Annotated in this window: 48 protein-coding genes (1 of these 48 running past the window's edge); 18 read left to right on the top strand and 30 right to left on the bottom strand. The window is 58.4% G+C overall.

Annotation, left to right across the window (positions count from 1 at the left end):
- From cobG to CKW31_RS27050, 8 genes are all read left to right on the top strand, one after another.
- On the top strand, window positions 1–1,014 hold the 3' portion of the coding sequence (cobG, locus tag CKW31_RS27085) for a precorrin-3B synthase (RefSeq protein ID WP_095101850.1). Its footprint begins 339 nt before the window's first position; 1,014 of the gene's 1,353 nt are visible here — the last part of the coding sequence; its start codon lies off the left edge, out of view; it ends in the stop codon at window positions 1,012–1,014.
- Window positions 1,007–1,633, top strand: a complete 627-nt coding sequence (locus tag CKW31_RS27080; RefSeq protein WP_095101848.1) for a precorrin-8X methylmutase — start codon at window positions 1,007–1,009, stop codon at window positions 1,631–1,633. The genes cobG and CKW31_RS27080 overlap by 8 nt, the downstream gene beginning before the upstream one ends.
- Window positions 1,630–2,364 (top strand): precorrin-2 C(20)-methyltransferase, encoded by a 735-nt coding sequence (locus CKW31_RS27075; RefSeq protein ID WP_371856821.1) that lies wholly within the window; start codon window positions 1,630–1,632, stop codon window positions 2,362–2,364. The genes CKW31_RS27080 and CKW31_RS27075 overlap by 4 nt, the downstream gene beginning before the upstream one ends.
- Window positions 2,364–4,052 (top strand): precorrin-3B C(17)-methyltransferase, encoded by a 1,689-nt coding sequence (cobJ, locus tag CKW31_RS27070; protein WP_095101846.1) that lies wholly within the window; start codon window positions 2,364–2,366, stop codon window positions 4,050–4,052. The genes CKW31_RS27075 and cobJ overlap by 1 nt, the downstream gene beginning before the upstream one ends.
- An 88-nt stretch (window positions 4,053–4,140) precedes the next feature.
- A complete protein-coding gene (locus CKW31_RS27065; protein ID WP_095101844.1) occupies window positions 4,141–4,788 on the top strand; it encodes a hypothetical protein in 648 nt (215 codons plus the stop codon).
- 343 nt (window positions 4,789–5,131) lie between these two features.
- Complete coding sequence (locus CKW31_RS27060; protein WP_095101842.1) at window positions 5,132–5,920, top strand: hypothetical protein; 789 nt, start codon at window positions 5,132–5,134, stop codon at window positions 5,918–5,920.
- Window positions 5,921–5,983: 63 nt separating this feature from the next.
- Window positions 5,984–6,709, top strand: a complete 726-nt coding sequence (locus CKW31_RS27055; protein ID WP_141230199.1) for a hypothetical protein — start codon at window positions 5,984–5,986, stop codon at window positions 6,707–6,709.
- On the top strand, window positions 6,699–7,358 hold the full coding sequence (locus tag CKW31_RS27050) for a hypothetical protein (RefSeq protein ID WP_141230198.1): 660 nt from the start codon (window positions 6,699–6,701) through the stop codon (window positions 7,356–7,358). Before CKW31_RS27055 ends, CKW31_RS27050 begins: the two co-directional genes overlap by 11 nt.
- A 114-nt stretch (window positions 7,359–7,472) precedes the next feature.
- Here CKW31_RS27050 and CKW31_RS27045 read toward each other — a convergent pair whose 3' ends face one another.
- From CKW31_RS27045 to CKW31_RS26975, 15 genes are all read right to left on the bottom strand, one after another.
- Window positions 7,473–8,069 (bottom strand): MarC family protein, encoded by a 597-nt coding sequence (locus CKW31_RS27045; protein ID WP_095101836.1) that lies wholly within the window; start codon window positions 8,067–8,069, stop codon window positions 7,473–7,475.
- Between the two features lie 70 nt (window positions 8,070–8,139).
- Window positions 8,140–10,929, bottom strand: coding sequence for a hybrid sensor histidine kinase/response regulator (locus CKW31_RS27040; protein ID WP_095101834.1), 2,790 nt, complete (start codon window positions 10,927–10,929; stop codon window positions 8,140–8,142).
- Window positions 10,930–11,079: 150 nt separating this feature from the next.
- Complete coding sequence (purD, locus tag CKW31_RS27035; RefSeq protein WP_095101832.1) at window positions 11,080–12,372, bottom strand: phosphoribosylamine--glycine ligase; 1,293 nt, start codon at window positions 12,370–12,372, stop codon at window positions 11,080–11,082.
- 169 nt (window positions 12,373–12,541) lie between these two features.
- Complete coding sequence (purH, locus tag CKW31_RS27030) at window positions 12,542–14,149, bottom strand: bifunctional phosphoribosylaminoimidazolecarboxamide formyltransferase/IMP cyclohydrolase (RefSeq protein ID WP_095101830.1); 1,608 nt, start codon at window positions 14,147–14,149, stop codon at window positions 12,542–12,544.
- Between the two features lie 82 nt (window positions 14,150–14,231).
- The gene (fis, locus tag CKW31_RS27025) at window positions 14,232–14,552 is read right to left on the bottom strand and encodes a DNA-binding transcriptional regulator Fis (protein WP_027901362.1); all 321 of its coding nucleotides are present in this window, start codon (window positions 14,550–14,552) and stop codon (window positions 14,232–14,234) included.
- The gene (gene dusB, locus CKW31_RS27020; protein WP_027901363.1) at window positions 14,549–15,562 is read right to left on the bottom strand and encodes a tRNA dihydrouridine synthase DusB; all 1,014 of its coding nucleotides are present in this window, start codon (window positions 15,560–15,562) and stop codon (window positions 14,549–14,551) included. Before dusB ends, fis begins: the two co-directional genes overlap by 4 nt.
- A 311-nt stretch (window positions 15,563–15,873) precedes the next feature.
- The gene (locus CKW31_RS27015) at window positions 15,874–17,196 is read right to left on the bottom strand and encodes a DUF3426 domain-containing protein (RefSeq protein WP_095101828.1); all 1,323 of its coding nucleotides are present in this window, start codon (window positions 17,194–17,196) and stop codon (window positions 15,874–15,876) included.
- A gap of 23 nt (window positions 17,197–17,219) precedes the next feature.
- A complete protein-coding gene (gene prmA / locus CKW31_RS27010; protein WP_095101826.1) occupies window positions 17,220–18,098 on the bottom strand; it encodes a 50S ribosomal protein L11 methyltransferase in 879 nt (292 codons plus the stop codon).
- Window positions 18,099–18,209: 111 nt separating this feature from the next.
- Window positions 18,210–18,674: a hypothetical protein gene (locus tag CKW31_RS27005; RefSeq protein WP_095101824.1), complete on the bottom strand. Its 465-nt coding sequence runs from the start codon at window positions 18,672–18,674 to the stop codon at window positions 18,210–18,212.
- Between the two features lie 155 nt (window positions 18,675–18,829).
- On the bottom strand, window positions 18,830–20,176 hold the full coding sequence (gene accC / locus CKW31_RS27000) for an acetyl-CoA carboxylase biotin carboxylase subunit (protein WP_095101822.1): 1,347 nt from the start codon (window positions 20,174–20,176) through the stop codon (window positions 18,830–18,832).
- A gap of 17 nt (window positions 20,177–20,193) precedes the next feature.
- Window positions 20,194–20,649: an acetyl-CoA carboxylase biotin carboxyl carrier protein gene (gene accB, locus CKW31_RS26995; RefSeq protein WP_095101820.1), complete on the bottom strand. Its 456-nt coding sequence runs from the start codon at window positions 20,647–20,649 to the stop codon at window positions 20,194–20,196.
- A gap of 81 nt (window positions 20,650–20,730) precedes the next feature.
- On the bottom strand, window positions 20,731–21,183 hold the full coding sequence (aroQ, locus tag CKW31_RS26990) for a type II 3-dehydroquinate dehydratase (RefSeq protein WP_095101818.1): 453 nt from the start codon (window positions 21,181–21,183) through the stop codon (window positions 20,731–20,733).
- Window positions 21,184–21,312: 129 nt separating this feature from the next.
- A complete protein-coding gene (locus CKW31_RS26985) occupies window positions 21,313–23,100 on the bottom strand; it encodes a protein-disulfide reductase DsbD (RefSeq protein ID WP_176469997.1) in 1,788 nt (595 codons plus the stop codon).
- Window positions 23,101–23,389: 289 nt separating this feature from the next.
- Entirely contained in the window at window positions 23,390–25,048 is a 1,659-nt protein-coding gene (locus CKW31_RS26980) for a diguanylate cyclase (RefSeq protein WP_095101812.1), read from the bottom strand.
- Between the two features lie 125 nt (window positions 25,049–25,173).
- Window positions 25,174–25,674 (bottom strand): Bro-N domain-containing protein, encoded by a 501-nt coding sequence (locus CKW31_RS26975; protein ID WP_095101810.1) that lies wholly within the window; start codon window positions 25,672–25,674, stop codon window positions 25,174–25,176.
- Window positions 25,675–26,182: 508 nt separating this feature from the next.
- Here CKW31_RS26975 and CKW31_RS26970 point away from each other — a divergent pair.
- From CKW31_RS26970 to CKW31_RS26950, 5 genes are all read left to right on the top strand, one after another.
- Window positions 26,183–27,262: a DUF2333 family protein gene (locus tag CKW31_RS26970; RefSeq protein ID WP_095101808.1), complete on the top strand. Its 1,080-nt coding sequence runs from the start codon at window positions 26,183–26,185 to the stop codon at window positions 27,260–27,262.
- A 3-nt stretch (window positions 27,263–27,265) separates the two neighbouring features.
- Window positions 27,266–27,802: an NUDIX hydrolase gene (locus CKW31_RS26965; protein WP_095101806.1), complete on the top strand. Its 537-nt coding sequence runs from the start codon at window positions 27,266–27,268 to the stop codon at window positions 27,800–27,802.
- A 318-nt stretch (window positions 27,803–28,120) separates the two neighbouring features.
- Window positions 28,121–28,492, top strand: coding sequence for a translation initiation factor Sui1 (locus tag CKW31_RS26960; RefSeq protein WP_095101804.1), 372 nt, complete (start codon window positions 28,121–28,123; stop codon window positions 28,490–28,492).
- Between the two features lie 147 nt (window positions 28,493–28,639).
- On the top strand, window positions 28,640–30,553 hold the full coding sequence (gene speA / locus CKW31_RS26955; protein ID WP_095101802.1) for an arginine decarboxylase: 1,914 nt from the start codon (window positions 28,640–28,642) through the stop codon (window positions 30,551–30,553).
- Window positions 30,554–30,856: 303 nt separating this feature from the next.
- The gene (locus tag CKW31_RS26950) at window positions 30,857–32,266 is read left to right on the top strand and encodes a contractile injection system protein, VgrG/Pvc8 family (protein ID WP_095101800.1); all 1,410 of its coding nucleotides are present in this window, start codon (window positions 30,857–30,859) and stop codon (window positions 32,264–32,266) included.
- On the opposite strand, the gene CKW31_RS26945 is transcribed toward CKW31_RS26950, so the two are convergent.
- The gene (locus tag CKW31_RS26945) at window positions 32,238–33,596 is read right to left on the bottom strand and encodes an MATE family efflux transporter (protein ID WP_095101798.1); all 1,359 of its coding nucleotides are present in this window, start codon (window positions 33,594–33,596) and stop codon (window positions 32,238–32,240) included. The genes CKW31_RS26950 and CKW31_RS26945 overlap by 29 nt on opposite strands.
- A gap of 357 nt (window positions 33,597–33,953) precedes the next feature.
- Between CKW31_RS26945 and CKW31_RS26940 the strand changes: the two genes are divergently transcribed.
- Window positions 33,954–38,894 carry an alpha-2-macroglobulin gene (locus CKW31_RS26940; RefSeq protein ID WP_095101796.1) on the top strand — a complete coding sequence of 1,647 codons (4,941 nt, stop codon included), beginning with the start codon at window positions 33,954–33,956 and terminating at the stop codon, window positions 38,892–38,894.
- A gap of 98 nt (window positions 38,895–38,992) precedes the next feature.
- Here the strand turns inward: CKW31_RS26940 and CKW31_RS26935 are convergent, their stop codons facing one another.
- Window positions 38,993–39,286: a hypothetical protein gene (locus CKW31_RS26935; RefSeq protein ID WP_027898425.1), complete on the bottom strand. Its 294-nt coding sequence runs from the start codon at window positions 39,284–39,286 to the stop codon at window positions 38,993–38,995.
- A gap of 272 nt (window positions 39,287–39,558) precedes the next feature.
- Between CKW31_RS26935 and pbpC the strand changes: the two genes are divergently transcribed.
- Entirely contained in the window at window positions 39,559–41,871 is a 2,313-nt protein-coding gene (gene pbpC, locus CKW31_RS26930; RefSeq protein WP_095101924.1) for a peptidoglycan glycosyltransferase PbpC, read from the top strand.
- Window positions 41,872–41,881: 10 nt separating this feature from the next.
- Here pbpC and CKW31_RS26925 read toward each other — a convergent pair whose 3' ends face one another.
- The 7 genes from CKW31_RS26925 to CKW31_RS26895 form a co-directional block, all read right to left on the bottom strand.
- Entirely contained in the window at window positions 41,882–42,655 is a 774-nt protein-coding gene (locus CKW31_RS26925; protein ID WP_095101794.1) for a response regulator transcription factor, read from the bottom strand.
- Between the two features lie 449 nt (window positions 42,656–43,104).
- Window positions 43,105–43,662 (bottom strand): DUF4136 domain-containing protein, encoded by a 558-nt coding sequence (locus CKW31_RS26920; RefSeq protein WP_095101792.1) that lies wholly within the window; start codon window positions 43,660–43,662, stop codon window positions 43,105–43,107.
- An 18-nt stretch (window positions 43,663–43,680) separates the two neighbouring features.
- On the bottom strand, window positions 43,681–44,307 hold the full coding sequence (locus tag CKW31_RS26915; protein WP_095101790.1) for a DUF4136 domain-containing protein: 627 nt from the start codon (window positions 44,305–44,307) through the stop codon (window positions 43,681–43,683).
- A gap of 89 nt (window positions 44,308–44,396) precedes the next feature.
- Window positions 44,397–45,146: a methyltransferase gene (locus CKW31_RS26910; RefSeq protein ID WP_095101788.1), complete on the bottom strand. Its 750-nt coding sequence runs from the start codon at window positions 45,144–45,146 to the stop codon at window positions 44,397–44,399.
- Window positions 45,143–45,448, bottom strand: a complete 306-nt coding sequence (locus CKW31_RS26905; protein WP_095101786.1) for a nucleotide pyrophosphohydrolase — start codon at window positions 45,446–45,448, stop codon at window positions 45,143–45,145. Before CKW31_RS26905 ends, CKW31_RS26910 begins: the two co-directional genes overlap by 4 nt.
- Before the next feature lie 273 nt (window positions 45,449–45,721).
- The gene (locus tag CKW31_RS26900; RefSeq protein ID WP_095101784.1) at window positions 45,722–47,005 is read right to left on the bottom strand and encodes a TIGR03862 family flavoprotein; all 1,284 of its coding nucleotides are present in this window, start codon (window positions 47,003–47,005) and stop codon (window positions 45,722–45,724) included.
- A 207-nt stretch (window positions 47,006–47,212) separates the two neighbouring features.
- On the bottom strand, window positions 47,213–48,130 hold the full coding sequence (locus tag CKW31_RS26895) for a histone deacetylase (RefSeq protein WP_095101782.1): 918 nt from the start codon (window positions 48,128–48,130) through the stop codon (window positions 47,213–47,215).
- A gap of 122 nt (window positions 48,131–48,252) precedes the next feature.
- Here CKW31_RS26895 and CKW31_RS26890 point away from each other — a divergent pair, with 122 nt between their 5' ends.
- From CKW31_RS26890 to CKW31_RS26880, 3 genes are all read left to right on the top strand, one after another.
- Window positions 48,253–48,822 (top strand): GNAT family N-acetyltransferase, encoded by a 570-nt coding sequence (locus CKW31_RS26890; protein ID WP_095101780.1) that lies wholly within the window; start codon window positions 48,253–48,255, stop codon window positions 48,820–48,822.
- An 85-nt stretch (window positions 48,823–48,907) separates the two neighbouring features.
- The gene (tesB, locus tag CKW31_RS26885) at window positions 48,908–49,777 is read left to right on the top strand and encodes an acyl-CoA thioesterase II (RefSeq protein WP_095101778.1); all 870 of its coding nucleotides are present in this window, start codon (window positions 48,908–48,910) and stop codon (window positions 49,775–49,777) included.
- Complete coding sequence (locus tag CKW31_RS26880; protein ID WP_095101776.1) at window positions 49,774–50,373, top strand: HAD family hydrolase; 600 nt, start codon at window positions 49,774–49,776, stop codon at window positions 50,371–50,373. Before tesB ends, CKW31_RS26880 begins: the two co-directional genes overlap by 4 nt.
- A 740-nt stretch (window positions 50,374–51,113) precedes the next feature.
- Here CKW31_RS26880 and CKW31_RS26875 read toward each other — a convergent pair.
- From CKW31_RS26875 to CKW31_RS26850, 6 genes are all read right to left on the bottom strand, one after another.
- Window positions 51,114–52,100: a hypothetical protein gene (locus CKW31_RS26875; RefSeq protein ID WP_095101774.1), complete on the bottom strand. Its 987-nt coding sequence runs from the start codon at window positions 52,098–52,100 to the stop codon at window positions 51,114–51,116.
- A gap of 4 nt (window positions 52,101–52,104) precedes the next feature.
- The gene (locus CKW31_RS26870) at window positions 52,105–52,983 is read right to left on the bottom strand and encodes a neutral zinc metallopeptidase (RefSeq protein WP_095101772.1); all 879 of its coding nucleotides are present in this window, start codon (window positions 52,981–52,983) and stop codon (window positions 52,105–52,107) included.
- 161 nt (window positions 52,984–53,144) lie between these two features.
- Window positions 53,145–54,089 carry a LysR family transcriptional regulator gene (locus tag CKW31_RS26865; protein ID WP_095101922.1) on the bottom strand — a complete coding sequence of 315 codons (945 nt, stop codon included), beginning with the start codon at window positions 54,087–54,089 and terminating at the stop codon, window positions 53,145–53,147.
- 71 nt (window positions 54,090–54,160) lie between these two features.
- A complete protein-coding gene (locus tag CKW31_RS26860) occupies window positions 54,161–55,690 on the bottom strand; it encodes a tripartite tricarboxylate transporter permease (RefSeq protein WP_095101770.1) in 1,530 nt (509 codons plus the stop codon).
- Window positions 55,687–56,220, bottom strand: a complete 534-nt coding sequence (locus CKW31_RS26855; protein WP_095101768.1) for a tripartite tricarboxylate transporter TctB family protein — start codon at window positions 56,218–56,220, stop codon at window positions 55,687–55,689. The genes CKW31_RS26860 and CKW31_RS26855 overlap by 4 nt, the downstream gene beginning before the upstream one ends.
- Before the next feature lie 60 nt (window positions 56,221–56,280).
- Entirely contained in the window at window positions 56,281–57,294 is a 1,014-nt protein-coding gene (locus tag CKW31_RS26850; protein WP_095101766.1) for a tripartite tricarboxylate transporter substrate binding protein, read from the bottom strand.
- Window positions 57,295–57,671 lie beyond the last annotated feature (377 nt).

The raw sequence follows: 57,671 nt of genomic DNA, 5'->3' as shown, positions 1-57,671 counted from the left end.
GACCCGCACAGTTTGCTGGACGTGCGACCTTTGGCCGCGCAGATTCTGGCTGCGCTGGAAAGCAATCCGCGCTTTCATGACCTGTCGCCCAAGTTCGCGCTGTCCCTGGACGGCGGCGAAGCCATGGTGATGCTCGAACATCCCCATGACCTGTGGCTGTCGGCGCTCAACGTGGACGGCGTTATCATGCTGGGCTTCGGTCTGGCGGGTTGCCCTGCTCAAGACTCGCCATTGGCAGCGGTTCCGGTGGCTAACGGGCTGGAACTGGTGTTGGCGGTTCTGGAGCTGTTTCTGGATCTGGCCCGTCCGGAGCAGGTACGCATGCGACACCTGTTGGAGGCTGTCTCGGCGCAGCAATTGCTTGAACAGTTACAGCCGCGTTTGAGTGTCGAGCTGCGAGCTGATCAAAAAGTGACCACCTGGCGTCGTCCTGCAATCAGGCCTAGCCAGCATCTGGGGATTTATCCACAGCGGCAAACCGGCTTGGTGGCGGTGGGCGGTGCTGTGCCATTGGGGCGCATGGATCCGGCGATGCTGAACGCCGTTGCACAACTGGCGACCGGGTTCGGCGACGGCAGCTTGCGCCTGACCCCGTGGCAAAGCGTGCTGTTGCCGAATATCCCGAGCGGGCAGGGTGCACAGGTGCTGTCGGCGTTGCAGGACGCCGGGCTGTTGTGCTCCGCCGATCAGCCGTTGGCACAGATCATCGCCTGCACCGGTTCGACCGATTGCGCCAAGGGACTGGCCGACACCAAAGCCGATGCACGGCTGCTGGCCGGGCAATTGCAACGCAGCGGAGTCAGCCGGGCGGTACATCTGTCGGCCTGCAAGCGCTCTTGCGCAGCGGCGCATCTGGCCTCGGTGACCTTACTGGCGGTCTCCCCCGGCCACTATGACCTTTATTTTCGCGATGCAGCGCAGCCCGGTTTCGGTGCCCTGCAAGCGCGTGACCTCACTATTGAAGCAGTCGGCGCATTGTTGATCGCCGACTCACGGAGCAGTACCCATGATTGATTACATCCGCGATGGTCAGGAGATTTATCGCAACTCCTTCGCGATCATTCGTGCGGAAGCGCGCCTGGATACGATCCCTTCTGACTTGGAAAAACTCGCCGTGCGCGTGATCCATGCCTGCGGCATGGTCGAGGTCATCGAAGACCTGCGCTTCTCGGAAGGTGCTGGCAAGGCCGGACGCGATGCGCTGGCCGCTGGCGCGCCGATCCTGTGTGATGCGCGCATGGTGTCCGAGGGTATTACGCGTACCCGTCTGCCTGCCAACAATCAGATTATCTGCACCTTGCATGATGAAGGCGTGCGCGAGTTGGCTCTGGAGCTGGGCAACACCCGTTCTGCGGTCGCTCTGGAGCACTGGCGTGAACACCTTGAAGGCAGCGTCGTGGTGATCGGCAATGCGCCGACCGCGCTGTTCTATCTGCTGGAAATGCTCGATGCCGGTGCGCCGAAACCGGCTCTTATCCTTGGCTTTCCGGTGGGCTTCGTCGGTGCGGCCGAATCCAAGGCCATGCTCGCCGCTGACAGCCGTGGCGTACCGTTCGTGATCATGCAGGGGCGTCGTGGCGGCAGTGCCATGGCCGTGGCTGCCGTCAACGCACTGGCCACGGAGATCGAATGATGCAGGCACGCGGTCGATTGATTGGTCTGGGTGTTGGCCCTGGCGACCCAGAGCTGATTACCGTCAAAGCCCTGCGCTTGCTGCGTGAGTCCCCAGTGGTTGCGTACTTCGTGGCCAAGGGCAAGAAGGGCAATGCGTTCGGCATCATCGAAGGCCATTTGCAGGACGCCCAGACCTTGATGCCGCTGGTGTACCCGGTGACCACCGAAGCGCTGCCTGCGCCGATGTCCTACGAAAAAGTCATCAGCGATTTCTACGATGAGGCCAGTTTTGATGTGGCGGCCCATCTGGAAGCCGGTCGTGACGTGGCGGTGATCTGCGAAGGCGATCCGTTTTTCTACGGTTCCTACATGTATCTGCATGACCGCCTTGCCGATAAATACGAGGCTCAGGTCATACCTGGGGTCTGTTCGATGCTGGGTGGTGCTTCGGTGTTGGGCGCGCCGCTGGTGTATCGCAACCAGAGCCTGTCGGTCCTGTCAGGCGTGCTGCCCCATGAAGAGCTCAAGCGCAAATTGGCCGATGCCGACGCAGCGGTGATCATGAAACTGGGCCGTAACTTCCCGAAAGTCCGCCAGGTGCTGGAAGAACTAGGCCTTGCGGAGCGGGCGCTGTACGTTGAGCGGGCCACCATGGCCAATCAGAAAATCGTCCCGCTGGATGAAGTGGTGCCAATGTCCTCGCCGTACTTCTCGCTGATCATTGTTCCGGGCGAAAGGTGGCAGGGCTGATGGCGCAGAACATTCCAGCCATTGTGATTCTGGGCAATGGCAGCCTGGCGACTGCTCGACGCATTCAACAGCTGTATCAGGATTCACTGGTTTACGGCCTGAACGATCGAGTACAAGGTGCAGACCGGACCTACAGCGAGTTTGGCGCAACCCTGCGTCAGCTCTATCAACAGAACACGCCAATCATTGCCCTGTGTGCGGCGGGCATCGTCATCCGTACCCTCGCGCCGCTGCTGCTGGAAAAGGGCGCCGAGCCTGCGGTGCTCGCCATTGCCGAAGACGGCAGTGCGGTCGTGCCGCTGCTGGGCGGTCTTGGTGGAGTCAATGTCATGGCCCGGCAGATCGCTGAGGGTTTGGGTACCACTCCTGCGATCACCACCAGTGGCGAACTGCGTTTTGGCACATGTCTGCTCAACCCTCCAAGCGGCTACGCGCTGGGCGATCTGGAGCTGGGCAAGCGTTTTGTCTCGGATTTGCTCTCTGGTGAACGCGTACGCATCGAAGGTGCCGCGCCCTGGCTGGCCAAGGCGCAACTGCCGGAAGACGAACACGCTCAACTGGCGATTCATGTGAGCTGCGCCGAGCGTGAGCCGTCTGCCAACGAACTGCTGATCTACCCGCGCAGCGTGGCAGTGGCGGTCACCCCAATCAGCGCCGGGCTGGCGGTTGGCATCCGGGCTGCGCTGCACGATGCAGGCATCGCTATTCAATCGCTGGCATGCCTGTTGGCGGCTGATTCGCAGATGGCTCATCCGTTGCTGCATCAAGCCGCACGGGAACTGGACGTTCCACTGCGCTTTGTTCCAGGCGCGTCAGCGGTTGATATGGCTGCGCAAGCCGTGTCGCAGTTGCTGCCGCCGATCAGTGTTAACGATGGGATAGCAATTACCGTCGCGCCCCAGCCGCTGGATGTTCAACAGATCGGCAAAGGGCGTGGCAGGCTCGCGGTTATCGGTCTTGGACCGGGTGCCGCAGAGCTGATGGTGCCCGCCGTCAAGGCCGAACTGGCTCGGGCCAATGACATCCTGGGCTACGAAACCTACGTGCGTATGGCCGGGCCATTTCGTGCCGATCAGGTCATGCACTGCACCGATAACCGCGAAGAAATGCAGCGCGCCCGGCACGCTTTCGAACTGGCCGCTTCTGGCCGGTCAGTGGTGGTGGTGTCCTCTGGCGACCCCGGCGTGTTCGCCATGGCCTCGGCGGTCCTGGAAGCCCTGCACGAATCAACCAACGCCGATTGGCATAACGTCGAGCTGGAAATCCTGCCCGGTGTCTCCGCGTCTTTGGCAACCGCTGCCCAGGCGGGTGCGCCGTTGGGTCATGATTTCTGTGTGATGTCGCTCTCGGACAACCTCAAGCCTTGGGACATCATCGAAAAGCGTCTGGACCTGGCGTCTCAGGCTGATCTGGCGCTGGCTTTCTACAACCCGATTTCCCGCTCCCGTCCCTGGCAGTTGGGACGTGCGCTGGAGATCGTCCGCCAGCACCGCACGCCTGAAACCCCTGTGACGTTAGGGCGTGATATAGGCCGACCGGGTCAGACTCTGCGCATCATCACCTTGGGTGAACTGACGCCGGAGCAGGTGGACATGCGCACGATGGTACTGATTGGTTCATCAACGACCTGCACTTTTGCACGTCCGGATGGGAGTCAGTGGGTATATACACCGCGGTGGTATAAGTAAGAATACTCTGTAAATTATGTGGGGCCATGGACGGCGTCAGTATTCTTCACTAAGTTTAAAACTCCTTAGTTCTACGTGGAGTTTTAAAATGGAAAGCATAAATAATAACGCTGTGCGCACAGGTCATAATCTTTTCTCTTTCTCTGGCGTCTCAAGCGCGCAGCGCAACGATATAATCGATATGCTGATGTTTGCCGATTGCCGAGCCACTCAGGTATGGCGTCCACAGAGTCAGTGGACGAGCTGGATTAACTACTATCGGAGCCACGTGGTCAGCGCTGGTTGTCAATTGAAGAGTTTGCTTGTCAAACAACCAATGGTTATAAATAGTGCTCATGAATTGGATAATATCAGCGTTGAAGTAGCCGGTTCGATACGTGTCAGCGGGCTGATGGACCTGGTCCGACGTTCATTCCGGGCTACGCAATTTAATGAGCAAGCACGGCACTTCTTTGATTCTGGAATCGCCTCAGGTTACTTCAGTACCTTTCAGGTAGTACCTTGCGTAAGCGCCGGGGAGGACGATGTCTCTATCCTCATCTGTGGATTGCACGCAAGCGCCACCGTGTCCTCCGATAGCCGTGGCGGGGGGCTGCAGGTCAATCGCGAGATGGTCGTGCGCCTGGCAGGTGGCGTGTACAACTTCAATAGTGAAGCTTTCGCCCCTCACCGGCAGCGTATCCAGGCCAGACTACTTGAGGTGGGGCGGTTCAATCTCGAACAGCTCAGCCTTTGAGCCGTTGCCACTCCCCACGCTTTAGCCTTGCGCATTGTAAGAAATGGCTGACTCGAGACCGGGAAGTTGTCAGCTGTTGTTCGGACAATTTTCCTCAACGACGGTAGGGCATAGAGACGTGAACTGTCTGAATATGATTAAGGCGTACTCATACTATTCTTCAGTTGTTTAATGGGCGCCCGATTTAGTGGGGTTTTGAGGTACTGGCGGTTTGGCTTTACTGCTCGGGTGTGGAATCTACATCGTTGTGAAACTTGCTGTTTACTCAGATAGACGTCGTCGCAAGAGTGAGCTAGCTTGAAAGTGTCCATGAGGGACACGAATTACTAAATAAGGGATTTATATGTTAAATGATATGCAGTTTGAAACCCGTATCCAGGATGATAATGACTTTCTCGCGACCTGCGATCTGCCGGATTGTGATCATGTATCGCATATCACGCCACGGCTGGGAGGCTTCAATATTGATGAAAAAAATCCAGAAGCCTGGTCGATGGGTAATACCATTGTCGCCATCACGGCTGGCATGTCGGAATATAACAAGGGGATTATCAAAGACAGTATTCAATTAGCCTCCATTGCTGCCACCAATCGCTTTCCGCAGGATGGCGTTGAGCGTTATGGTCATTTCCTCCGCGTATTGACTACGTGCGGTTGGTTCTCCCAATCCTCGGGGATGAGTGATTATCAGGTCCGTGATCGCCGCTTCACCATGGAGCAGGCCGCACTGGAGGTTCTCAAGTCTGCCATTGCCGCCGCAGCCTTGCCGGGCCCTACTTCGTTGCTCCTGTTGAATGTCGCAAAAGATGCAGTTGCTGCGCTTCAGAACGATGAAGCGAAGCGCTCTTTGTTCGATCAACACAGCAAGACCTATTCGGGTGGCACATTTACGATCGCATCATCGGCTGAGTCCGCCGACGGCGAAGTGGTCATGGCAATGGGCGCCCTGGATTTCAGTTCGAGCCTGAACATCACCAATGTCCTGTTCTGGGAGTGGAGTAATTCTACGGTACGTATCAAGCGGGCCCAGAACCACCTGACGCTCAACCAGGTGCAGTATGAGCGGGTGCGTCGTACGGTCGAGGCCAAACTGACCGAATATTCCAATGAAGCCATCAATGAATTGTTTTGATTGATGCCGAGTCGCGGTTCGCCGCGACTCTTCCTTCTATCGTGCACGCAGTGAGCTAAAACCATGAGCAAGGGAATGCAACACAGTTACGTGAACGCAGGTGGTTTGTTCTTTTTTTCCGAGTACGTTTCACCCTCCTTCGAAGATGACACGCTGGCGAGTCATCTCGCCTTTCAACTCGGTGCGTCGAGCAGGCACAACAAATTCAACGAGGGCGCTCCATGGCGTCAGGCGTACATGAATGCCTTGGCTACATTCGGCAGCAGGACGTCCCGCCGTGATGTGCTGAATATCCCTCTTCAGGAGCAGGGATCGGTGTGGGGACTGGTCAAGCAGGGTCTGAATAGACGGGTCTCGCAAGCACTCATCCAGCAAGCGGAGCAAACCCTGATGCACCTCCAGGACGGTAGTGCTGATGGCTTTGGATTCTTCCGGCAATGCTCGACTGATAGTTTGCAGGTCGAGCAATCTGATGAGTCTCAATTAAATCCATCGTCGCCCTCGAGTGAGGCGGCATCTACCGTGTCGTTTCAACTGGCTTTTGTCGATTCGGAGCCGCTGATGACGCTGGTTTTCATTTCGTTCAAAGCCACAAGTCAGGTCACTGGGCTGCCGTTTGCCCAACTGTTCGACCAGGGGCATATCACGGGCAACGTGGAACTGACCCTGATCAGCACTGAGCTGGACGACCACCACTACGCACGCTTCCGTGACGGACTCTTGAAAAAGCTGGGTCACCTTCGCCAAGAGCTGATTTTCAAGTTGAGTGGGGCGAGCCATGAAGACTGATAGGTCTGCCTCGCTGATACTCGGTTCCAACCTTGTTTCATTCTTGCCTGGTATTTCTGCCGAGGAACGCTCCCGCACTCTGGATTGCCTGATGTTCTGCGAACTACGCGCAAACCAGGCGGCTGACCGGGTTGAACAGTGGGATCGCTGGATCGATACCTTCCAGCGAGTGCTCCCGATTACCGGGTTCATACAGACGGCTGTATTGGGCGGCGCCCCGGTGAAGGTGAGTAATAAAAAAGGGTTTCAGCGTGAAAGTAAGAAAATCGTGGGGCGGATAAATTCCCCCAGCCTTGGCAAGGCAGCAGAGGATGCGCTGAATACCATGTTTGAAAGCCCCCAGGCGCAGAGTTTTTTCAGCTCGTGGTTGAACTTTAGCTCGGGCCGCTCTGACAGCTTCCAGATAATTCCGTGCATGAAAAGTCACACGGGTCATATCGAAATTGCAATCTGTGGCTTGCAGATGATCACTCGCACAAAGCTAAAACCCATACCCGTTGGGCCTTGGCCTTTCACCTATGAAATGACGTTAACGCTTCGGGGCGGCTGCTACGCGTTCGAAAGCACCAATTACAACGCTAATCGGGAGCGTATCGAGCAGGATCTACGTGAAGGAGGCGCTGAGTTTATTGAACGCATCAGTCTTTGAAAAAAGCGGTATGCCGGCTCCTCAAACGCAGGACCGGCTTTAGCCGGGAGCGGACTCTGCAGGATGTCGATTTATACCGGTGGTGAAGTGTTGTTCGACCAACACGAGCAGCACTCACTGCACCAGATAGCCCCGCACACCCGTAAATATGATCTGCGCAGCCAGCGCACAGACAAACAGCCCCATCAACCGACTGACAATCTGTAAGCCCTGTTCGCCCAGAATGCGTTCGATGTTATTGGCCAGGTAAAGCACCACGCCAACCGTGAGGCTGGCCAAGGCAATGCTGACAATGGCGGTCAGTTTGTCGTCCCAGTGAGGCTGGCTGACCCCCATTACCAGCAGTGCACCAATGGTGCCCGGGCCGACAGTGAGCGGGATGGTCAGCGGGACGATGGTGACGTCCTGCTGAACATTGTCGGTTTGTACCGCTGACTTGCCTTGCGCCATGCCCAGTGCCGAAATGAACAGCACGCTGCCCGCGCCAATCCGGAATGCATCGACGGTAATGCCGAAGACACTGAATATCATCCGGCCGAACAGGTACAGAAGCACACTGGAGATCAGGGTTGCCAGCGCCACCTTCCATGCCAGACGCCGTTGCTCTTTGCGCGAGTGGCCACGTGTCAGGCTGATGAAGCAGGACAAGACGAAGAACGGGCTGTAAAGCACCAGCATCTTCAGATAAACGCTGAACAACACATGCAGCATGACTTGGGCTCGGCAGCAGATAAAGACGGGGCGAGTCTATCAGGGCGTAATAGACGTCGATGACAACAGATCAGTTTTGTTGGTACAGGTCACCGGCCGAGGTCAGCGTACGAACCTTCTCACGTTGCGCGACCCAGTGTTCTACCAGCTCGCGCAGTTGGGACAACTCCACGGGTTTGGCCATGTGCCCGTCCATGCCTGCCTGACGGGCGCGATCCTTGTGTTCGGTGAGAATGTGCGCGGTCAGCGCGACCACGGGCGTTCTTACCCGTTGATTGCCAACTTCCCAGGCGCGGAGCTGTTCGGTGGCAGAGAAGCCATCCAGAATCGGCATCTCACAGTCCATCAGCACCAGGTCATAGCGCTGGGCTTTCATCGCGCGTAATGCCTCTTCGCCGTTGCTGGCGGTGTCTGGATTCAGGTTGAGTTTGCCCAACATGCCGCGAATCACTTTGGTGGAAATGTTGTTGTCTTCCGCGACCAGAATACGGAAGTCACTTGGCACCTTGACCGGTATGTTGTGGATCGGTGTCACCTGATGCGGTGTTGCACCCTTGTTCAATTGGGTGAGTTCGTCCGCCAGCGTGGTCTTGAGTGTGTAGCCCGCAACGGGTTTGGCCAGAATCCGTTTGATGCCCGCGTTGCGGGCGATGACCTTGCTCGGCGCGTTACTGATGCCGGTCAGCATGATCAGCAGAATGTCGTGGTTCAGGCTCGGATCTTCCTTGATCTTGGCTGCCAGTTGCATGCCAGTCATGCCAGGCATGTTCTGGTCCAGCAGCACCACATCAAAGTAATCACGCAAATGTGCCTTGGTCCGCAGCAGCGCCAGCGCTTCTTTGCCGGACGGCACGGCGCTGACGTTCAGGCCCCAGGAGCTGCATTGCTGGACCAGTACTTTGCGGCAGGTTTCGTTGTCATCGACCACCAGGACGCGGGCGCCCCTGAGCGGGCTGTCGAGATCCAGTGGCGGTTGTTCCAGACGATCAGCATCCAGGGGCAGGCTCAGCCACAGCGTGCTGCCGTGAGAGCCGCCGGACTGGATACCAAATTCGCCGCCCATCAAAACGATCAACTGGCGAGCAATGACCAGGCCCAGATGCCCGCCCAGCTTGCTCGACGCCAGGAAGTTCTTGCTGTGCAATTCTGCATGAAGCAGCGCTTCGCGCTCATCGCTGGAGAGCGCTTCACCGCTGTCTTGAACGGCAATGCGCAGTCGAGGTTTGCCTGCTCGTGAGTCGAGCGCGACCACCACCAGAATTTCGCCTTCGTCGGTTTTCTTAAGGGCGTTTTCCAGAAGGCTCAACACCGTCTGGCGCAAGCGTGTCGGATCACCACTGATGACGCGAGGCACTTGCGGCTGAATCAGGCTGATCAGCTCCACCTCTTGTTGCTCGGCCTTGGCGCGGAAGATATTCAGGCAGTCTTCGATCAGTGCGCTGAGGTCGAATTGCACATCATCCAGCTCGATCTGGCCCGATTCGAGTTTGGTGATATCGAGAATTTCGTTGATCAGGCTGAGCAGTTCGTTGCCTGCGCTGTGAATCGTCTGCACGTAGTCGCGCTGCTTGACCGACAGCGGAGTGCCCAGCAGCAGTTCAGTCATGCCCAGTACGCCGTTCATAGGTGTACGGATTTCATGGCTGATCTTGGCCAGAAACTCTGCTTTAGCGTTGATTTCTGCGGTACTGGCGGCCTTGTCACGGCTGATGCTGAAGTTGTCTTCGGTAAAGCTGCGGTGACGCTCGCTGATGGCCACGCTCATCAACAGACCGCTGAAGCAGAACACCGCCAGCAGTGTGAGGATCAGCCATTGCGGGGAAATCCAGGTCAGCCACAGCAGCGCAGGCAGAATGACCAGACATCCGATGTTGAAGGTCACCATCGACAGCACGAACAGGCGAGCTGGCCAGTAGCCTTTTTGCCAGTGGTAAGCAGAGACGAACAGAATGCTCACGGTTGCGAGTGTCACCAGCCCGAACGTGACAACGTTGAGTGGCAGCGTGTCGACGAACAGTATCAACAGGCAGCCGAGGGCGATGACCACCAGACTGCCCATCAAAAGGCGATTGAGTGCGACGACATTGCGATGGACGAAGAAGGAGTGGGCGTACATCAAGCCTGCCAGCGCTGCGAACAATAGCGTCAGATGCGCCGCCGGTGTCTGTGCGATGTGCCAGGTCTTGAGCCATGGGGTCAGCAGGTTGAGCAGCAGGGCCGCGCTGAGCGCCAACAATCCTTCACAGCTCGCGAGCCACAGGTTGCTGCGTGAGCGGGTGTGCGCGTAACGCGTCAGGTTCTGCAGGATCAGCATGCCCAGCGAACCGAACAAAAGTCCGAACAGAAACGGCTCGCGCTCGTCGGCGGCGCTGTAGATTGCCGGTTGCAGGCTGATATTGGGCCGAAGTTGCTGAGTTGAGACCAGCCGCAGATAGATATCCACAGGGGCGTTACTTTGCGGGATTGGCAGCATGAAGTCGCTGGACCGCAAGGCATCGTTCTGGGGCGCGATGTTATTGCCGGTTCGCGAATGGTTGAGCAGTTGGTCGCCCTCAAGGACATAGAGGTCCAGGCTGGCAAGATCGGGCGCGAAGATGCGTAGAAGCTGTTCATGATCGCTGGGTTGCAACTGATAGTGCAGCCACAGCGCGCTATTTCGATCCGCGGCGGTGACCTGATCGAGGTCAGTCGGGCTGAGCTGGTTCTGATAGCGGGCCGAACGGACGTCGCTCAATTGCAGGTTTGCCTGCGTGTCGAGCAATGTTGACCAGCCCGCACTTGGCTGGGCTTGCGCCGACAGCACGAAGAGCAGGGTCAACAGCCCTACAGTTAAACCTTTGGCAATCCTGAGCCAGCGCACGGTGAAATCCCTTCGTAAGATGAATGCCCGATAACTCTAAACTCTATCTTTAATCTTTGCGTGCAGTCCTGAAATAGCCTGTCGGACCTGACAGGACGGGAGAACGCTGTTGCGCTCGTCCCGGCCTGCCAAAGCCCGGCGCAGGCCTGGTTACAGGTCTTCACCACGCTCGCGGGCAATGGCGCGATAGCCGATGTCACTGCGATAGAAGCAACCTTCCCAATCAACCTTTGCGGCCAGAGCATAGGCGTGTTTTTGAGCATCGCCCACTGTTTCGCCTAATGCAGTCGCACAAAGCACGCGGCCACCGCTGGTCACTACCTGATCATTTTGCAGCGCGGTGCCTGCGTGGAACACTTTACCCGGCAGTTGTGCGGCGTCATTCAGGCCTTTGATGGCAGCGCCCTTGGCGTAATCGCCAGGGTAGCCGCCAGCGGCGAGGACGATGCCCAGGCTCGGGCGTGGATCCCACTGAGCTTCCACTTTATCCAGCGCCTGAGCCAGAGCCGCTTCCACCAGCAAGACCAGACTGGATTGCAGACGCAGCATCACCGGTTGGGTTTCCGGGTCACCGAAGCGGCAGTTGAACTCGATAACCTTCGGGTTACCCGCCTTGTCGATCATCAGCCCGGCGTAGAGGAAGCCGGTGTAGACATTACCTTCGTCGGCCATGCCGCGCACGGTCGGCCAGATGACCAGATCCATCACGCGCTGGTGAACGTCGGCAGTGACGACCGGGGCAGGGGAGTAAGCACCCATGCCGCCCGTGTTCGGGCCACTGTCACCGTCGCCGACGCGTTTGTGGTCCTGGCTGGTGGCCATCGGCAGAACGTTCTTGCCGTCGACCATCACGATGAAGCTGGCTTCTTCGCCATCAAGGAACTCTTCGATGACAACCCGCGAACCGGCTTCACCGAAGGCGTTACCGGCCAGCATGTCGCGCACGGCATCTTCGGCTTCGGCCAGGGTCATGGCGACGATTACGCCCTTGCCTGCCGCCAGGCCATCGGCCTTGATGACAATCGGAGCACCTTTTTCGCGCAGGTAGGCCAGCGCTGGCTCGATTTCAGTGAAGTTCTGATAATCGGCGGTCGGGATCTTGTGACGCGCCAGGAAATCCTTGGTGAACGCTTTCGAGCCTTCCAGCTGGGCAGCGCCAGCAGTAGGGCCGAAGCAGTCCAGATTGCGGCTGCGGAACAGATCGACAACGCCGGCAACCAGTGGCACTTCCGGGCCGACGATGGTCAGGGAGACGTTTTTTTCAGCGAAGTCCGCCAGTTGCTCAAGGGCCAGCACGTCGATAGCGACGTTCTCGCACTTCGCTTCGATAGCGGTCCCGGCATTGCCCGGTGCAACGAAAACCTTCACGACGCGTGGGTCCTGAGCGACTTTCCACGCCAGAGCGTGTTCGCGGCCACCACTGCCAATGATCAATACGTTCAAAGAAAGACTCCTTCGGAGAAGCTGCAAGCTAAAAGCGGCAAGTAAAAGCAGATTGTGCGGCTTTTAACATGGCTCATGGCTTTGAATTAGTAAGGCTGCAAGGGCGGGTAAGAGCATCGAAAATCTGCTTTTGCTTGCCGCTTGCAGCTAGAAACTTGCCGCTGACACTTTAGTGTCTGAAATGCCGCATTCCGGTGAACACCATGGCGATACCGGCTTCATCAGCCGCCGCAATCACTTCGTTGTCACGCATCGAGCCGCCTGGCTGGATCACCGCAGTGATGCCCACTTTGGCAGCGTTGTCGATGCCGTCACGGAACGGGAAGAATGCGTCGGAAGCCATGACCGCACCCGCGACCTGCAAACCGGCGTGTTCAGCTTTGATTGCCGCGATACGGGCCGAGTTTACGCGGCTCATCTGGCCCGCGCCGACACCGATGGTCTGGCGGTTCTTGGCATAGACGATGGCGTTGGACTTGACGTACTTGGCCACTTTCCAGGCGAAGATCAGGTCGTGGATTTCTTTCTCGCTTGGTGCGCGTTTGGTGACTACTTTCAGGTCATCAGCGGTGATCATGCCGATATCACGGCTCTGAACCAGCAAGCCGCCATTGACGCGCTTGTAGTCCCAGGCAGCACCACGTTCAGCCGCCCATTGGCCGGTGCTCAGCAGACGCACGTTGGCTTTGCTGGCAACAATGGCCTGTGCTTCGGCGCTGACGCTCGGGGCGATGATCACTTCAACGAACTGACGCTCGACGATGGCCTTGGCCGTTTCGGCGTCCAGCTCACGGTTGAAAGCGATGATGCCGCCAAATGCGGATTCGGTATCGGTCGCGTAGGCCAGTTCGTAGGCCTGACGGATGCCGCCTTCGTTGTCCAGTGCGACAGCAACGCCACACGGGTTGGCGTGTTTGACGATAACGCAGGCTGGTTTGACGAAGCTTTTCACGCATTCCAGCGCAGCGTCAGTGTCGGCCACATTGTTGAACGACAGCTCTTTGCCCTGCAGCTGTGTGGCAGTGGCGATACCGATTTCAGCCGGGTTGGCTTCAACGTAGAACGCCGCGCTCTGGTGCGGGTTCTCGCCGTAGCGCATTTCCTGAGCCTTGACGAACTGGCTGTTGAAGGTGCGCGGGAATTCGCTGCGGCCTTCGGTGCTCAGGGTTTCGGCGCTCTGGTCGATGCTGCCCAGATAGTTGGCGATCATGCCGTCGTAAGCAGCAGTGTGCTCGAAAGCCTTGAGCATCAGGTCGAAACGCTGTGCGTAGGTCAGACCGCCAGCCTTGAGGCTTGCCAATACCTGACCGTAATCGCTTGCGTTGACCACGATAGCAACGTCTTTATGGTTTTTTGCTGCAGAACGGACCATGGTCGGGCCGCCGATGTCGATGTTCTCGATGGCAGTCGGCAGGTCGCAACCCGGCTTGGCAACCGTGGCCTGGAACGGGTAGAGGTTCACCGCAACCAGATCGATCGGGTTGATCCCGTGTTCGCTCATGATGGCATCGTCGATGCCGCGACGGCCCAGGATGCCGCCGTGAATTTTTGGATGCAGAGTCTTGACCCGGCCGTCCATCATTTCTGCGAAGCCGGTGTAATCAGCGACTTCTACCGCTGCGACGCCATTGTCCTGCAACAGCTTGAAGGTGCCGCCGGTGGACAGGATCTCAACGCCAAGGGCTTCCAGTTCACGGGCAAATTCAAGGATGCCGGTCTTGTCGGAAACACTGATCAAGGCGCGGCGAATCGGCAGGCGGGTAGTCTGGTCGGTCATTTCAATTTCCATCAAGGCAAAAGCAAATGGATTCAGCAAAAAAGGCGACCTCGATAAGGGTCGCCTTTTTTGTATGGAATGCTTAAAGCAGGTCGTACTGCTTGAGTTTCTTGCGCAAGGTGCCGCGATTCAGGCCCAGCAGCTCGGACGCTTTCGTCTGGTTACCCTTGACGTAGTTCATCACACATTCGAGCAGTGGCGCCTCGACTTCTGACAACACCAGGTTGTAGACGTCAGTGACGGAAGCACCTTCAAGGTGGGCGAAATAATTGTGCAGCGCCTTCTCAACGTTGCCGCGCAGGGTCTGGCCCTCTTCGCTCGGCGTGTTGAGGTGCTGTTTCAAATTGACGTTGTCGCTCACGGGTGTCGTTCCACTCACTAAAGTCTCAGTCATCATCGTCATGCGGCCACCTCTTCTTCTTGCCCTGTTTTCGGGCTTTTGTAGCGTTCGCTGAAGAACTCGCGAACGTTGGCGCACTGTGCTTCCGTATCTTGCAAACGATTGAAGTGGGCGCGAAACTCCCTGGCGCCCGGCAAGGTTGCGAGATACCAGCCAACATGCTTGCGCGCTATTCGCACGCCCAGCACATCGCCGTAGAAAACGTGAAGCGCTGCCAGATGCTCTAGCAGAATGCGTTCCACTTCCTCCAACTGCAGCGCTGGCAATATTTCGCCAGTGCGCAGGTAGTGTTCTATTTCGCGAAAAATCCACGGGCGCCCTTGAGCAGCCCGTCCAATCAACAGCCCGTCGGCACCGGTGGCTTGCAGCACATGCCGGGCTTTCTGGGGTGAATCAATGTCGCCATTGGCGAACACCGGAATCGAAATGGCCTGCTTGATTGCGGCAATCGTGTCGTATTCGGCTTCACCGGTGTACAGATCGGCGCGGGTCCGTCCATGAACGGCCAAGGCCTGAATGCCTGCCTGTTCGGCGATTTTCGCCACCGTCAGGCCGTTCTTGTTGTCCCGGTCCCAACCGGTACGAATCTTCAGGGTGACCGGCACGTCGACTGCGGCGACAACGGCCTGCAGGATCTCGCTCACCAGTTGTTCGTCTTTCAATAGCGCTGAGCCAGCAGCCTTGTTACAGACTTTCTTGGCCGGGCACCCCATGTTGATGTCGATGATCTGCGCGCCCAGTTCGACATTGGCGCGCGCGGCATCGGCAAGCATCTGCGGATCACCACCAGCGATCTGTACCGAGCGCGGCTCGGGATCACCTTCATGGATCATGCGCAGACGCGATTTGCGACTGTTCCACAGGCTCATGTCACTGGTGACCATCTCAGACACCACCAGGCCTGCGCCAAGCTGGCGACAAAGCTGACGGAAAGGCTGGTCAGTGACGCCCGCCATAGGAGCGAGAATCAAGCCGTTCTGCAATGTATACGGACCGATGCGTACCGCCGACATAGGTGTGCCTGTTGTGGGGCCGAATCATGGCAAACCGTGTGTAATGTGTTATCTACACGGTCCGTTCGAGCCCGGCCTGACAAGTGCTTGCGCGCCTTTCAGACCGAATCCAGAGTAAGAAAAAGGGTTGGCATGATACCCGCTCTCGATGACTGGATAAAGGCTGAATTGGATAAAATCTGAACAGTTGTTGCCGGGCAGATCACGGTTTTTTCGTGTACTGCGCTGTCGTTACGTGCTGCTGGCACTTCCGGGGCTGAATTGCGTCCGATCAGCGGCGGGTCATTTCGTCGTTCGTTGTCGCCGGTCGGTTACTCGGGAGAGCGAAAACTCAGACTGTAGTTCACGGCTTTGGCGCCCGGATCGAGGATGTCCAGCGCAATGTGAATCGGCGTCTGCGGTGGCATTTCTTCCTTGCCGGCGATTTCGCCACTCAGGTATTCCGCAGGCTTGAAGCGACGACTGGCAATCAATTGACCACTGGTATCGGCAAAACGCAGTTCCAGCAGTGGAAATGGCTGAGAAAATGACGCGCGGTTGTAGATGATTGCATCCACGACCAGCGCGCCTTTGAATTCGGGATGGCTGCGCACGACCAGATTGCTGCTCTTGAGCTGTTTGATATCGACCTTGGACGGGACCTTGCAGTCGATCTGCGGGCAGATCATCTGAAACCACGGCCGGTACTGATCCTGGCGTGCCAGTTCGTCGAAGTGATACCACACGTATTGCCCGGCCAGTCCGACCAAGGCGATCAAGGTGAGCAGCGTCCAGATCAGCTTGCGGCCCCAGCGGGATTTGGGGGGCTGCCAGTCCAGTTGCAACGGATCGTCGGTCAGGTCCAGCAGTGCCTGATCACGCACGCCAGGCTCTGTGCGTTCGCGGCGTGAACGAGGTTCCGGTAGCGGCTCGTCCGGCTCTTCATCACTGTCGTTATCCAGCGCCGAAAAGCGTTGCGGCTTTTCATGGCTAGACGTCTTGCGCGGAGCCGGAGCGGAGAGCGTGGGCTCGTCGTCATCCAGATGGCTGTCACCTGGCGAAAACGAAGGTTCGGTCCTGCCATCACGGGAATTGGCTTCCGCCTCCGGCAGGATTTCGGGTTCCGGAATCACTTCTGCGTGCAATTCGGGTAGCTGACTGACGTCGTCATTGTGCAGGCTGTCGACCCAGTCATCAGAATCGGTCTGTGTGCCATCGCGACGCGCAGACAATGCCGTGTCATCGTTACGGGACGACTCCCGGCCGAACGTCTCGGGTAACTGGATTTCACGCTGTTCCAGGCGAGCGAGTTCTTCGTCCAGATCCAGGTTGTCCAGATCCATGGCGTTGCCGCGCCATGACTGCGAGGCCTGAACGGGCTCGGTTGCTGGTGGCTGGGTTGCAACCACCTCGCTTTGCACAATCGGCAGTGTTTCAACGACTACCGGAGTAGAGGGAGCGGGCGTTACCGGCAATTCTGCCTGTTGCGGAGCTGGCTGCTGATTGCTGCGCTGCTCCAACAGTTGCTTTGCAGCATTGAAAACCTGCAGGCAGGCACCGCAGCGCACCACGCCGCGTGCCACGCTCAATTGTGCGTGGCTGACTCGGAAACTGGTCTGGCAGTGCGGGCACTGAGTGACAAAACTGTCGGTCATGCGGCTATCCGGTTAAGCGGCTATTAACGGCGACGGCCAGTGATGCGAACCCAACCGTCACGGTTGGCGATCGGATCCAGCTCGAAGGTGTCGGCATAGGCAGCAGCAACTTCTTCGCCCTGTTCGGCAAGAATGCCGGAAAGCGCCAGGCGACCACCGGTTTTAATCAGTGTGGCCAACTGTGGAGCCAGGGCTACCAGCGGGCCAGCAAGAATATTGGCGACCAGAACATCGGCGTGTTGGGGTGGCATGTCTTCAGGCAGATACAGCTCGAAGCGCTCCGGCGCAATGTTGTTGCGACCGGCGTTGTCTCGTGACGCTTCCAGTGCCTGCACGTCAATATCGGTGCCGACCGCCTGTTTGGCCCCCAGCAGCAGGGCAGCGATGGCCAGAATCCCCGAGCCGCAACCGAAGTCCAGCAGGTCGCAGCCGTTCAGGTCCTGACCGTCGAGCCATTCCAGGCACAGGGCGGTGGTCGGGTGTGTGCCGGTGCCGAACGCCAGGCCCGGATCCAGCAGCAGGTTGACGGCTTCAGGTTCCGGCGCAGCGTGCCAGCTCGGTACGATCCACAGGCGTTGACCGAAACGCATCGGCTGGAAGTTATCCATCCAGCTGCGCTCCCAGTCCTGATCCTCGATCACTTCGCTCATGTGCTCCGGCAGCTCGGCATCGGTCAGCAGGCGCAGGTGCGCAAGGACGTGCTCGGCGTCAGTGTCGGCTTCAAACAATGCCAGCAGATGCGTGTGCGACCACAGCGGCGTGGTGTTGAGTTCCGGCTCGAAGATCGGCTGATCTTCAGCGTCCATGAACGTGACCGATACGGCACCGACTTCGAGAAGGGCGTCTTCGTAGGTTTCGGCTTGTTCTGGACTGATGGCGAGACGGACTTGCAGCCAGGGCATGGCGGGTTACCTATGGAAATAGCAGGAAAGCCGCGAAGTTTACTTCAGGTTCGTCGTAAATGCTCGCTGGCAAACATCCCGTATCAGGGAACCCGCCAATTAGCCCGGCGCTTATTGCACCTTGAAATCGTAAGTGCCGTCTCCTTCAAGGTTCAGGTTGGTTTGAGGTGGAGTTATGTACATTAATTGTCCTGAAAATCGCTGACCCTCAGGCGCAAAATCGACATGAACATAGCCTTCCATGCCGACACGGATCGCATCAAAGTCATCAGGCCCTGACGGCTTGTTCCAGATGTAGGTGTACACAAATCCCGGTTCGGGTGTTCCGGGCTGGGAAATGAATTGGTGCTGGATGGGAGTTTCGGCCGTTGCAGCAGGTATGCGCAGATGAAATTGTTGGTAGTCGCGGCGTTGTGGATTGCCTTTGCTGGCGTAGATCAGCCAGGCGCCGTCTTGCCACTCAGCGTTAATGGAATCAGCAACGATCTGACCGTGCACGTGGCTCCACTGAAAATCGCCGACTGCTTTCAGTCCATTCTCCGAAGCTTCAATCGGGTCCTTGCTTTGGTTGCTCATGATAAGGTCTCCATGGATAAGCGCGTCATGCGCAGATTCAGGATTGCCCCATCGCGGCAACTGGAACAACTGTCAGAAATGACAGTTGCACGCCCACAAACGAGAAGGCCCCGACAAGTCGGGGCCTTCAGGCTTAGAACATTTGCTGATGAACGTTATTTCTGTTCAGCCAGCTTGTGTTCCAGGTAGTGAATGTTGACGCCGCCTTCGCAGAAGCCTTCATCACGGGTCAGATCACGGTGCAGCGGGATGTTGGTCTTGATGCCGTCGACCACGATTTCGTCCAGAGCGTTGCGCATACGAGCCATGGCTTCGTCGCGGGTCGCGCCCCAGGTGATCAGCTTGCCGATCAACGAGTCGTAGTTCGAAGGAACCTTGTAGCCGCTGTACAGGTGCGAGTCGACCCGCACGCCGTTACCGCCTGGCGCGTGGAAGTGCTTGACCATGCCTGGGCTCGGGATGAAGGTCTTCGGATCTTCAGCGTTGATCCGGCATTCCAGCGAGTGCCCGTGAATGACAACGTCATCCTGGGTAAACGACAGTTTGTTGCCAGCGGCGATGCTCAGCATCTCCTTGACGATGTCGATACCGGTGACCATTTCCGAAACCGGGTGCTCTACCTGAACGCGAGTGTTCATCTCGATGAAGTAGAAACGGCCGTTCTCGTACAGGAACTCGAACGTACCGGCGCCACGATAGCCGATGTCGATGCACGCTTTTACGCAGGCTGCGAACACGTCTTTACGGGCTTGTTCATCGATGAACGGTGCTGGCGCTTCTTCCAGAACCTTCTGGTGACGACGCTGCAGCGAGCAGTCGCGGTCACCCAGGTGGATCGCGTGGCCCTGACCGTCGGAAATGACCTGGACTTCCACGTGACGCGGGTTGGTCAGGTATTTTTCCAGGTAGACCATCGGGTTGCTGAACCAGGCAGCCGCTTCAGCGCGGGTCTGCTTGGCCGCTTCGATCAGGTCTTCTTCCTTGTGTACAACGCGCATGCCGCGACCACCACCGCCGCCAGCGGCTTTGATGATCACCGGGTAGCCCACTTCGCGGCCGATACGCAGCGCGGTTTCTTCGTCTTCCGGCAACGGGCCGTCGGAACCCGGAACAGTCGGTACGTTGGCACGCTTCATGGCGTCCTTGGCAGAAACCTTGTCGCCCATCAGGCGGATGGTTTCAGCTTTCGGGCCGATGAAGGCGAAACCGGATTTCTCCACCTGTTCGGCAAAGTCGGCGTTTTCCGCGAGGAAGCCGTAGCCCGGGTGAATCGCTGTAGCGCCAGTCAGTTCCGCAGCGGAAATGATGGCCGGGATGTTCAGGTACGACAGGTTGGCTGGCGCCGGACCGATGCAGACAGTTTCGTCCGCCAGACCCAGGTGCATCAGCTCACGGTCTGCCGTGGAATGGACCGCGACGGTCTTGATGCCCAGTTCTTTACAGGCACGCAAGATGCGCAAGGCGATTTCGCCGCGGTTGGCGATCAGGACTTTTTCCAACATCGCAGGCTCTCCCCGGTTCAAACGATGGTGAACAGCGGCTGGTCATACTCAACCGGCTGACCGTTTTCTACCAGGATCGACTCGATCACACCGCTGACTTCAGCTTCGATGTGGTTCATCATTTTCATCGCTTCAACGATGCAGATGGTGTCGCCTTTCTTGACCGTCTTGCCGACTTCAACGAACGCTGGCGAGCCAGGTGCTGGAGTGCGGTAGAACGTACCTACCATTGGCGATTTGACAACGGTGCCGTTCAGTTTCGGTGCCGAAGGTGCTTCAGCAGCGGCAGCAACCGGGGCAGCAGCAGGCGCTGCAACTGGCGCGGCTACCGGAGCAGGCGCGTAGTACGGTTGTGCTGGAGTCTTGCTGTGACGGCTGATCCGTACGGATTCTTCGCCTTCACGAATCTCCAGTTCGTCGATGCCAGACTCTTCCAGCAGTTCGATCAGTTTCTTGACTTTACGGATATCCATTAATCATCAACTCCCAAGGGTCGGTCAGGGGTAAAAGTTGTTAGTGGTTCGGGTCATGCAGCGCAGCCTGTGGCTGTGCGGTCATGGCTTCGAACTGACGGCCAATTGTTCCAGGGCGGCTTCAAGGGCCATTCGGTATCCGCTGGCGCCAAGGCCGCAAATCACACCTACCGCAACATCTGAAAAGTAGGAGTGATGACGGAAGGCTTCACGCTTGTGCACGTTCGAGAGGTGCACTTCGATGAATGGGATGCTCACTCCCAGCAACGCGTCACGTATTGCAACACTCGTGTGCGTAAATGCGGCTGGATTGATCACAATGAAATCCACACCTTCATCACGCGCGGCATGGATACGATCAATCAATTCGTACTCGGCATTGCTTTGCAGATACATCAGATGATGGCCGGCTTCACGCGCCCTTTTTTCCAGGTCCTGATTGATCTGGGGCAGAGTGACTGCGCCGTAGATCCCCGGCTCGCGGGTTCCAAGCAGGTTAAGGTTGGGGCCATGCAGTACCAGAAGAGTCGCCATCGGATGATCCTTGTTATGGTTACGAGCATCAAAGCCCGGCGACTATGCCGCAAACATCCATGTACTGTCCAGTTAACTGCAATAGCTCGCACGATTACCGAAGTTCGCGAAAAGTTTGTGACTCAACGATTAAATTTGGTCATTTGCTCTAATCAGGCGCTCTACAAGGCCTTTTGCGTCGATTTCGCCGACGACGCGAACATCGCTGCGCTCCTCACCATTTTTGCCGAAGATCAGCAGGGCAGGCGGACCAAACAGCTTGTATCGATCCAGCAAGGCGCGTTGCTCGGCATTGCTGTCAGTCATGTCAAAACGAATCAGGCGATAGCCTTCGAGCTGGGTGATCACATCGGGATCCGGCAAGACTTCATGCTCGATGACCTTGCAACTGATACACCAGTCCGCGTACCAATCGAGCATTAACGGCTGACCTGCATTTTTTGCTTCGCTCAGCACCCGGTCCAGTTCCGCTGCGCTGGTGATTGTCTGCCAGTCGGACGTATTAGCGGTCGCTGTGCCATTGTTGCTCAGTGCAGCTTGTGGTCGGCCAAGTGGGCGGGTCGGATCGCTTTGACCGCTCCACGCGCCGAACCAGCAGGTCAGCGCATAGACCAGTAAAAAAAGCCCCAGCAGTTGCGCCAGCCGTTGGCGAGTGTTTTTCGGACCAAACTCCAGCGTACCCAAAAACACCGCTACGCCAGCCGCCAGCAGGCCGGTCAGCAACAAGGTGATCTGGCCTGGCAGTATGCGACTGAGCAAGGCAATAGCCAGACCCAGCAACAGCACGCCGATGGCGTTCTTGACCGTCACCAACCATGGGCCGCTTTTCGGTAGCCATGTCGCGCCGCCTGTTGCTACCAGCAGCAGCGGAGCGCCCATGCCCAGGCCCAGCGCGAACAGCTTCAACGCACCACCCAGCGCGTCGCCGCTGGCGCTTATATAAAGCAGCGCACCGGCCAGCGGTGCGGACACACAAGGCGAAACCAGCAGGCTGGAAACCACACCCAGCACCGCCGCGCCCCACAACGAGCCGCCTTCGGTCTTGCCTGCGATACGATCCAGTCGATTACTGAGGGCTTGCGGCAGACGCAGTTCGAAAGCGCCGAACATTGCCACCGCAAAAATCACGAAGAACAGCGAAAACGGCACCAGCACCCAGGCCGATTGCAGCCGCGCCTGTAAATTAAGGCCCGCGCCGAACATGCCCATCAATGCGCCAAGGACCGCAAAACTGATTGCCATCGGCAACACGTAAGCCAGCGACAGGCTCAAGCCGCGCAGCCCACCCACCTGACCACGCAATACCACGCCGGATAGAATCGGCAGCATGGGCAATACGCACGGGGTAAAGGTCAGGCCGATACCTGCGAGGAAGAACAAGGCCAGTTCTTTCCAGCTCCGGGCTGTGGTGGATGACGGGGCCGTTACGGTGCTGTCAGCGGCGACGGCGGGGTCACCGATACTCAGTCGCTCGGTTTCAGGCGGGTAACACAAGCCTTTGTCGGCGCAGCCTTGATAGGTCACCACCAGCGTGAACGGCCGGTTATCGCCCGGTTTGCGTGGCAGGTCGATGTCGAGGATGCCGTGGTAAACCTCAACGTCGCCGAAATATTCGTCGTGCTTCTTCTCGCCATCCGGTAACTGCGCAGCGCCCAGACCGATGTCAGCGGGTTCGGTACGGAACTGAAAACGATGGCGATAAAGGTAATAGCCGTCGGTGGCGACGAAACGCAGCTTGATCGACTCGGCAGTGGTGTCGATCAGATTCAGCTGAAATGCCTGACGGACAGGCAGGAAGTCTTTGCTGTTATCCAGCGCCGCGCCACCCAGCGTGGCATTCGGGCGGCTGTCCAGCAGGCCTGCGCCAGTAGCGGGGAGGGCAAGGATCAACAGCAACAGGCAGAGCAAACGGCGCATGGCAGTCTCGAGTCGCAAAAGTCCGCGCATGATAGCGGAGTGTTTCAAGGTGTGCAGGAATGGGGTTTGTAAGAAGGGGTTACCAAGGGCGTAGGCCATCAGACACCGCGTTGTCGTGTGGCAATAAAGAGCCATGTGGGAGCGGTGCTTGCCCGCGATAAGGCTGGACGCGGTTCACTTTAGATCGCGCCCAGCCTTATCGCGGGCAAGCACCGCTCCCACATAAAAATCTCATCTATTCAGGTAGTTATAACTTTATTTTGATGGGAGCGTTTGCGTGCTGACGAACTCAGGCCTTGTCAGCCACACTCAGCAGCATCGAGCTCTGCTTCGCGTCATATTCCAGAAACACATGATTACGCCCGGCATGTTTTGCCCGGTACAGCGCTTCGTCGGCGCGGGAGGCCAGCAGCAGGCTGTCGTCCTTGTCACCCATTTCCACAACACCAGCGCTGAATGTGCAGAACAGATCGGCGGGTTGCGCGGGGTAATGGATTTCAGCAAAGCGCCGGCGGATTTCATCCAGCGTGAAATGAGCGCTCTGGATATCCGTGTCAGGCATCACGATGGCGAATTCTTCTCCGCCATAACGGCCAATGTAGTCCGTCTTGCGCAGCCGCTGTTTGAGGAACAACGCCAGGCTCTTGATTACCCGGTCGCCCATGGGATGGCCGTGGCTGTCGTTGACCTTTTTGAAGTGATCAATATCCAGCATCGCGAAACACAGCCGCTGATTTTCCCGGCGGGCACGGAAGCAGCAGTCTTCCAGCAGTTGCAGGATATGAGTGTGGTTATAAAGGCCGGTCAGGCTGTCCCGAACCATGCGCGCCTTGAGGTTGCGTGCCCGCGCAGCACGGTTGCGCACGGTGGTAATCAGGTGGCGCGGCTTGATCGGCTTGGTCAGGAAGTCATCGCCGCCTTCGCTCATGGCGTCCAGCTGCTTGTCCAGATCATCTTCAGCAGACAGATAAATGATCGGCACACTGACATAACGGTCGTTGTGACGGATCACCTTGGCCAGTTCGGTACCGGTGCAGCCCGGCATATACATGTCGAGGATGATCAGGTCCGGCTGGAAGTCTGCCAGCTCGGCCATGGCCTGGATCGGGTCAAGCAACGTACGGGTCACGATCCCGGCACTGTTGAGCAGTCTCTCGGTATGCAAGGCCTGGGCGCGGGAGTCATCGATGATCAGCACCTTGTAAGGCTCGTATTGCGCCACACAGGTGAGGATTTCTATTTTCTCCAACAGGCTCGAAGCCTCCAGCGTACCGGTCAGAAACTCCTCGCCACCGGCGCGCACAGCGGCCAGACGTGTCGGGGTATCCGTTTCGTGATGGCTGAAAAAAATCAGCGGCAGTTTTTGCTCAAGTCCCTGCTGGACACCCGCCGCCAGTTTCAGGCCTTCGCCCGGGCCGCAGAAATCCACATCGATCACGATGGCAGAGGGATGACGATGAGCCATGGCTGTCTGGAAATCACTCAGACCGTCCAGCGCCTGAGCGTACAGGCCAAAAAAGTCCAGCTGCTTGCTCAAGCGCTCGGCGCGTTCGAAATCCTGCAGCGCGATATAGATAGGCTTGCGCAACGGCGGTAGCGAGGTTTGCTCGAAACGATCGCCATGACGCAGACCTGTGCGGGACAGCCGCTGCATCAAACTGTTGAGTTCAGTAATCAGGTTGCTGGTTAACCGTCCACGATTCGCTTCGACCGCTTCCAGCGACGCATTGATGGCTTGGGCCAGCTCGATATGCTCGATTTGCTCAAAACGCTCGGCAAAACGTAGCAGACGCTGATTGGCATCCTGAAATTCCGCCATATCCGTCGCAGTCCACTCGCCCTGCTGCAGTCGCTGCCAGGCCTCAAGAATCTGACGTGCCTGATGAATGACGCGCTGAGCGAAGTGATGTTTGAGACGATCGCGATTTGGATCTGCTGGCTCGGTCATATCGGGCTACGTGTGTGTTCTCTGATGGATCACTGCTGGCGCTATGCTACCACCTACTTTCCGCCTAGCACGTACCCCAAGTCAAATAGTTGGCAACATTTAGATGACTGGACGGTTTTTGCCCCTCATCGCCCGGTTGTGGCGCTCCATTTCTCGGTTTTTGAAGGTAATGCTTCTCGCCCCGGCAACAGACTTGGCATATCCCGCAGCCTGATCCACGGCTCATTTTGCCAATGAATAACGCTTAGCTCGCCGCCTTGCCATTCCAGTCGTGCGGGCGTCGGGCTGTTGTGCAGTGAATGAAGTCGAGCAGCGAATAGCGTGGGCATGACTTCGTGGGTGATCCACTGGCGCAACTGGCTATTGCCCGGGTGATGGTGGTGGACCAGTAAGGCATACGCCGCAGACTCGCTGACCATGAGCATTTCCTGGGCTTCGTCGTAGTAGTTCAGGTTCAGGGTGCAGCGCTGGTCGGGGTCGAGTTTGCGGACCAGACGGTTTTCAAGGAACAGACCCATCAAGCGGCCCAGGTCGCGGGCACAGAACCAGGCTTGTTGCTCCATGATCAGGGCGTGCAGATGGCGTTTCTGATGGGTGAAGCGTAGGGGTTCGAAAGGCGTGTCCATGCTGTCTGTCCTTGTTATTAGCTGAAGGCGTCGGGAGCTAAGAACACCCAAACCTGGTGCCAGCATATTCCCCCGCAGGGTCTTTTATTAGCCGACTCCCGACATGACAGACGTGCAGATGCATAAACGGCTGCGCTAAGTGACCTTAGCGCAGGCGCAGAAAGACCGCTGTCGTGGCGGGAATAAACGGGTTTGAGAGTTCTTAGGCTCAGGGGCGGAATGATCAAAGAGCAGCCGTTTTGGGTCAATGGCCAATGCTGTAGGACGTTTCTGCTTTTGTTGTGGTTGTTTCATAGGCAACAACACCAACCCCTGTAGGAGCTGCCGAAGGCTGCGATGGCGGTGTTTCAGGAGGATTGCGTTCGCAGCCTTCGGCAGCTCCTACAGATTTTGCATTTGCTGGGTGACTATCCTTAACAAAACCTCCCACCCTGACATACCTGCAAAAGGCACCTTGCTGTAAGGTTGCGGTCAGAGCACTGAACCCTGTGATTGAAAGGACATAGCCATGCTGGATTGGAAGAACCGCGCAGGCAGCGCGAAAGAGCGCGTCGATGAACCGTCTTCGGTCAAGCGCCGCGGGTACCTGAGTGGGCTGTTTTACAGCCGTGCGCTGGGTGCCGTGGTTGCGATTTACCTGGTGGTCACCTTGCTGATCGGCTGGTACTGGAGCAGTGAACCGGCGTTGTTTCCCGTCCAGCAAAACGCTCAGGCTGCGGCCGAGCGTGAAGGCAAGCAGATGGTGATTGGTTACACCACTGTTGAAACCCTTAAAACCGTTGTAAGCACACTGCTTGAAAAACGTGGCGGCTATTTGTCCAACGACCGCTTCCCGCCTGGCCTGTGGCTGGACAATATTCCCAGCTGGGAATACGGCGTGATGTTCCAGGTGCGGGATTTGAGCCGTGCCATGCGTAAGGATTTTTCCCGTTCCCAGTCCCAATCGGCTGAAGATGGTGATCTGGCCCGCGCTGAGCCGCTGTTCAACTTCAGCAACAACAGTTGGATTCTGCCTTCCAGTGAGTCTCAGTACCGCGACGGTATTGCGGCACTGAATCGTTACGAAGAGCGTCTGTCCGACCCTAATTCAAAAACTGCGCTGTTTTATGCGCGCGCTGACAATCTCAGTAACTGGCTGGGCGACGTCAACACCCGTCTGGGTTCGCTGTCGCAGCGTCTTTCGGCCAGTGTTGGCCGTGTGAAACTCAACAGCACCTTGAAAACCGAGGCGCTGGTTGCTGTGAAACCGGGCGAGGTGCCACAGGTGGATGAGGAAATCGTTGAAACGCCATGGCTGAAAATCGACGACGTGTTCTATGAAGCACGCGGTCAGGCCTGGGCGCTTTCGCACTTGCTGCGCGCCATCGAAGTTGATTTTGCCGACGTACTGGCCAAAAAGAACGCCACCGTCAGCGTGCGTCAGATCATTCGTGAGCTGGAAGCGTCGCAAGAACCGCTGTGGAGCCCGATGGTGCTCAACGGCAGTGCGTTCGGCGTGTTGTCTAACCACTCGTTGGTCATGGCCAACTATATTTCCCGCGCCAACGCCGCTGTGATCGACCTTCGTCAACTGCTGTCCCAGGGCTGATCGATGTCGTTCTCAGCTACCGAGGCTGCGCACCGCGCCGCCTCGGACGCCGAACTGATCGCCTGGGTTGATGAGCTGGATCAGCCACTTGGGGGCATGGTCCGCTCGCAATTGCGTGAGGCAGGGCTGATCGGGCGTGGCACTTATATTCTGCTGTTCAATTCCGCAGGCGAGCTTTGCGTGCATCGCCGTACGCTGAGCAAAGCCATTTATCCCGGTTATTGGGATGTAGCAGCGGGCGGCATGGTGCAGGCCGACGAGAGCTACACCGAGTCCGCTGCACGGGAGCTGGCTGAGGAGTTGGGCGTCAGCGGCGTACCGCTGACCGAGCATGAGCACTTTTTCTTCGACCAACCGGGCAACCGGCTCTGGTGCGCGGTGTTTTCGGCGATCTGGGACGGGCCTTTGACGTTGCAGCCCGAAGAGGTGCTGGAGGCGCGTTTCATTCCTGTGAATGAGGCCCTGCGCGAAGCCGAACAAAAGCCTTATTGCCCGGATTCGGTGGCGGCGTTGAAGCGCTATCTGGGAGCGACGCGTTAATCCTGTGGGAGCGGTGCTTGCCCGCGATAAGGCTGGACGCGATTCACTTTGGATCGCGGTGCCCTTATCGCGGGCAAGCACCGCTCCCACATGACGCAGTGATCAGTTAGATGACGAGTCATCCCCTACGTCGCAAATGTTGAGTAAATTGGCGCACATTGGCCCTTAGCAACCGGGCTTTTTGCCGTTACACTGCGCGACCTTTTCAAGCTGGCCGGGGTTTTCCGTCCAGCTGCGCTGCCCCTGCCTGAGTGGGGCTTCGCGGCCGACCCTTTATGGATGTCGACCAATCTTCAGTCCTCAACAAGAGGATTTGCGGTGGCTAAAAAAGCCTCATCCTTCGCCGCCCTGGGTGGCCTGGTATTTTCCACCGACGCGGGACGGCATTGTCCCGACTGTCGTCAGCCCATTGATGCCTGCATCTGCAAACAGACGCTTATTCCCGAAGGGGATGGCATTGCCCGTGTGCGCCGCGAAAGCAAAGGCCGTGGCGGTAAAACGGTAACGACTATTACCGGCGTGCCATTACCTGAAGACGGCCTCAAGGATCTGGCCAAAACCCTCAAACAACGATGTGGCACCGGCGGAGCGCTCAAGGACGGGGTGATCGAGATTCAGGGCGATCACGTCGAACTGCTGCTGGCCGAGCTGATCAAGCAGGGCTTCAAGGCGAAGAAATCCGGCGGCTGATGGCTCTGCGGACCGCAGGCAAACTCTGGCTTGCATCGCGGGTCTACTTTCCATCAGTGCCTGGCACCAAACCGTCACTTGCACTCTTTACACTGCGCCCAGCCTGTCTATGGCTGGCGCTACCAGACTTTTTTATAGGGGACTTCGATGTCCGTACGACGCACACGTAAAGACGATGGCAGCCAATGGACCGTTGCGGATAGCCGCAGTGTCTACGGTATCCGCCATTGGGGCGCTGGTTATTTCGCGATCAATGAAGCGGGCCGTGTAGAGGTTCGTCCGAATGGGCCGGGCAGTTCGCCTATCGATCTTTACGAGCAGGTCGACGACCTGCGCAAAAGTGGGCTGAGCCTGCCATTGCTGGTGCGTTTCCCCGATATTCTGCAAGACCGTGTGCGTCAGTTGACCGGTGCCTTCGACGCCAATATTGCGCGTCTGGAGTACCAGAGCCAGTACACCGCGTTGTACCCGATCAAGGTGAACCAGCAGGAGGCGGTGGTTGAAAACATCATCGCTACCCAGAACGTGTCCATCGGTCTGGAAGCCGGTTCCAAGCCGGAGCTGATGGCAGTGCTGGCATTGGCCCCGAAAGGCGGCACTATCGTCTGCAACGGTTACAAGGACCGTGAGTTCATTCGTCTGGCGCTGATGGGTCAGAAACTGGGTCACAACGTGTTCATCGTGATCGAGAAAGAATCCGAAGTTGAACTGGTGATCGAAGAGGCCGCCGAGCTCAAAGTCGCGCCGCAGGTGGGCTTGCGTGTTCGTCTGTCGTCGTTGGCGTCCAGCAAATGGGCCGATACCGGTGGTGAAAAATCCAAGTTCGGTCTGTCGGCGGCGCAGTTGCTGTCCGTCGTTGATCGCTTCCGCAAAGCGGGTCTGGATCAGGGTATTCGGTTGCTGCACTTCCATATGGGTTCGCAGATCGCCAACCTTGCGGACTATCAGCACGGTTTCAAGGAAGCGATCCGTTACTACGGCGAGCTGCGTAACCTTGGTCTGCCGGTGGACCACATCGACGTGGGCGGCGGCCTGGGTGTCGATTACGACGGTACTCACTCGCGCAATGCCAGTTCCATCAACTACGACATGGACGATTACGCCGGTGTTGTCGTGGGCATGCTCAAAGAGTTCTGCGACGCGCAGGGCCTGCCGCACCCGCACATTTTTTCGGAAAGCGGCCGCTCGCTGACCGCTCACCATGCAATGCTGGTCATTCAGGTGACCGACGTCGAGAAGCACAACGACGAAGTCCCCGTGATCGAAGACAAGGAAAGCCTGCCGGAAACCCTGCAGTGGCTGGTCGATCTGCTCGGCCCGACCGATATCGAAATGGTCACCGAAACCTACTGGCGCGCCACTCACTACATGAGTGACATTGCGACCCAGTACGCCGATGGCAAGATATCCCTGTCGCAAAAAGCCTTGGGTGAGCAGTGCTACTTCGCCGTTTGCCGCCGCCTGCACAACTCGTTGAAAGCGCGTCAACGCTCCCATCGTCAGGTGCTGGACGAGCTCAACGACAAGCTGGCCGACAAGTACATCTGCAACTTCTCGGTATTCCAGAGCCTGCCGGACACCTGGGCTATCGATCAGGTATTGCCGATCATCCCCCTGCACCGCCTGAACGAAGAGCCCCTGCGTCGTGCGGTGCTGCAAGACCTGACCTGCGACTCTGACGGCAAGATCAATCAGTACGTGGACGAGCAAAGCATCGAAACAAGCTTGCCAGTGCATGGCCTGAACGAAGGCGAAGACTATTTGCTGGGCGTGTTCCTGGTTGGCGCGTATCAGGAAATTCTGGGCGACATGCATAACCTGTTCGGTGATACCGACTCGGTGAATATCTACCAGAACCCGGATGGCAGCGTTTATTCCGCCGGTATCGAAACCCACGACACCATCGAAGACATGCTGCGCTACGTGCACTTGTCGCCGGAAGAACTGATGACCCATTACCGGGACAAAGTCGCCAGCGCCAAAATCACCCCGCGTGAACGCACGTATTTCCTTGATGCTTTGCGTTTGGGGCTGACAAGGTCTTCTTACCTGTCTTCTTGATGTGACGCGGGAGCCAACCTATTGGCTCCCGCCAAACAAAAATTAGTTACTGAATAGATACGATTTTATGTGGGAGCGGTGCTTGCCCGCGATAAAGGCAACACGGTCTGAAGGATAAATCGAGGTGTTCTTATCGCGGGCAAGCACCGCTCCCACATGGGACTGCATTCCAGCTTAAGACCATCTTCTCTGCTCCACTTTCCTATTCTTCTGTAGGCAACGTCCTATTCTTCGTTTCGCCCTCTACCCCACGCGTCTTCTCGGCCAGAATCCACGGCCGCGTTCCTGTAGAGAGCCTTCCCCATGTCCGGCCCCGCCGTCGACCACCCCTTCAATCTGGATATCGCTCCGCTGTTTCGGCGGTTGCAGGTGCTGTCGTTCACCGGAACGGAGGCTATCAGCGAGCCTTTTGTCTTTGAGCTGGAAGTGCTGATCGACGAACCGTATCTGGATCAGCAAAGCCTGATGTATCGCGCCGCATTCTTGAGTTTTCAAGACGATAAAACCGGCGTGCACGGGCAGATTCACAGTGTCACGCGCAGCCACTTCAAACCGGGCCCCGCGTGTTATCGCCTGTCCATCGGGCCTCGGCTCGCCTGTCTGGGGCAACGCTACACGCCGCGGGTGTTTCAGCACATGAGTACGCCACAGATCATCAGTCGTGTGCTGCTGGAACATGGTCTGCGCGAAGACAGCTACCGCTTTGATCTGCGAGCCGAGTACCGCAAGCGCGATTTCTGCGCGCAGTACCGGGAATCCGATCTGCAACTGGTGCAGCGGTTATGTGCGGAAGAGGGCATTCACTACCACTTTCACCATTCCAGAAAAGGCCATGAGCTGGTGTTTGGCGATGGTTTACGGGTTTTTCGCCGTACCTCGACGGCCAACGTTCAGCAGGTACCGATGCAGGTGGGCGTTATCCGTTTTGCGGTGACGGAAGGTGGCGAGCAATCGGATCGCACACGCCAGAAGGGCGAAGGTGAAAGCACACTGCCCTTCGTTTCGGCGGGGCACTTGCTACCGCTCATGGGGCATCCGCAGGAAGATCTGAACCATCTTTGGTTGGTGACGGGCGTGGTACACCGCGGCTTTGATACCCGTCAGTTGCGCAGCGTGTCCACTGTTCAGAAGGGTATGTACATCAATCATTTTCAGGTCGCGCCGTGGGAGTCGGGTTTCAAACCGCCGCCTCAGCCGCGAGCCTGTGTGGCGACGATTCAGTGTGCTTATGTGGTCGGTGCGGTAGATGAGCCTGTCAGCGCTGACGCCGAAGGCCGGATCAATGTGCAATTTGACTGGAGTTATCCAGGGCAAGGCGGGGAAGGGGGCGACTGTTGGCTGCCGGTGGCTACACACCTGAGCAAGACACTGCGTGGCGGCATGCCGGTGGTGGTGAGTTTTATCGAGGGTGATATGGATCGGCCACTGATCAGCGCCTGTGTGTGGCAATCCACGGACGCCATTGCCGAATCGCCGAAAACGTCATCGCCGCCTGAAAAGCTTGAGGTGAACCTGATGCCTATAACGGCCGTGGATGGCAGGTCATGGATTCAGATCGAAGGTGGCTCGCGGGTCAGTTATCAGCAAGGCTGCGAATTGTCTTTCACCGTCGGTGACAGCACGTTGAGCATCGACGCTGCTGGAGTGAAACTGAGCAGCCCGCAAATTCAGATGACCGCCGGGCTCAAGTCTGATGTTGATCCGGAGCGCTGAACCACGCACCGCTTTTGCTCAGTCTCCACGTGACATACCCCAGAGTCAACGCTCGTAGCAGCATGAATAGCAGCAACGTCAGCCATAAGCCATGGTTGCCGAAGCTTTGCAGCCCATACGCGAACGGAGCGACCAGCAGCATGTTGACCAGCATGGTGTTACGCATCTCCCTGGCGCGGGTAGCCCCGATGAACAGGCCGTCGAGCAGGTAACTCCAGACCGCCAGCAAGGGCAGCGCGGCCAGATAGGGCAGGTAGATGAAAGCGGTTTCGCGTACTTCAACGATATCGGTCTGCAGACTGATAAACAGATGGCCTGCGACCATGAACAGTAGCGCGAACGCCACGCTGGCGATCAGCGACCAACCTCCGGCGACCGTCAGCGAGCGGCGCAATGCGAGCTTGTTTTTGGCACCGATCGCATGGCCGCACAGCGCCTCAACCGCATGGGCCAGCCCGTCCAGCGCATGGGCGGTCAGCAGCAGGCCGTTGAGCAGCAGCGCGTTGGCGGCCACCGTGGCATCGCCGAGCCGTGCGCCCTGCACGGTAATCAGGAAAAACACCGATTGCAGCGCCAGGCTGCGGATGAAGATGTCACGGTTCACAGCCAGCAGCGGCCGCCAGTTTCCCCAGCGTTTAAGGGCGGGCCACAGCACCTGGCCCGGCCAGGCGAGCAGGGTCTTGCGGGTCAGTGCCAGGCCGAGCAGTGCGCCTGTCCACTCGGCGACGACAGAAGCACGGGCCGAACCCACCACGCCCCAGTCCAGCCCGAGTACGAACCACAGGTTCAGAGCGATGTTGACCAGGTTGGTGGTCAACAGAATCATCAGCGGCGCGCGGGCATTCTGTGTGCCGAGAAACCAGCCGACCAGTGCGTAACCGGCCAGGGCGGCGGGCAAGCCCAGGAGCCGGGTGTGGAAGAATGCTTCAGTCAGCTGTTGCAGGTCAGCGGATGGCTGCATGAGGCTCAGGGCCAGATGACTGAACGGCAGGCCGATCACCCCAAGTAATAACGCCAGTCCCATCGCCAGCAACAGGCCTTGCAGCAGGATCTGACGTAACGCAGAACCGTCATTGCGCCCCGCAGCCTGAGAGGCAAAGCCGGTGGTGCCCATGCGCAGGAAGCCCATGGTCCAGGCGAGAAAGGTGTACAGCGTCGCGCCCACGGCCACAGCGCCCAGTTGATGGGCGTGGGGCAGATGGCCAATCACCGCGCTGTCGACCAGCGCCACCAGCGGTACGGAGATATTCGACAGAATCATCGGCGCCGCCAGCGCCCAAACGCTGCGATGGGTAGCGCGATCGCGCCAGTCGTTGAGCAGGTTTGACATGAAAGCTCCCGGGCAAGGCGGGCATTGTAGAGGACCCGAAGTGAACTGCACCGCAAAAGTTGGACGCTTGGTCCAGACCTCAGAGTCAGATTACTGACGTGGGACCGGCTTTAGCCGGGAAAGCGGCATTCCTGACGATGCAGATACATTGAATGTACGGGCCTCTTCCCGGCTAAAGCCGGTCCCACGTCGTAATCCCATGACCGATCCTGCGCGACTACAATCTCTGTCCACTTTTCCTACACGGCTCCCTGAGAACAAAGTCTCAAACCGGCTGTCTATTCTCGCGCTCTGACATCTCCGGTCATTTGCCTGCTATATAGTTACCCTCTCTCAACCTGCCCCGATGAGTGCCCCATGTTTAACAAAGGACTGTTTCTGGCCTGCGCGCTTGCGCTGCTGAGCGCCTGTGATTCTTCTGCTCCGGACAAACCTGCCCCGGCATCACAGCCCGTAGCGGTGGAGGCGAGCAAGCCCAAGCCAGCGGTGGATCTTCCCGCGTTAAGCAAACGTTATGAGGGCCGCGACCTGACTGTCGTGGACGTTTCAGAGATTCAGGTGGACGGGGCGAGCACCCTGTCGGTTAGCTTTTCCGTGCCGCTGGACCCGGAGCAGAAGTTCGCTGAAAAACTGCATCTGGTGGACAGCAAGAATGGCAAGGTCGACGGCGCATGGGAGCTGTCCGACAACCTCATGGAACTGCGTCTGCGGCATCTGGAACCCAAGCGCAAACTGGTTCTGACGGTTGATGCGGGGTTGATCGGCGTCAACAAAGCGAAACTCGCAGCGGAATTCATCAGCCGCCTGGAGACCGCAGACCTGCAACCGACGGTCGGTTTCGCCAGCCGTGGCAGCCTGTTGCCGACTCGTCTGGCTGAGGGCTTGCCGGTCATCGCGCTGAACGTCGACAAGGTCAATGTCGAGTTCTTCCGGGTCAAACCCGATGCGTTGCCAGCCTTTCTCAGCAATTGGCGCGGCGGGTCCAGCATCGAGTATTACGAATCCAAAGAGCTATTGGACAAGGCCGATCTGGTTTACGAAGGTCGCTTTGACCTGAACCCGGCGCGCAACACTCGGGAAACCCTGTTGTTGCCGATTGCCGGGATCAAAGCACTGCAAGGGCCTGGAGTTTACCTCGCCGTGATGCGCGCCTCGGGGACTTACACTTACTCCAATCCCGCGACGCTCTTTACCCTGAGTGACATCGGTTTGTCGGTGCATCGCTACGCCAATCGCCTTGATGCTTTTACCCAGGCGCTTGAGGGCGGTAAAGCCTTGAGCGGCGTCGAACTGGAGCTTTACGACAGCAATGGCAAAGTTGTGGGTCAGGCGAAAACTGATTCTGCAGGCCATGCCGAATTACCTCTGCCGGCCAAGGCTGCCGTGCTGCTGGCGCATAAAGACGAACAGACCAGTATGTTGCGTCTGGACAGCTCGGCGCTGGATCTGGCCGAGTTCGACATCACCGGGCCGCAAGCCCACCCTTTGCAGTTCTTCATCTTTGGCCCGCGGGATTTGTATCGTCCGGGGGAAACCGTGCTGCTTAACGGCTTGCTGCGCGATAACGACGGCAAAGACGTAAAACCACAACCGATTACCGTCGAAGTGCGTCGACCGGACGAGCAAGTCAGCCGCAAGTTTGTCTGGGAAGCAGACAAGTCCGGGTTGTATCAGTATCAGCTGCAACTGGCGGACGAAGCCCCCACCGGACGCTGGCAGTTGGTGTTCGACCTGGGTGACGGCAAGCCGCAGTTGTATGAGTTTCAGGTCGAAGACTTCCTGCCAGAACGGCTTGCGCTGGAAATCAAAGGCAGCGAAACCCCCATCGCAACTACCGACAACGCGGTGTTCGATATCACTGGGCGTTACCTTTACGGTGCCCCGGCGTCTGGCAATAACCTGACCGGTTTGCTGTACGTGAGGCCGTTGCGTGACGCGGTGGCGGGCTTGCCGGGTTATCAGTTTGGTTCGATTACCGAGCCGGAGCTCAAGCAGGATCTGGAGATTGAAGCGACCACTCTGGACGCACAGGGCAAGCTGAGCCTGGATGTCGAAAGCAAATGGTCGAACGCCAAGTCGCCGTTGCAGTTGATTCTGCAAGCCAGCCTGCAAGAGTCCGGTGGACGACCGATCACTCGGCGGCTGGTGCAGCCGGTGTGGCCTGCGGATCAGATGCCGGGGCTGCGCCCGCTGTTCGGTAGCAATCCGGGCAGCAACGATGAATACGATGAAGCCAGCGGCATGCCGCAGACCGACGGTGATGGCCCGGTTGAGTTCGAAGTGCTGGTCGCCGACTACGCGGGTAACAAGCTGGCTGCCGATAACGTCAAAGTCCGGCTGGTTCGCGAGCGTCGTGACTATTACTGGAACTACTCGGACAGCGAAGGCTGGAGTTATCACTTCAACGAGAAATTCCTCAACCTCAGCGAAGAGACCATCAACATCAAGCAAGACGCAACTGCCAAGGTCACGTTCCCGGTGGAATGGGGCCCGTACCGGGTTGAAGTCGAAGATCCTGCAACCGGTTTGATCAGCAGTCTGCGTTTCTGGGCCGGTTATCGCTGGCAGGACAATGCTGAAGGCGGCGCGGTACGTCCCGACCAGGTCAAGCTGGCGCTGGATAAACCGGGTTACAACGATGGCGACACGGCCAAAGTAACGGTCACGCCGCCTGCAGCAGGCAAAGGTTACTTGTTGGTTGAGTCCAGTGAAGGGCCGCTGTGGTGGCAAGAGATCGACGTACCTGCCGAGGGCAAGACCTTCGATGTGCCGCTGGACAAGCAATGGGCGCGGCATGATTTATACGTGAGTGCACTGGTGGTTCGTCCCGGTGAGCGCAAGGCTAACGTCACGCCTAAACGTGCCGTTGGCGTGCTGCATCTGCCGCTGGATCGCTCGCCACGCAAGCTGGCGCTGACCGTGACTGCTCCGGAAAAAATGCGCCCTAAACAGCCATTGAAACTCAAGGTTGCGGCGAAGAACGCGGATGGCAGCGTGCCGAAAGAAGTCCACGTGTTGGTATCTGCGGTAGACGTGGGCATCCTTAATATCACCCGCTACGCCACGCCGGATCCATTCGCCAGTCTGTTTGGCCGCAAAGAGTATGGTGCCGATCAGCTGGATGTTTACGGCCAGTTGATCGAGGCCGGTCGCAACCGTCTGGCAAGTCTGGCCTTCGGTGGTGACGCCTTGGCCAAGGGCGGCAAGCGTCCTGATACCTCGGTGACGATCGTGGCGTTGCAAAGTGCGCCGGTGACGCTCAACGAGCAGGGCGAAGGTGAAGTCAGCGTCGACATTCCGGATTTCAATGGCGAGTTGCGCATCATGGCGCAGGCCTGGACGGGCGAGCGTTACGGCATGGCCGAAGCGAAAACCGTAGTGGCCGCGCCGATCATTGCCGAGCTGTCGGCACCGCGCTTCCTTGCCGGTGGCGATCAGACCACGGTAGCGCTGGACCTTTCAAATCTGTCCGGTCAGGCGCAAAAACTGACCGTGCAAGCCTCCGCCGAAGGTCAGTTGAGCCTCGCTAATGGCGCGCTCAGCCAGAGCGTGCAACTGGCCCAGGGGCAACGTACAACGCTGCGCATTCCGGTGCGCGCCGAGGGCGGGCTGGGGCAGGGCAAGTTCAAAGTCGTAGTAAACGGCTTAGTGTTGCCGGGCGAAAATCTGCCGCCGTTCTCCCGCGAGTGGACCATCGGCGTGCGCCCGGTTTATCCGGCGATGCTCAAGCATTACCGCACAACGCTGAACGAGCAGCCATGGAACCTGCCTGAAGGCGCGCTCGATGCGTTCGAACCTGCGGGGCGTGAAGCCATGCTGTCGGTGTCGAGCCGTCCGCCGCTCAATCTGGGTGAGCAGATTCGCGCCCTGGAAGCCTACCCCTATGGCTGCCTTGAACAGACCGCCAGCGGGCTTTATCCATCGCTGTATGCGGATGCCGCCACTCTCAAGCGCCTGGGCATCAAAGGTGAAGCCGATGCTGTGCGCAAGCGCAAGGTCGAACTGGGCATCGAGCGGCTGCTGGGGATGCAGCGCCATAACGGCAGCTTCGGGTTGTGGAACGCTGATGGCGAGGAAGAATACTGGCTGACGGCTTACGTTACCGACTTCCTGCTGCGTGCGCGTGATCAGGGTTTTGCGGTGCCGCCTGATGCGCTGAAGAAAGCCAACGAGCGGCTGCTGCGTTATCTGCAGGAGCGCAATCAGATCGAAGTCAGTTACAGCCAGAACGCCGAGCACACGCGCTTTGCCGTGCAGGCGTACGCTGGCCTGGTGTTGTCCCGCAGTCAACAAGCTCCGCTCGGCGCGTTGCGCAGCCTGTTTGATCGTCGCACCGATGCCCGCTCCGGTTTACCGCTGGTGCAGCTGTCGGTGGCACTGGAGAAAATGGGCGACAAGCCGCGTGCCGATCAAGCCATGCTGGCCGGTCTGGCAGCAGGTCGCAAAGGTAACGAATGGCTCGCCGATTACGGCAGTCCGTTGCGTGATCAGGCGTTGATCCTGGCGTTGCTGGAAGAAAACAATCTGGCCGCTGACAAGCGCGACCAGCGCCTGTTTGCCCTTGCCGACGAAGTGGCCGCAAGCCGCTATCTGTCCACCCAGGAGCGCAACGCGCTGTTCCTCGCGGGACGTGATCTGTTGGGTAAGCCGGAAAGCAAATGGACTGCGACGCTTTATACGGGTGCTGAAAGTCGCGAGCTGAGCAACGAACAGCCGGGCCTGAAGCTTGACGGACCACTGCTGGCTTCGCCGATGTCTGTGCAGAATCAGGGCAGTGCGACGCTGTATCAGCAACTGACGCTGTCGGGTTATCCGACTCAGGCACCGGTGGCGGGAGGCGAGAACCTCAGTATTCGTCGCGAGTACCTTGGCCTTGATGGCGAACCTGCCAACCTCAACGCGTTGAAAAGCGGCCAGCTGTTGCTGGTGCACATCGAGGTCAAAGCTCAGCAACGGGTGCCGGATGCACTGGTCGTGGATCTGCTGCCTGCCGGTCTGGAGCTGGAAAACCAGAATCTGGCGCAAAGCGCTGCCAGCCTCGAAGACGCCAGCGAGTCAGTAAAAGAGTGGCGTCAGTCGATGGAGAATGCCGGTATCAAGCATCAGGAATACCGCGGTGATCGCTTCGTTGCTGCACTGGATTTGAATGGCTACAACACGGTGCACCTGCTGTACCTGGCTCGCGCCGTGACGCCGGGTGTCTATCGTGTACCGCCGCCGCAAGTGGAGTCGATGTATCGGCCGAACTGGCAAGCGCTGGGTGAAGCGGCTGCGCAGATGGTGGTGAAGGGTAAGTAAGTATGCAAATTCCTGTAGGAGCTGCCGAAGGCTGCGAAAGCGATTTATCTGACACACCGCTATCGCAGCCTTCGGCAGCTCCTACAAGGGCAGGCGCATCAATGAATAATCCAGCTCAGCAGCCACAGGCCCAGCACCAGCCAGATGATGCCCATGATGATTGAAGCGCGCATGAATGCGCGGATCGCCGAGTACAGGAACAGCAAACCGACGATCAATGCCAGGATGCTGACCAGTGAAGTGTCCATGCCCAGAGTGCGGGACAACCCATCGACAAAATTTCCGCCCGCGCTGGCGAAGAGATTGAAGAACCATTCCAGTCCATCGACGATAAAGCGGATGACCGCGCCGAGCGCCTGGCCCAGCCATTCAAAAAAGCTTTCTACCTGCATATGTGCGTCCTGATGAAGGTCATGATTAAAGGCGACTGTTCGCTTTGGCTATCGATTAGTGCGGCGAGTTCCGTGGAGTGTAAGGGCGTTTTGCCTTGAAGCCGGGAATATTGTCACGATTCTTCAAGCGCCGGAGACCTGTGCAACCTTTGGGATCCACGGAACCTGTGGGAGCGGTGCTTGCCCGCGATAAGGGCGCCGCAGATATCAGGTCAATCGCGTCCAGCCTTATCGCGGGCAAGCACCGCTCCCACAGGTTAGTCACACAGTGCCTGGGTGGGCTTATTGCCGGACTGGCATTGATCATCGCCCTGCTCTGGCTCGCCGACCGTCTCTGGCCGTTGCCTTTACCTAAGGACGATCTGGCCCGCGTGGTGCTGGCCGAAGACGGTACGCCGCTCTGGCGTTTTGCCGATGCCGACGGGGTATGGCGTTATCCGGTGTCGATCAACCAGGTCTCGCCGTATTACATCGAGGCATTACTGACTTACGAAGATCGCTGGTTCTACACCCATCCCGGGGTCAATCCGCTGTCGCTGGTGCGAGCGACGTGGCAGAACCTGAAAGGTGCGCGGGTGGTGTCGGGCGGCAGCACGTTGTCGATGCAAGTGGCGCGGTTGCTCGACCCGCATGCGCGCACCTTGCCCGGCAAGGTGCGACAACTGTGGCGCACGATGCAGCTGGAATGGCATCTGTCCAAGGATGAGATTCTCGCCATCTACCTCAATCGTGCACCGTTTGGCGGCACCTTGCAGGGTGTCGCCGCGGCCAGCTGGGCCTATCTGGGCAAGTCACCGCAGCAACTGACCCGCTCCGAAGCGGCAATGTTGGCGGTGCTGCCCCAGGCGCCGAGTCGCTTGCGGCCCGATCGTCATCCACAGCGGGCGCAGGTTGCACGGGACAAGGTGCTCAAGCGTCTGGCGCAATTTCAGGTCTGGCCGCAACGATCGGTGGATGAAGCGCTGGAAGAGCCGTTACTGCTGGCCCCGCGTCAGGAGCCAAGCCTCGCTCCACTGCTGGCGCGGCGTTTGAACCGTCCGGACAGCCCGCCATTGATTCGCACCACGCTGGATGCTGGTCTGCAGCGTCGTCTTGAGGATTTACTGTTGGGTTGGCGTGCCCGATTGCCGGAGCGCACCTCGGCGGCGATCCTCGTGGTCGAGGCGCAGAGCATGGCGGTACGCGCCTACGTTGGTTCGGTAGACATTAACGACGCCAAACGTTTTGGCCACGTGGACATGATCAGCGCCCTGCGTTCGCCAGGTTCGACGCTCAAACCTTTTCTGTACGGGCTGTCGATGGATGCCGGACTGATCCATTCCGAATCCCTGATGCAGGACGTGCCACGCCACTACGGGGACTACCGACCGGGTAACTTTGCGGCGGGGTTCAGCGGGGCGGTGGCCGCCAGTTCAGCGTTATCCATGTCCCTTAACTTGCCAGCGGTACAACTACTGGAAGCCTACGGACCGAAGCGGTTTGCCGCCGAGTTGCGCAACGGCGGCGTGCCGCTGACCCTGCCGCCGTTGGCCGAACCCAATCTGGCCATGATCCTGGGCGGCGTTGGCAGTCGTCTGGAGGATCTGGTCGGTGGGTATAGCGCTTTCGCGCGGGGCGGGCGCAGCGCTGATATTCGCTTGCAACCCGATGCACCGCTGCGGGAGCGACGCATGATGTCGCCGGGCGCAGCGTGGATTATTCGCAAGATCCTCAGTGGTCAGTCGCGCCCGGATCTCGATCCTCATGCTGAGCTGGTACAGCGCCCACAGTTGGCCTGGAAGACCGGGACCAGTTACGGTTTTCGTGACGCCTGGGCCATTGGTGTCGGGCCGCGTTATCTGGTCGGCGTGTGGATCGGTCGTCCCGACGGCACGCCCGTGCCGGGGCAGTTTGGCCTGGCTTCGGCCGCGCCGTTGATGTTGCAGGTTCATGACGTGCTGGCTAATAGAGACAGTCAGCGAGGGATCACCGCGCCGATTCAGCCAGTGCCGTCGAGCGTGGGCGTGGCGGCGATTTGTTGGCCGTTGGGCCAGCCCATGAGCAAGAACGATCCGAACTGTCGCAGGCAGCGGTTTGCCTGGACGCTGGAGGGCACCACGCCGCCAACCTTGCAGGCCATTGATCAACCGTTGGGGCTGGGGTTGCAGGAAAAGATTTGGGTCAATGCTCAGGGCTTGCGGGTTGCGGCGGATTGCCCTGGGGCGAAGGCGCAGGTTCTGGCGCTATGGCCCGCCGCCCTTGAACCCTGGCTGGCGCGTGACGAACGCAGAGAAGCGCGCTTGCCCGCAGTCGATCCTGCATGCCCGCCGCAGGGTCTGAGCCTGGCACCGCCACTGTCGATCGTCGGCGTGCGTGAGGGCGATCATCTGCGCTTGCCTGCTGGCAGTCGCCAGGCGCTACGCCTGAATCTTTCCGCCTTGGGCGGCAGTGGTCGTCGCTGGTGGTTTGTCGATGGCGTGCCGATGGCCGACACCGACAATCAGGCCCATTTCAGCCCGACCCTGACACGCCTCGGTCGTTATGAACTAAGCGTGCTGGATGAAAGCGGTCAGACTGCAAGGGTCGTGTTTGATACCGTCGATTGAACAACGGACATCAATGAGCCGTGTCCCGCTGCCGACTTTGCCCGTTTGGCGACATGGCTAGCGCCAGTTGCGTGCGGTTGTGCATGTGGGTCAGGCGCAGCACTTGCGACACGTACAGTTTGACGGTGTTCTCAGTGATGCCCAGCTTGCAGCCGATCTGATAGTTGGTATGGCCTTTGGCGACCAGCTTCGCTACGTCTTGCTGGCGAGGGGAGAGGGGCGCGAAGAGCATCGACAGATCCATCTCACCTTCGGCGTCTTCCTCGGCACTGACAGTGGTTAATAGCGGACGACGGAGCTGGTCCAGATCTTCATAAAGACCATCAATGGACGCGGCAAGAAAGCGCAGCTTTTCGTTGAGTTCACCTAGTTGCCGGTAGCTCTTTTGCCGCTCATGCAGCACGGCTTCCTGACGCTGGACGCCTTCGAGCACCTCACGCAGATTGACCGGCTTGTGAAAGTAATCAGCAACACCGGCACGCAGCGCTTTGATCACATCCTGCTTGTCATCGTTAACGGTCAGGACGATGGTTTCGAACACCCGCTTTTTACCAGCGGCCAGCTTGAGTGCCTGAACCAGCTCAAGGCCGTCGGGCGCTTGCATATGCAAATCGCAAAGGACGATGCCGACTTCGGGGTCGTTACGAAATTGTTCGAGTGCTTCTTTGCTTGAATAACTGCCAGCGCATTCGTAGCCGTTGCTTTGAAGAAAACCGCTTAGCTCGTTTACAACGGAGGGCTGGTCGTCGACGACTAGTACTTTCACTGAAGAATTGATGTTCACGCGCTACTCCCTGTCTGCGAAATACAAAGCGTGTCAGAGTCGAAACTCACGCTTTATCGATACGATCTAAGGTCACGTGTTCCCTGAGACCTTTACTACCGTAGTCAGACTTTCGCGTTATGTACATAGTGTTAAGCATTGTTTGCGACTAGTGGGCGGCTGGTCTGGTGGGTCTGTAGGAGCGCACGAGCACCGCGAGGCCGCGATAGCGGTCTGCCTGATAAATCGCTATCGCGGCCTCGCGGTGCTCGTGCGCTCCTACAGGTCGAGTATTAGAACTGACAAAATCGCTGCTGAAGAAAATCTGTTTCAATGCTGGAAAGTATTTTTTGACGTTTAATGAAGGGAGATAGCAGAGGCTGGTTAACGTATTGAAGTCGCAGGTACTTACTTCTTACACCTATTTAAAAAGGGGCCATTATCGTTGGCCCCTCAACTAACGAACCCACTTAACGTGGCGGATATTGCTCCAGAATCTTTGCCACTGTCTGGCGAATAGCCGTTTCACGGGCATTTGGGGCGTTGTCCTGATTGAGGATGCGCTCGGTGCTGCCGCGCCAGACCAGTTTGCCGTCTTTCCCATCGAAGAGGTCGATCTGCAGGGTCGTGACCTTGTAGTCCACGCTACGGGTTTCGGTCATCGGTGCGTTCCAGTACCCGTAACCTCCCCACGGGCCCCAGCCTCCACCGTAATTGGTGCTGACCAGTTGCTGACGGTTTTCCATGATTAGCCATGCCTGGACCTTCAGATCACCGTTGGCACCCGACGGGGCCATGCGCAAACCGCGCTGGTCGAGCTGCTCGCCAATCGACTGGCGAATACGCTGGTCGGTAAGGTCGCTCTTGATCCGTGGGTCATCAGGCTGGTACTGCACGCCGGGCTCTTTCCAGCTCCAGCTGCGGTAGCCGCCAAAGTCACGACTGGCGTCGAAGTCACGATTGATCTGGTTGGTTTGGCACGCACTGAGCAGCACTAGCAGGGACAGCAGAGCAAGACGGCGAAACATGGCAGTTCTCCGAAGATGTCAGGAAGGAGGATACGCGCTCAATGCTTTTTGCACAGCCTGACGCAGCGCCTTGGACCGATCGGACTGATCGCCGCCGTTCTGCGTTTCTGCGCTGGCACTCCACACCGGCTGACCGTCGCGGGCGTCGAACAGGCTGATGCTGACGACGACCACCTGTTCCTGATAAGTGCGCACGATCGGCACGCTGGCATAACCGCCATAGCGGTTGCCGTATGGGCCGCGGCCATAGCCGATTCCGCTTCCGCCATAGTAAGGATCGTAATAGTCGTCACGAACCTGGCGAGTGCGGATCTCCATACGGGTTTGCGCGCTTACTTGCAGGTCGGCAGGTTGCGTGCCGTTCGCCGGGCGCAGACCACGCTGATCCAGACCATTGCTGACCGCCTCGGCGATTTGCGCAGAATCGGCCCACGCCGAGCCGCCGGGCAGTTGGTTGTTGCGCCAGGTCCAGTTGCGATAGCGCCCGTAGTCCCGTGGCGGAGCCGGGTACGCGCTCATGTCCACGGCATTTGCGGCGTGAGCGGGGGCAGGGGGCAGTGGTCTGGAATCGGCGCGGTACGGGTTATCGCTCTGGCAGGCAGCCAAACCGAGGAACAGAGGAATCAAAGCAAGGCGGCGTTTCATCATGGCCTCCGCAAAGTGGCCTTCGAGGACAGGAAAACGGAGATCAGCGACGCCGGACTGCCTGTGATCAACCCGGCGCTTATCAAGAGTCAAAGTGGGCGGCACACCCAATGCAGATATCGACCCAGCCCTGCATAGGCGGGATGCCGACGGTGAGCCAGCTCCATTTCCAGCAAATCCACCAGTTCGGCCCGGGCCTGGAATTCCACCGGCATGTAGTCGTGAAACACTCTGACACCGCTCTGGGTTTCGACACGCCACAGGCCTTCAAGTTGCGCCGCCAGTTCACGGGGATCAAGGGGCTGTTGCGGGGTCAGGCTTTGCTTCTCACCGGCCATGTCGTTCTTGCGCATTTTCTTGAAGTGACCTTTGAGCAGGTTGCGATAGATCAGCGCGTCGCGGTTGTAAAATGCCAGGGACAGCCAGCCATCCGCCTTGGTCAACTGATGCAGCACCGGAAGGATGGTGTGCGGCTCGGCCAGCCATTCAAGAACGGCGTGGCACAGCACCAGATCGTAAGGTTCATGCAGCTGATCCGAGAGTTCTTGCCAGGGTGCCTGAATGAACGTAGCGGTCTGACCTGCGTCAATGAATCGTTGGCGCGCACCTTCAAGCATGGGTGCGGCCGGTTCGGCGAGGGTGACTTCATGGCCGCGCCCGGCCAGCCATAACGACATATGGCCCAGCCCGGCACCGATATCCAGCACGCGCAGTGGCCGTTCGGGCAGTGCTTCTGTCAGGTCCGCCTGAAGTACTGCGAGGCGAATCGCGCCCTTGGCTCCGCCGTAGATTTTTTCGGCGAATCGGGTCGCCAGTTGATCGAAGTGACGATCACTCATTTGGCAAACCTGCGTTCACTGTCAGCCAGTTTGCTGCGAACCACTTTGTCCATGTCGATGCCCAGTTCGCTGCATAGCAGCAGTAAATAAAGAATGATATCGCCCACTTCCTGACCGGCATGCTCCAGCTTCTCGGGTGGCAGTTGGCGGGACTGGTCTTCAGTCAGCCACTGAAAGATTTCCACCAGCTCGGACATCTCCACGCTGGCGGCCATGGTCAGATTCTTCGGGCTGTGAAACTGCTTCCAGTCGTTCTGATCGCGGATGCGGTGCAGGCGTTGGGTGAGTTCTTCTAGGTTCATGGAGTGTCCTGAGTATCAAAGAGTTTGTGCCTGGCCATGGCTATGCGGGGGATTCTATGTTGCCCTCGTCATCAGTGAATTCTGTGGGAGCAGAGCTTGCTCGCGATGAAGACAACTAGGTTTGATTTGGATCGCGTCCAGCCTTATCGCGGACAAGCCCTGCTCCCACAGGCTTGGGCGTGGCGCGCCGCTTCATCCGGGAAGGCAGCACTTAAAGCCATGCATAAGCTGCGTATGAACCGGCGCCCTCGCGAATAAATTCGCTCCTACCTATCAGCGTTTGCAGGCCAATATCGAATCTCCCACAGAAGAGTTATGTTGACCCTGTTTCAACCACTCCAGCACTCCCAGCCCCGCAGCCTTGCCGCTGGCGAAGCATGCGGTGAGCAGGTAACCGCCGGTTGGCGCTTCCCAGTCGAGCATTTCTCCGGCGCAGAATACGCCGGGTAATTGCTTGAGCATCAGGCGTTGGTCCATGGTTTCGAAGGTTACACCGCCAGCCGTACTAATGGCTTCGTCCAGCGGGCGGGCTTTGATCAAGTTCAGCGGCAGGGCTTTTACGATCTGGCTCAGTCGGGCGGGATCATCGAACGCTTCACGCGGGGCCAGCTCTCGCAACAAGGCGGCCTTCACCCCATCGATACCCAGTTGGCTGTGCAAGTGTTTGGACATGGAGCGCGAACCCCGAGGTTTTTCCAGGGCTTTCTGAATGGCTGGAGACGCTTTTCCCGGCAGCAGATCGATCAGGACGGTGGAAGCGCCCTGCCGATTGATTTCTTCACGAATCTGCGCCGACAGTGCATAGATCAGGCTGCCTTCTACGCCGTTGTCGGTGATCACACATTCACCGAGGCGAGGCGTCTGCCCGCGCATGCCGATGCCAATGTTTTTCAACGGTGCGCCCGCGAACTTGCTGCGCAGCAACTCGCTCCATCCGGCCACTTCGAAACCGCAGTTGGCGGCTTGCAGTGTCGTGAGATCAACGCCTCGCTCGGCCAGCAGCGGCCACCATGCACCATCGGAGCCCAGCCGGGACCAGCTTGCGCCACCGAGTGCAAGTAACACGGCATCGGGGCTCAAGGCTGTTTCGCCTTCAGGGTGTGCAATACGTACGTTGCCTGCGGCATCCCAGCCAAGCCAGCGATGTCGCGTATGGATCGTGACGCCGTTCTCGCGCAAGCGTTTGAGCCAGGCGCGCAACAGCGGCGCCGCTTTCATGTCGGTAGGAAAGACCCGGCCCGAGCTGCCGACGAAGGTTTCGATACCGAGGTCGTGAATCCACTCGCACAGGTCATCCGCGCCAAAACTGCGCAGCAGCGGAGCGATGTGGCCAGAGCGTTCAGCGTAGCGGGACAGGAAGGCAGGGTAGGGCTCGGAATGGGTGATGTTCATGCCACCGACACCCGCCAGCAGAAACTTGCGACCCACAGAAGGCATGCCGTCGTACAGATCGACCTTGATCCCGGCCTGGCTCAACACCTCGGCCGCCATCAAGCCAGCGGGGCCGCCGCCGATGATGGCGACTGAGGGGGTGGTGGTCGGAGGGATGTCAGTCATGGCGAGGTGCGTGTCTTTGCGGGTGGGTGGGGCATTCTACCTGCCTCGCAACGTCTGTAGGAGAGCGCCGTCGCGCAGTGAACACAGATATGTATGAGCGCACGAGCACCGCGAGGCCGCGATGGCGGTGTATCAGACAGGACGCCATCGCGGCCTCGCGGTGCTCGTGCGCTCCTACAGGTCCTGCGTAGTGTCATGAGGCAGGGCTCACAACCCCTCCGACACCCAGACCCGCTGCGCGCTGTGATGCAGGATCCCGTGTCTGCGCGCCAGGGCCTGGCGGTCTTTGCTGTAGCCGCCGCCGATCACCCCCATGACCGGGATGTTGCGCCCGATGCAGTGGCGCAACACCGCTTCGTCGCGGGCGGCCACTCCGGCATCGGTCAGTTTCAGATAACCCAGGGCGTCATCCTGATGGACATCGACGCCCGCATCGTAAAGCACCAGGTCCGGCTGATGGAACGGCAACAGGTAGTTAAGCGTGTCATCGACGACTTTCAGGTATTCGTCATCGCCCATGCCCATCGGCAGCGGGATGTCCCAATCGCTTTCGGCTTTGCGCGCCGGAAAGTTCTTTTCGCAATGCAGCGACACAGTAATCGCGTCCTCGGTATCAGCGAGAATCCGCGCCGTGCCGTCGCCCTGGTGCACGTCGCAATCGAAGATCAGGACTTTGCCGACGCGACCGCTTTGCAGCAGGTAATGACTGATCACCGCCAGATCATTAAAAATGCAGAATCCGGCGGGGTAGTCGTAATGCGCGTGGTGGGTGCCTCCCGCCAGATGACACGCCAGCCCGTGCTGGAGGGCCTGTTCAGCGGTCAGCAGCGAACCACCCACGGCGCGTACCGTGCGCCGCGCCAGGTCCTCGCTCCACGGCAGACCGAGACGTCGCTGGTCTTCGCGGGATAAGTCACCTTCCATGTAACGGCGTATATAAGAGGGGTCATGAGCCAGTGCCAGAATGTCGTTCGGGCATATCTGCGGTCGCAGCAAGGCGGCGTCGCTGGTCAGGCCGCTGTCGATCAGGTGATCGTGCAGCAGGCGGAACTTGTCCATGGGAAAACGATGATCAGCCGGGAAGTCCGGGCTGTAATCCTCGTGATAGATGAGCGGCAGGGACATTTCGGGTCCGTTCAAGGGTCGAAGCCGGATAGTGCCAGCATTGCCCCTGAACGCCCAGCTTTGTGAAACAACGCGAAGCTACACTGGCCGACACAGTGACTGACCGGTTAATGGAGAAACCGATGGAGCCGATTCTTAAACTCGAGAGTGCGCGATTGATGATGCGCCAATGGCGGGATGACGATTTACAGGCGTTTGCCGACATGTGTGCGGACCCCAATGTCATGCGCTATTTTCCTGAGCCACTGAGTTATCTGGAAAGTGCTGCACTGATCGGCCGCATACGCGGGGACTTTGCAGAACTTGGATTTGGCTTGTGGGCGCTGGAGCGCAAGGACACCGGCCAGTTCATTGGCTTCACCGGGCTTGGCGTGGTGAATTTTGAATCACACTTCACCCCGGCGATAGAGATTGGCTGGCGTCTGGCTCGTGAGCACTGGGGGTTTGGTTACGCCAGCGAGGCTGCCTGGACGGCGCTGGGCTGTGGTTTCGAGCACTTGGGCGTGGACGAGATCGTGTCGTTCACGGCGCAAACCAATGAGCTTTCGCAGAAAGTGATGCAGGCAATTGGCATGACCACGGACCCGGTCGATGACTTCGAACATCCGAACGTCCCGTCAGGACATCCGTTGCAACCCCACGTGCTTTATCGCATCACTCGCCAACAATGGCTGGATACGCTGCAAGCTTGAAGGGGCTGAAGCCGTTAAATTCTGTATCATTTCAGCTTTTGTCACGCTTGATAGGCGGGCGAACCGTTTGTGCGAGGAGTAATGAATGAGTCAAGTGTTGGATGATCTGGTGGCGCTGTTAAGCCTGGAGCCGATTGAAGAAAACCTGTTCCGTGGCCGCAGTCAGGACCTTGGCTTTCGCCAGCTGTTTGGCGGTCAGGTTCTGGGCCAGTCGCTGTCGGCCGCCAGCCAGACCGTTGAAGACGCAAGGCACGTGCACTCTTTGCACGGTTATTTCCTGCGTCCGGGGGATGCCGGTTTGCCGGTGGTGTATCAGGTGGATCGGGTTCGCGATGGCGGCAGCTTCAGCACGCGCCGGGTGACGGCGATCCAGAAAGGCCAGCCGATCTTTACCTGCAGCGCTTCGTTCCAATACGACGAGCAGGGTTTTGAGCATCAGACGTCGATGCCGCAAATCGTCGGTCCGGAAAACCTGCCTTCAGAGCTGGAGCTGATGCAGCAACGGGCGCACCTGATTCCTGAGTCCATGCGCGACAAGATGCTCTGCCCCAAGCCTATCGAGTTTCGCCCGGTTACTGCTCTCGATCCTTACAACCCCCAGCCAACCGAGCCGGTGAAGTACATCTGGTTCCGCACCGACGGCACGCTGCCTGAAGTGCCTGCGATGCACAAATACCTGATGGCTTACGCGTCGGACTTCAACCTGCTGACTACTTCCTTGCTGCCCCATGGCAAGACGGTCTGGCAGAAGGATATGCAGGTCGCCAGCCTCGACCATTCGCTGTGGTTCCACGGTGATCTGCGTGCGGATGACTGGTTGCTGTATGCCATGGACAGTCCATGGGCTGGCAATTCCCGTGGTTTCTCTCGTGGCAGCGTCTACAACCGCGCCGGACAATTGGTGGCATCGGTCAGCCAGGAAGGTTTGATTCGTCATCGCAAGGACTGGGCATGAGTCTTTCCGGAATTCGCCACTGGGTATTCGATATGGATGGCACGCTAACCGTGGCCGCCCATGATTTCCCGGCGATCAAACGTGCGCTGGATATCCCGCAGGATCACGACATCCTCGGGCATCTCGCGACGTTGCCTGCCGATGTCGCCGCAGCCAAGCATGCCTGGCTGTTGGAGCATGAGCGGGAACTGGCTCTCGCTTCCAAAGCTGCGCCTGGTGCCGTTGAACTGGTTCGCGAACTGGCCGGGCGCGGTTATCGTCTGGGCATCCTGACCCGCAACGCCCGGGAGCTGGCCCATGTGACGCTGGAGGCCATCGGTCTGGCGGAGTGCTTTGCGGTGCAAGACATTCTCGGTCGCGACGAAGCACCGCATAAACCGGATCCTGCTGGATTACTGCACTTCGCCAACGCCTGGCAGGTGCCTGCCGCGCAGATGGTCATGGTGGGGGATTACCGCTTCGATCTCGATTGCGGGCGTGCGGCGGGCACCAAGACCATTCTGGTCAACCTGCCGGAAAACCCCTGGCCGGAGTTGGCCGACTGGCATGCGCAGGATTGTGGGGAGATAAGGGCTTTGCTGAGTCCTGTGAGCTGAAATGCAATCCTTGTGGGAGATTCTATGTTTCCCCACGTCATCAGTGAATCCTGTGGGAGCTGGGCTTGCCCGCGATGAACGATAAAGCGGTGAATGTCTGCAAACCGGTCTGCGCGCCTCGCGAACAAGTTCGCTCCTACCGGTCCAGCGGCCATGCGCCCACCTCGGTAGGACCGAATTTATTCGGGAGGGCTGCATTTCAGGCGATACACAGGCTGCGGATGCACTATCCCTCCTCGCGAACACGTTCGCTCCTACCGGTCCAGCGGCCATGCGCCCACCTCGGTAGGACCGAATTCATTCGGGAGGGCTGCATTTCAGGCGATACACAGGCTGCGGATGTACCATCCCCCCTCGCGAACACGTTCGCTCCTACCGGTCCAGCGGCCATGCGCCAACCTGGGTAGGACCGAATTTATTCGGGAGGGCTGCATTTCAGGCGATACACAGGCTGCGGATGCACCGCCCCCCTCGCGAACAAGTTCGCTCCTACCGGTCCAGCGGCCATGCGCCCACCTCGGTAGGACCGAATTTATTCGGGAGGGCTGAATTTCAGGCGATACACAGGCTGGGGATGCACCATCCCCCCTCGCGAACAAGTTCGCTCCTACCGTTGCAATGCGGTGGTTCGGGCTTGTCGCTTTCAAGGTAGGAGGCAACTTGTTGGCGAGGGGCTTGATGCGGTGGTTCAGGTCTGCCCCCTCGCGAACAAGTTCGCTACAGAGGATTTACGTTCAGGTTCAAAAATCCTTGAACAGCACTGCCTGTCCCTGCGGTGAGGTGAAAATCCCGTCGCCGCTGTGGCCCACATTCGGGACTACGACCAAACGCTGATTCAGCCCCTGTGGATGACGTTTCTGCAGGTATTTGAAGAAGTTCTCGCCACGTTCCAGACGCTGTGCACCTTGCGCTTCTGCGCCGCAGGTCTTGTCCAGAGCCGGGTGTTTCGGGTCGATGTCGTTCTGGCCGAGCAAGTAGGTCACGTCACGCTTCACATAATCGTCTTCGATCTCGGCCGTTTTGACTTTACCCGCATAAGGCGGCATGCCGTTCAGACCGTATTTCCATTCGTTGAAGCCGGGGCAACTGGCCTTGGTGACGGACAGCGGACGCTCGGTATCAAAGTAGGCGTATGACGATGGATTGGCGATCACGTAGCGCAGCTTGATGCCTTCCTTTTTCAACAGCACGTCTTCCTTGCCGCCGATCATCACGTAGCGCTGCACCACTTGCGCACCCCCGGAGTGCCCGGCGATGACGATTTCCGTGAGGTTCGGGAACAGCTTGCTGTCGCTCAGGCGACGCAAAATATGGTCGATGACCAGATATGAGCTGACCGGCTTCGGTCCAACCGAATTTTCACCCGCCATCCATTGGTCGCCATGCCAGCGCAACACGTTGTCGCCCAGGTGGTGCGCTGCGATGTCTTTCTCGTCGAGAAACTGCGGGGCGATCAGCAGGGTCTTGTTGCGTTGCTTCGACTGATTGGCAGCACGTTCGATACTGCGCAGGTAAGTCGGCGCGTTACGCAACCGGCCATGCAGCACAATCACTGCACGTTCGATCTGCGGCCGGGGCTGATTCCAGTTCAGGCTCATGCCGAGCGTTGCCTGGGCGCCATTGATCGTCAGACGCTCCGGGCTGATGGATTTGACCGCCTGATCCTCGGCGTGAGCGTTGAAACTCAGAAGGGTGCTTAACGACAGGATCAGCAGCGGTTTCATCATGTGATCAGAGGCTCTTGGCGGCGAATGTGTCGCATTGGTTGAGTTGGCCCTGGGCAAAGCCGGTTTTGAACCAGCGAACCCGTTGGGCGGATGTCCCGTGTGTAAACGAGTCCGGCACTACGCGCCCCTGACCCTGTTGCTGAAGGCGATCATCGCCAATGGCGTTGGCTGCATTCAAGGCTTCTTCAATATCACCCGGCTCCAGCCAGTTCAAACGCTTTTGTGCGTTATAGGCCCAAACACCTGCAAGACAGTCAGCCTGAAGCTCCTGGCGGACCAGCAAACCGTTGCTGCCTTCCATGCGCTGACCACTGCGGCGAGCGGCGTCGACTTTTTCCGAAACCCCCAGCAATGTCTGCACATGGTGGCCTACTTCGTGAGCAATCACATAAGCCTGAGCAAAATCGCCTGCGGCCTTGAAGCGTTGTGACATTTCGCGGAAGAACTCCATGTCCAGATAGACCTTCTGGTCGGCAGGGCAGTAGAACGGCCCGCTGGCCGATGTGGCAAATCCACATGCGGACTGCACCTGACCGCTGAACAGCACCAGCGTTGGATCTTTATATTGGCGGCCGCCCAGCTGGAAGGCTGCGCGCCAGGTGTCTTCGGTGTCGCCGAGAATCGACCGTACGAACTCCGCCTGTTCATCGTTGGCCGGTGGAGCCTGGCGGGTCTCACTGGACGTTGGGGCCTGTGTCCCCTGGCCGGTGAGCTGGCCGAGAATCTGCATCGGGTCCTGACCGGTCAACAGGCCGATGGCCACGATGATAATCACGCCGCCGATGCCGAGTCCCTTGCCTCCTATGCGCATCCCACCGCCGCCGCTGCTGCCGTCACGTGCGTCCACGACGTTATCGCTGCGCCGACCCTTTTTCCATAGCATGTGGGAATCCTCTTCTTATCCTGTAAGGAGTGTCGCTGCTACCCACAGGCTGCGCCAGTCCGATTGTCAGACGCATAACCTGAATGGGAGTTGAACGACGTACATCTAGCGCAGGAGTAGAGAGGAGCAGGAGGCAATTAGTTCGCGATCAGTCCGGGTAATTAGCCCCGTACGAGACGTTGTTCACTTTTGACTGAGTTCATGAACGCCAGCATGGCCGAGGACTGGACCCGATGGCGGCGGGTAATCAGGCCGTAAGGCGGCAGGCGCGCCTCGAATTTGATCGGCAGCACGGCCAGCAAATCGCGACCGGGGTAGTCCTCGACCACCGACACCGGTGTCACGCCGAGCATGTCGGTTTGCTGTACCAGCGACAGCAAGGTCATGATCGACGTGGTCTCAACAATGCTGCTGGGGATGTCGACCCGCGCATTGTGGAACACCTGATTGATGATCGAGCGCATCGGGCTTGGATGCTGTTGCAGGACCCAGGTCATGTTTTGCATGTCGCCCCAACCCAGGTGCGTCGCGTTGGCCATGGGATGCTTCGCGCCGGCAACCACGCAGAGTTCCTCTTCGCCCAGGCTGTCGAATAGCAGATCATCGGAGCGGGCACCGCCAGGAATTCTGCCGAGCACCACGTCCAGTTGATCTTGCAGCAACGCCTGCACCAGCACATCGCTGGTGTCGACCTGGATGCTCATGGACAGACGCGGATGGCTTTTCTTCAGTTCGGCGATGGTCCGGGTCAGCAGGCCCGAAGCCAGGGCGGGAATCGCACCCACTACAACCCGGCCGAGGTTGCCGGACTCCAGTGCCACCAGTTCCTCACGCATACCGCTCAGTTCGGCGAACACCATGCGCGCGTAATAGATGACGGTTTCACCAAACTGTGTGGCGCGCATGCCCCGTGGCAGACGCTCAAACAGTTCGACGCCGAGCAAATCTTCGGCTTCGTGAAGCATCTTGGTCGCGGCGGGCTGGGTCATGCCGATGTTGTCGGCAGCCCGACGTAAAGAGCCCAGTTCCTGAAGCGCCAGCATCAACCGTAACTGGCGAAGTCGCAGGCGGCTGTGAATCACGTTGGCATCAGGAATACGGGTCATGATCGCGTCTCGCGGAAAAGTCTGGGGCTGAGCCTGACAAGAAATGTCAGGGCTTACCAGCCCCTTGCCATTCATTGCGCGGATTTCGCTTTGGCTGCATGACGCGTCCGCCAGCCCAGTGCTTTTCTGATCCCACTGGAAATCAAGGGCCAGAACAACATCAGCAGTGCCGCAGTGGTCAGGCTGCCCACCAGCGGATTGGACCAGAAAATGCCCAGTTGTCCGTCGGAAAACAGCATCGACTGGCGGAAAGCATCTTCGGCCTTGTCGCCCAGAACAGCCGCCAAAACCAGTGGCGCAATCGGGTAGCCGAGTTTTTTGAACAGATAGCCCAAGGCGCCAAAGACCAGCATCAGCCCGACATCGAACAGCGAGTTGTGCACCGAGTACGCACCGATTGCGCAGATCATGATGATGATCGGCGCAATGATCGAGAACGGAATGCGCAGGATCGAGGCGAACAGCGGCACGGTTGCAAGCACGACGATCAGACTGACCACGTTACCCAGATACATGCTGGCGATCAGGCCCCAGACGAAGTCGTGCTGCTCGACAAACAACGTCGGGCCGGGGTGCAGACCCCAGATCATCAAACCGCCCATCATCACTGCCGCCGTGGCCGAACCTGGAATGCCCAGGGTCAGCATCGGCAGCAGGGCGCTTGTCCCGGCCGCGTGGTCCGCCGTTTCCGGCGCAATGACGCCTTCGACTTCACCCTTGCCAAAGTTGTCACGATTCTTCGAGAAGCGGCGCGCGAGGCTGTAACCCATGAACGACGCAGCCGTCGGGCCGCCCGGTGTGATGCCCATCCAGCAACCCACCAGCGTGCTACGCAAAATCGTTAGCCAGTAACGTGGCAACTTGGCCCAGGTGCGCAAAATGGTCATGGGTGTAATGCGTGCGTGCTCGCCACGGAACACCAAGCCTTCTTCAACGGTGCAGAGGATTTCACCGATACCGAACAGGCCGATTACCGCGACCTCGAAGCTGATGCCGGTCATCAGGATCGGCTGGTCGAAAGTCAGACGCAGGTTGCCGGACACGGTGTCCATACCGACGGCGGCCATGGCAAAGCCGATCATCATCGCGACTACGGTTTTCAGCGGCGGGTTCTTGCTCATGCCGATGAACGTACAGAACGCCAGCAAATACACCGCGAAGAATTCCGGTGAGCTGAAGGACATGGCGAATTCGGCGATGCGTGTCGACAGGAAGGTCAGCAACAGCACGCCCGCCAGTGCGCCAATCAACGCCGAACTGAAGGCGGCGGTCAGCGCCTCGGCTGCACGGCCGTCACGGGCCATGGGGTAACCGTCAAAGGTGGTCGCCACCGATGACGGTTCGCCGGGAATGTTGAACAGGATCGAAGTGATCGACCCGCCGAACAACGCCCCCCAATACATGCACGACAAAAGAATGATGGCCGAGACGGGCGACATGGTGAAGGTCAGCGGTAACAGCAGGGCAACGCCATTGGGGGCACCAAGGCCGGGCAGTACGCCGACCAGAATGCCCAGCAGCACGCCGACCACCATCAGCCCGATATGGCCGGGGGTGAGGATCAGGTTCATGCCGTGCAGCAGGGAGTCGAATTCGCTCATTGCATCGATCTCCCGGCCATTGCCAGCCAGTCACCGACCGGACCTGCGTCCAGTGGAACCTTGAACCACAGCGCGAAGATCAGGTAGCTGGCCAGGACTGCACCGCCGGATACCGAGCAGATCATGAGTTTGCCGTAAGGTTTGGCCCGAACCCGGTCGCGCCACATGAACCAGGCGATGAATACCGCCGACGCCATGTAGATACCGGTGAACGGCATGGCTGCAACGAATAGGGCGATGGGAATGAACACTGACAGCACTTGGGCAAACTGGCTGCGGCTGACAAAGCTGATGTTCAGTGCATGCCAGCGCACCAGTGTGAGGACAATGTTGCCCAGGCTTGCGCAGCCCAACAGCAGGCCGATGTAAAACGGGAAATAACCCGGCTCGGGACCTGCGTCACCCCAGCCAATGCCTTGCTCAAGGCTGCCATACATCACCACTGCACCGATCAACAGGGTGAATAACGCCAGCCCGAGCTCGACCCAGCGAGTGCCGACCAGCGCAGATGTTTCAGAAGAATGGGGCATGGAACACCTCCGGATATAACTGCCGGGTGAACACCCGGCAGTGGGGCCTGATCAGTCAGTTCACTCGCGCAGCCAGCCAGCATCCTTGAACACCGGCGTAACGCGGGCCGTGTCCTGCTGGATGTAGGCACTCAGTTGGTCGCCTTCGAGGAAGGTCGGCACCAGTGCGTTCTGTTTGACGTAGGCCTTGAACTCAGGGGCTTCTGAAACTTTGCGCATCAACTCGGTGTAGAACGCGCGTTGTTCGGCCGTGACTTTGCCGGGCATGAACACAGTGCGCGGGAAGCGATATTGCTCAACGCCCAGGCCTTGTTCGTGGCAAGTCGGTACGTCGGCCCAGGATTTGTCCCCGGCGACTTTGTCGGTGTAGCCCATGCGCTCTTTACTGAATACGCACAGCGGCTGGACCTGATCACCGCGCCACTGGCTGATGCTTTCACTGGGATTGTTCACGTTGGCGGCGATGTGTTTACCGGCCAGCTGTGTAGAGGCTTCGCTGCCGCTTTTGAACGGGATGTAAACCAGCTTGCTGCCCGTGGTTTTATTCAACAGCAGGGTCAGGGTCTGGTCGACGTCCTTGGACTGGCTGCCGCCCATGCGCAGCTTGGACGGATCGGCCTTGACCGCTTCGTAGAAGCTTTTGGCGTCTTTCCACGGCGCGTCTTTGTAGGTCCAGAGGATGAAGTCGTCTTCAGCGACGGCGGCAACCGGAGTCAGTTCTTGCCATTGATAACCAAGCTTGGAGACCAGTGGCAGCAAGTAAATGTTGTTGGTGCCGATCACCAGTTTGTCGGCATCACCTTCGGACATCTTGAGGTCCAGAAACGCCTCGGCCCCGTTGCCGCCGCCTTTGTTCAGGACCACGGTGTTGACGTCCAGCAGCTTGTGAGTGGTGATGATTGACTGAATCAGACGGCCGAGCTGATCGGTACCGCCACCAGGGCCGCCAGCGACGATGATTTCAACATTCTTGTCGGGTTGCCAGGCGTTGGCCAGGGCGGGAAGGGTGCCAGCGCAAACAAGGGAACAGCCGAGCAGAAGACGGGACACGCGTCGAAGGGATGCGGTTCGCATGATGATGAAACCTCTATTTCTTGTAATTGTTTTTTGAGCGATTTGCCTAATTCAGGGACCGGCAAATCTTGGGTCGAGTGTGGGAAGCTATTGCGGTGGCGTCTACTCAAAACATCAGATACACCGATAGCCTGGGGTTATCGCAGGTCGGCTGACACATATCGATCTGATGACCTGTAGGACCGGCTCTACGCACAATTCTGTAGGAGCGCGCTTGTAGTGGTCCAGTTTTTTTGGACCATTCTGTAGAAGTATTAGGCCGCCAGTTTTTCGAAAATAGCTGGCGGCAGGTTATTCGAGGCAGAGTGGCAACGTCGATGGTTGTAGTGAGCAATAAAATCCATCACGTCACGTTCTGCCTCGAAGTGATTCGAGTA

It is taken from the genome of Pseudomonas sp. Irchel 3A5, assembly GCF_900187575.1.
Taxonomy (GTDB): domain Bacteria; phylum Pseudomonadota; class Gammaproteobacteria; order Pseudomonadales; family Pseudomonadaceae; genus Aquipseudomonas; species Aquipseudomonas folii.
The sequence above is the reverse complement of the archived record's forward strand: the minus strand, read 5'-3'. Positions and strand labels throughout refer to the sequence as shown.

Coding starts and splice junctions, on each gene's coding strand:
- dusB (WP_027901363.1), bottom strand. CDS start 15,562: ATGTCGGCGGTACGCATCGGTCCGTATACATTGCAGAACGGCTTGATT.
- CKW31_RS26870 (WP_095101772.1), bottom strand. CDS start 52,983: ATGCTATGGAAAAAGGGTCGGCGCAGCGATAACGTCGTGGACGCACGT.
- CKW31_RS26975 (WP_095101810.1), bottom strand. CDS start 25,674: ATGGACACGCCTTTCGAACCCCTACGCTTCACCCATCAGAAACGCCAT.
- CKW31_RS26880 (WP_095101776.1), top strand. CDS start 49,774: ATGAGTCTTTCCGGAATTCGCCACTGGGTATTCGATATGGATGGCACG.
- CKW31_RS26855 (WP_095101768.1), bottom strand. CDS start 56,220: ATGCCCCATTCTTCTGAAACATCTGCGCTGGTCGGCACTCGCTGGGTC.
- CKW31_RS26945 (WP_095101798.1), bottom strand. CDS start 33,596: ATGTCAAACCTGCTCAACGACTGGCGCGATCGCGCTACCCATCGCAGC.
- CKW31_RS27005 (WP_095101824.1), bottom strand. CDS start 18,674: ATGAGCAACCAAAGCAAGGACCCGATTGAAGCTTCGGAGAATGGACTG.
- CKW31_RS26935 (WP_027898425.1), bottom strand. CDS start 39,286: ATGCAGGTAGAAAGCTTTTTTGAATGGCTGGGCCAGGCGCTCGGCGCG.
- CKW31_RS26940 (WP_095101796.1), top strand. CDS start 33,954: ATGTTTAACAAAGGACTGTTTCTGGCCTGCGCGCTTGCGCTGCTGAGC.
- CKW31_RS26965 (WP_095101806.1), top strand. CDS start 27,266: ATGTCGTTCTCAGCTACCGAGGCTGCGCACCGCGCCGCCTCGGACGCC.
- CKW31_RS27080 (WP_095101848.1), top strand. CDS start 1,007: ATGATTGATTACATCCGCGATGGTCAGGAGATTTATCGCAACTCCTTC.
- CKW31_RS27075 (WP_371856821.1), top strand. CDS start 1,630: ATGATGCAGGCACGCGGTCGATTGATTGGTCTGGGTGTTGGCCCTGGC.
- CKW31_RS26980 (WP_095101812.1), bottom strand. CDS start 25,048: ATGACCGAGCCAGCAGATCCAAATCGCGATCGTCTCAAACATCACTTC.
- CKW31_RS26950 (WP_095101800.1), top strand. CDS start 30,857: ATGTCCGGCCCCGCCGTCGACCACCCCTTCAATCTGGATATCGCTCCG.
- CKW31_RS27055 (WP_141230199.1), top strand. CDS start 5,984: ATGAGCAAGGGAATGCAACACAGTTACGTGAACGCAGGTGGTTTGTTC.
- prmA (WP_095101826.1), bottom strand. CDS start 18,098: ATGCCCTGGCTGCAAGTCCGTCTCGCCATCAGTCCAGAACAAGCCGAA.
- CKW31_RS26905 (WP_095101786.1), bottom strand. CDS start 45,448: ATGAACCTAGAAGAACTCACCCAACGCCTGCACCGCATCCGCGATCAG.
- CKW31_RS26910 (WP_095101788.1), bottom strand. CDS start 45,146: ATGAGTGATCGTCACTTCGATCAACTGGCGACCCGATTCGCCGAAAAA.
- CKW31_RS26875 (WP_095101774.1), bottom strand. CDS start 52,100: ATGATGAAACCGCTGCTGATCCTGTCGTTAAGCACCCTTCTGAGTTTC.
- CKW31_RS26970 (WP_095101808.1), top strand. CDS start 26,183: ATGCTGGATTGGAAGAACCGCGCAGGCAGCGCGAAAGAGCGCGTCGAT.
- CKW31_RS26865 (WP_095101922.1), bottom strand. CDS start 54,089: ATGACCCGTATTCCTGATGCCAACGTGATTCACAGCCGCCTGCGACTT.
- CKW31_RS27045 (WP_095101836.1), bottom strand. CDS start 8,069: ATGCTGCATGTGTTGTTCAGCGTTTATCTGAAGATGCTGGTGCTTTAC.
- CKW31_RS27015 (WP_095101828.1), bottom strand. CDS start 17,196: ATGACCGACAGTTTTGTCACTCAGTGCCCGCACTGCCAGACCAGTTTC.
- CKW31_RS26985 (WP_176469997.1), bottom strand. CDS start 23,100: ATGCGCCGTTTGCTCTGCCTGTTGCTGTTGATCCTTGCCCTCCCCGCT.
- CKW31_RS27065 (WP_095101844.1), top strand. CDS start 4,141: ATGGAAAGCATAAATAATAACGCTGTGCGCACAGGTCATAATCTTTTC.
- CKW31_RS26920 (WP_095101792.1), bottom strand. CDS start 43,662: ATGTTTCGCCGTCTTGCTCTGCTGTCCCTGCTAGTGCTGCTCAGTGCG.
- speA (WP_095101802.1), top strand. CDS start 28,640: ATGTCCGTACGACGCACACGTAAAGACGATGGCAGCCAATGGACCGTT.
- CKW31_RS26900 (WP_095101784.1), bottom strand. CDS start 47,005: ATGACTGACATCCCTCCGACCACCACCCCCTCAGTCGCCATCATCGGC.
- accB (WP_095101820.1), bottom strand. CDS start 20,649: ATGGATATCCGTAAAGTCAAGAAACTGATCGAACTGCTGGAAGAGTCT.
- CKW31_RS27050 (WP_141230198.1), top strand. CDS start 6,699: ATGAAGACTGATAGGTCTGCCTCGCTGATACTCGGTTCCAACCTTGTT.
- CKW31_RS27060 (WP_095101842.1), top strand. CDS start 5,132: ATGTTAAATGATATGCAGTTTGAAACCCGTATCCAGGATGATAATGAC.
- tesB (WP_095101778.1), top strand. CDS start 48,908: ATGAGTCAAGTGTTGGATGATCTGGTGGCGCTGTTAAGCCTGGAGCCG.
- cobJ (WP_095101846.1), top strand. CDS start 2,364: ATGGCGCAGAACATTCCAGCCATTGTGATTCTGGGCAATGGCAGCCTG.
- CKW31_RS26860 (WP_095101770.1), bottom strand. CDS start 55,690: ATGAGCGAATTCGACTCCCTGCTGCACGGCATGAACCTGATCCTCACC.
- fis (WP_027901362.1), bottom strand. CDS start 14,552: ATGACGATGATGACTGAGACTTTAGTGAGTGGAACGACACCCGTGAGC.
- CKW31_RS26850 (WP_095101766.1), bottom strand. CDS start 57,294: ATGCGAACCGCATCCCTTCGACGCGTGTCCCGTCTTCTGCTCGGCTGT.
- accC (WP_095101822.1), bottom strand. CDS start 20,176: ATGTTGGAAAAAGTCCTGATCGCCAACCGCGGCGAAATCGCCTTGCGC.
- purH (WP_095101830.1), bottom strand. CDS start 14,149: ATGACCGACCAGACTACCCGCCTGCCGATTCGCCGCGCCTTGATCAGT.
- CKW31_RS26915 (WP_095101790.1), bottom strand. CDS start 44,307: ATGAAACGCCGCCTTGCTTTGATTCCTCTGTTCCTCGGTTTGGCTGCC.
- aroQ (WP_095101818.1), bottom strand. CDS start 21,183: ATGGCGACTCTTCTGGTACTGCATGGCCCCAACCTTAACCTGCTTGGA.
- CKW31_RS26890 (WP_095101780.1), top strand. CDS start 48,253: ATGGAGCCGATTCTTAAACTCGAGAGTGCGCGATTGATGATGCGCCAA.
- CKW31_RS26895 (WP_095101782.1), bottom strand. CDS start 48,130: ATGTCCCTGCCGCTCATCTATCACGAGGATTACAGCCCGGACTTCCCG.